We start from the raw sequence: 57,671 nt of genomic DNA, 5'->3' as shown, positions 1-57,671 counted from the left end.
TTTGTTTAAGGCGAGCTAAAGGTGAAGTTTTTTTTCACTTTTATCGCGTTGAACTTTTAAATCCTGTTATCTGATGTACATGAGGTTACTAAAATGGCACAGCTCAATGATGGCCGCGTAGACATTCTCTCACGCGACGACGGCTCTATTCTCTCCCAGGCCAATGCGGGCTCGTCCAGGAACGTTATCCTTAATCAACCCAGCATCGTAAAAGTGCATGGCACGCGCGAAATGGTGGCCGAATACGAGCGCCAGGGTAACGACCTCATTCTGCACATGAAAGATGGCACCACCGTGCGCTATCAGCAGTTCTTCTTGGATGACGTGGATGGCGATCACAGCGAACTGGTGTTCGATGACGGGGTGAATCCGCCGGAACACGCTCTGTTCCCGCTGACCAGCGAGTTTGCCGATGCGCAGACCGCGATGGTCATCACGCCGCAGTATGAATCTCTGGGAAGTATTGAACCTCTGCTGCTGGCCGATACCGGGGCGGGCCCCGGCCTTGTCACCGCTGCCGGTCTGGGTGCGCTTGGCCTGGTAGGGCTGGGTGCTGCCGCACTGGGTGGTGGCGGTGGTGGTGGTGGTGGTGATGATGGCGGTAACGGCGGTGGGACGAACCCTCCCAATCCTCCTAACCCTCCTGCTAACGCGCCGACACTGACCATTGGCACCTTCGCGGGCGATAACGTATTGAGCGCCGCAGAAAAAGAGACCACTCAGCTGTTAAGCGGCACCACCACCAACGTGCAAGCCGGACAAACGGTAGTGATCGTGCTGAACGGCGTCACCTATAACGCCACCGTGCAGGCTAACGGTAGCTGGAGTGTGGCGGTGCCCGTTTCGGCCTTAGAGGCGCTGGCAAACGGCTCGGCGACCATTTCAGCCTCGGTGAGCAACACCGCAGGCCAGTCGGCTAGCGATACGCATAACTTCACTGTTGAAGTCTCTCCGGCGGCAAACGTGCCTCAGATTGCCATTGGTATTTTTGCCGGTAACGATGTGCTCGATGGCGCGGAAAAACTGACCTCACAAACCCTGAGCGGCACGACCGTTAACGTGCAACAGGGGCAAACCGTTACCGTTACGCTGAACGGAAAAACCTACACCGGAACGGTGGATGCTGACGGCGTATGGAGCGTGTCGGTGCCGGCGGCCGATCTTGCGCTGTTGTCTACTGGCAGTGCGACGATTTCTGCCAGCGTGACCAATACGGGGGGCACGTCTGCCACTGCGACTCACAATTTCAACGTGCAGGAAAGCACCACCCCAAGCGTCAGCATTACCTCGCCGGTCAGTGACGATGGCTATCTCAGTGCGAATGAAGCACAGGGCACGCTCACCCTGAGCGGGTCGGCGAGTGGCGTACCGGTGGGCACTGCCGTGTCTGTAACCCTGGGGGGGGTAAGTTATCCTGCTGTCACTCAGGCAGGCGGCAGCTGGACGGTAACGGTGCCGTCAGCCGACCTGCAACAACTCCCGCAGGGCTCGAATCTGATTGTTGCCAGCGTTACGCTACCTAATGGCACCCTCATTGAAAACAGCACCACTGTCTCGGTGGATGTCATCACCACTGCGCCAGTCGTGCAGGTCGATCTGCCGTTTGGCGATGGTGTGTTAAGCGGAACGGAAATCGGTCAGCCGCAGACTGTGACCGGGACGACCGGCGTGACGGGCCCTAATCAGACGGTTTCCATCGATTTTAACGGTGAGAAATACCCCGGTACGGTCAATAACGACGGAAGCTGGAGTGTCACTATTCCGGCGGGTTCAGTGACCGATCCCACGCAAGGGACATTACCTCTGGTGGTGAATATCACCGATCCGGCGGGTAACACGGGCAGCAGCACAGTTCAGGTGACGGTGGATAATACGCCTCCGGTTGTCACTGTCGCGCCGTTTGACAGTGCGCTGAATGCCACTGACATCACGCAACCGCTGACAATCACCGGCAGCAGCGTTGGCGGTCAATCGGTGACCGTCTCTCTGGATGGTCAGACGTATACCGCTTCAGTGAATCCCGACGGTAGCTGGAGTGTGAATATTCCGGCTTCGGCGTTACAACAGCTCGATCAGGGGAGTAACGACCTGATTGTCACCTCTACCGACAAATACGGTAATACCTCCGCTGAAACCACCCTCCCGCTGAGTGTGGATACCGTGGCACCGACGGGCGTTACGCTGACACCTGTCACCGGTAATGGCGATAACTACGTTTCCGCTGATGAACTGGGCACCCTGACTATCAGCGGGACGGCGGAATCGGGCAGTATCATTCGCGTCTTCATCGGTGACCGGGAACTGAGCCTGACCGGCAATGCGAATGGCAATAACGAATGGAGCATTGTGGTTTCTGACGCCGACAAGGCCGCTCTGGCCGACGGCAGTTACCCAATAAGAGTGGAAGCGTCCGATGCGGCAGGTAACGTGACGACGGCATACGGGAATGTCACTCTCGCCGTTGAACCGGGCAGCCAGCCGTTGATCGAGGTGAATACTTTTGCCGGAGACAACGTTCTGCAAAATGCCGAACTGGGTGTGGATCAGGAATTGAGTGGCCGGGTGCTCAATGTTGAGCAGGGCCAGCCCCTGATTGTCACGTTCAACGGCGAGCAATACCCGACGACCGTGCTGGCGGGGGGATTATGGCATGTCACCATTCCTGCCGATGCACTGGCAGGCCTGACTAACGGCGAATCTGTGAATTACGGTGTGTCCGTGTCCAATGCTGCCGGCGTCACCGCTCTGTTTGGCGGCAGTTATCCCGTGATTAACGATCCGTTAGCCGTGACGCTGGCGATTGCGCCGGTCGGTGGCGATAACTGGATCAACGCGTCGGAAGCCGGGTCACCGGTGACTGTCAGCGGCAGTAGTCAGGGCGTGCCGCAGGGCACCCTGCTCACCGTGACGTTTAACGATAAATCCTACACTGCCACCGTGGGTGCAGACGGTAAATGGACCACTGAAATTCCGCCTGCTGACTTCGTTGGGGTCGCTAACAATACTTATGATATTAAGGTCGAAGTTGCCACCGATCCTGGCATCAGCGCCACGCTGAACATTGGGGTGCAGGCCAACTTCCCGGACAATGTCACTGTCAACGCTGCCTTTGGTGGCGACAATATCCTTAATCTGACCGAATCAACCACACCGCAGACGATCACCGGTAACACCGGATTGACACTGCCGGATCAGACGGTCACCGTTGAGATAAACGGCACCTCCTATAACGCCACGGTGAACCCTGCCACGGGCGCCTGGAGTGTTAACTTACTCCCTGCTGATTTAGCGTTGCTGCAGCAGGGCAGCAACAATGTGATCGTGACGGTGCGCGATGCCGCAGGAAATGAAGTTATCCATAATGCCAGCGTCAGCGTGGACACACTCGCGCCAGACCTGAATGTCGGCGCGGTAGCGGGGGACGGGGTGATCAACCGCACCGAACAGGGCCAGCCGCTGCCGCTTTCCGGGACAGCAGACCCGTTGAGCACCATTACGGTAGTACTTAACGGCGTGACCTACCGTACTGCCGCCGATGCGGATGGCAACTGGAGCGTCAATATTGCGCCATCGACACTGCAAACGCTCGCCGATGGTAAATATGATATCAGCGTCACGGCTCGCGACAGCGGCGGCAATGAAACGACGACGCTGACCCCGGTCACCATCGATACAGCTTCACCGACAGTGACCGTTGCACCCGTTTCCGGCGACGGTTATCTCAATGCGCTGGAGCACAATGCGGCGCTGGCCATTACCGGGACTACCGAGCCGGGTGCCACGGTGGTGGTGAGCGTCAATGGCGTTGATTACCCCGCCACGGTGGATGCTGGTGGTAACTGGACCGCAACCCTTCCCGCGAACGTCGTTACCGGCCTGGCTGACAACACCTACACCGTGACTGCGACGGCCACCGACCCCCTGGGCAACAGCGGCAGCAGCAGCCAGCCACTGACGGTGATTGCGGCCAGCGGTTCACTCCCGAGCGTCACCGTTGGTGCATTTGCGGGCGATAATATCCTCGATGGCGCGGAAAAAGGGCTGTCTCAGTTTGTCACCGGGACCACCACGAATGTCCAGGCCGGTCAGACGGTCACTGTCAGCCTCAATGGTGCAAATTACACCGGTCAGGTACTGTCAGATGGCAGCTGGAGTGTGCTGGTTCCGGCTTCGGCGCTGCATAATCTGGCGAATGGCACCGATAATTATACCGTCAGCGTCAGCGATGTCGCCGGTAACCCGGCCAGCACTAATGGCAGCTTCACCGTTGATAATACCTTCAGCGCCATCGCCATCGGAGTAATCAGCGACGACAATACGCTGAACGCCAGTGAGGCGCTGTTGCCGCTGTCGATCCACGGTTTCAGCCGCTTTGTGGCCACAGGCAGTTCGGTATCAGTATCGTTCCGCGGAAAATCCTATCTTACCACCACCAACAGCGACGGCAGCTGGACGGTCACGGTTCCACCAGCAGACCTCACGAACCTGACCAACACCACGCTGTTAGTCACTGCCAGCACCGTTGATGTCAATGGCAATACCATCACCGTTGAGCACTCACTCAACAGTGAAGTGCTTCCGGGCTTCCTGCCGGAGATCAACCCGCTGTTTGGTGATGATTATCTCAATGCTGCCGAGGCGAGTAGTGCACAGACCATCAGTGGGTCGTCGGGCGTTGAGGGCGCAGGTCAGACGGTGAACGTGCTGATTGGCGGCATCACCTATACCGGTACAGTGGATGCGCTGGGTAACTGGAGCGTATCGGTACCGTCTGCCACGCTGCAAAACCTGCCGCAGGGCCCAAATACTGTCTCCGTGACGCTGGGTGATAATGCGGGCAACAGCGTTAAAGTCGATACCGACTTTACCGTGGATACTGTGGTACCGGTGGTCACGCTGGATCCGGTAGCGGCCGATAACCGCATTAACCTTGAAGAACAGAACGAGATACAGACCATCGGTGGGTCAGGTACGCAGGGTGACCGTATCAGTGTCACACTGAACAACCAGACGTATGACGTTGTCGTGGATGGCACCGGGCACTGGGAGATCGAGCTGCCGGTTAACGTGCTGAAAGCGCTGACCGCGAGCAGCTATGAACTGCAGGTCACCAGCACCGATGAAGCCGGCAACGTGACCACCGTGGTCCGTACCATTGAGGTGGATATCACTCCGCCGCCAGTGACCGTTAATGCGGTTTCCGGGGGCTATATCAATGCCGCAGAGTCTATCCAGCCGCTGACGGTGACCGGCACCGGTGAAGCCGGCAATGTTATCCGCGTGGAGCTGGCGGGAACCACGGTTACGACCGTGGTCGGTGCCGACGGGTCCTGGTCTGCCCTGATCCCGGGCAACGTGGTGGCCGGGGTGACTGATGGCGACTATACGCTCTCGGTGACAGCCGTTGATCCGGCGGGCAACACGACTATCACCAGCACCCCGCTGGTCGTGGATACCGGGGTACCGTCCATTGTTGTCAACAACGTCACGCCGAATAACAGTGTTGACGGCGCTGAACAGCAGGTGGACCAGATGATCACCGGTACGGCTTCCAATGTGGAAGCCGGGCAGACCCTGACGCTGACGCTGAGTGGCAATGGCGCGACGTACACCACCACCGCTCTCATTCAGTCCGGCGGCGGCTGGCAGGCCAATCTGCCAACAGAGGTGCTGGAGGGGCTGGCGAACGGATCGTACACCCTGACCGCCAGTGTCACCGACAAAGCGGGCAATACCGGCACCACGGATAAAACCTTCAACGTCGATGACACGCAGCCCGCAATTGCCGTCAGCCCGATCAGTGACGATGGCTACCTCAACTTCGCTGAGTCTCAGGTGGCAGAGGGGCTGGATATCATTCTGACCACGCTGAATGTGCCTGCTGACAGCAGAGTGACCTTCAGCTTTAATGGCATCCCGTATGATGGCATATTGCAGCCTGACGGAACCTGGCTGGTCAACATTCCGCGTGCTGACGTGGGAGCGTTGACCAATGGCACCGTAACGGGTGTCGCGACCGTTTACGACAGCAGTGATAACCCACTGGCCACCAGCAACGCCTCGCTGATTGTGCATGTCACCAACCTGCCGAACCCAACGCTGGATACGCCGTTTGGCGATAATACGCTCACCAATGCTGAAGCACTTACCGGGCAGACCCTGACGGGCACCACCGGGGAACTGGGCGACGGTCAAAGAGTAATCATTAACATCGGCAACAGTGCGTTTGAGGCCACCGTTAACAGCTCCGGCGTCTGGACTCTGGTGCTGACCACGCAGCAGTTACTGGATTTGGATCCGAAGGGGGCGTCTTCCATTCTGGTTACGGCGATTGATGTGGCCGGGAACAGCGCCGAAGCCGGGCCGTCATCCGTCACGATTGCCACCGATCTGCCTTCTCTGACGCTGGGTACCATCGCCGAAGATGGCATTATCAATGCCACCGAACAACAGGCACCGCTGGTGATTGAAGGCACCACCGCTGCGGGTAATACCGTGGTGATCACGCTGGAGGGTAAAACCTATAACGCGGTATTCGGCAACAATGGCAGCTGGACGGTAACCATCCCACCTGCTGACCTGGCCCTGCTGCAAGACGGTGGCTACGATGTCACTGTTACCGTCACCGATCCGGCAGGCAACAAAACGGTGGATACTGAGGTGGTGATTGTTGATACCGCCGCGCCAACGTACACCCTCGATCCGATCGGTGGTGACGGCATCATCGATCGCGTTGAGGTGACGCAGCCACTGGATATCACCGGTAGCGGCACCATTGGGGACAGCGTCAGCGTCACCCTTGGCGGCACCACGCTGGATACCACGGTAGGCAGTGACGGCAAGTGGTCGGTCACCTTCCCGGTGACCACGCTCGATAATCTCGATCAGGGGCAGAACCCGGTCACCATTGTGGTCACCAATCCGGAAGGCAACAGCGTGACGCAGAACACCTCGGTGATTCTGGATACCGCTGTATCCAACGCGCTGCTGGTGAACCCGGTCGCGGGTGACGATGTGGTTAATGCACTGGAAGCGGCCGCAGGTCTGACCGTTACCGGTAGCGTACCGGACGGCACCACCAGTGTGGTGGTCACCTTTAATAACCAGTCTTATAACGCCACCGTCGGGCCTGATGGTCTGTGGAGCGCCACCATTCCGTCCACGGCCCTCGCAGGGCTGGCCGACACGGGTTATACCGTGACGGTGGTTGCAACACCATCGGTCGGTGACAGCGTGACGGTCACACGTCCGATTGTGCTGGACACCACGCCACCTGATTTTATGATCACTCCGGTATCTGATGGCTATCTGAATGGCACTGAGCTGGCGCAACCTCTGGCGATCACGGGGACCGGTACGCCTGGCGACAGCGTGCGCGTCACGTTGAACGGCAAGGTTTATCTGACCACCGTGGGCAACGACAACAGCTGGGCGGTGAGCGTGCCGACCGGCGATCTGGCGGCCCTGAACAGCGGTACCAACACCGTCAGCGTGGTAGTGAAAGACCCGGCAGGCAACACCTCAGCCAGCAGCAGCAATTTCACTGTTGACACGCTTGCACCATCGTTGGCGCTGGATCCTGTCACAGGCGACAATATTATCAACGCCAGCGAGCAGCAAAATGGTATCGCCATCAGCGGTACGGGTGAAAATGGCGCAGCCATTGTGGTGACGCTGAATGGCAAAACTTACGAGACCACCGTTGGGGTTAACGGCCTGTGGTCGGTAGAGGTGAATGCAACTGACCTCGGCGCTCTCACGGGCAACAGCTACCCGGTCAGCGTTACGGAAACCGATCTGGCCGGCAACAAAACTACCCAGACGACCACGGTGCAGATCAATACCTCGCAACCGACGATTACGGTTGATCCGTTTACCGGCAACGATATTGTTGATGGTGCAGAGCAGCATGTCAGCCAGAAACTGACCGGGACCACTACCAACGTGGAAGAAGGTCAACTCGTTACCCTCGCGCTGAACGGCGTCACTTACAGTGGCGTGGTACAGGCGAGCGGCGCATGGAGCATTACGCTTCCCGCGACGGCGCTGGAAGCATTAAGCAACGGACAGCAAACCTATGTGGTTTCTGTCAGCAACAGTGCCAATACAGCGATTGAACAAACCGGAAGCTTTGAGGTGAACAACCTGCTTTCGGGCCTGGCAATCAATCCGATCAGCGGTGATGGTTTCCTCAATGCACAGGAGGCGGCTCAGCCGCTGGAAATCAGCGGTACTTCAGCTAACTTCACGGTCGGTACTCTGCTGACGGTCAGCGTGGGTGGTACCGACTTCCCGGTCACCGTTGGCGCAAATGGTCAGTGGACATTAACCTTGCAACCGGGGGCTATCCCCTTAGTGGATGGGCCGCTGACGGTAACCGTGAGTGGCACTGATGCGACAGGTTCGGCAGTGACCAGCAGCAGCTCTCTGGAAGTTCACGTGACGAATCTGCCCAACGTGGTGGTTGATGCACCGTTCGGTGATAGCGTCCTGAATGCGACAGAGGCAGGCAGTACGCAAACCCTGACCGGCTCCACCGGTATCCCTGGCGACGGTCAGACGGTCACCATCACACTGGCAGGTATCACTTATACCGGCACGGTTGACGCTAACGGCAACTGGAGCGTGGCAATCCCGGGTACCGCGTTATCCGCTTTACAGCAGGATGGCAATTCGCTCGATGTGTTGATCACCGATGCCGCGGGCAACCCGGCTGAGCTCACCGTACCGTTTAACGTTGATACCCTGGCGCCGGCGGTCACCGTTGATGTGATAGCGGGTGACGGTGTGCTGAATGCCGCAGAGCGGGGCGCCGATCTGGCGGTTTCCGGAACGGGTGAAAATGGCAGCAGCATTGTTGTGACGCTGAACGGCGTCACTTATCCGCCGGTAGTGGTGAGCGGCGGAATCTGGACGGTAAACGTTCCTGCAGAAGATTTACAGGCCATTCCGGACGGCAGCTACGCGGTGAGTGTGACGGCGACGGATGCGGCGCAGAACAGCAGTGCCCCTGTCACCAGCACGCTGGTGGTGAAAGCGGATGCGGCGGATCTCCCCACGATTACGATTAATACCTTTGCCGGCAACAATATCGTTGATGGTGCTGAACAGCAGAGCAGTCAGTTGTTGTCCGGTACAACGACAAATGTTGAGCAGGGACAGACGGTGACCGTCACCCTGGGTTCGCAGGTCTATAACCCGGTTGTACAGTCAGATGGCAGCTGGAGCATCAGCATTCCGTCCGGTACCTTGCAGAACGGCACACCAACCATTACTGCCGCGGTGAGTGATGCTGCGGGCAACCCAGCCAGCAACACTCTCACTATCACGGTGAACACCCTTGCCTCGGGGATCAGTATCGATCCGATCAGCGACGGTTATCTCAGTGCCGATGAGGCTCAGCAGTCGCTGATCGTTACCGGTCATACCGCCAACGTGGCGACGGGCACCCCGGTGTCAGTATTGATTAATGGTCAGACCTTTACCGTGAACGTGGGTGCCGGTGGCGTGTGGAGTGCGCTGGTACCGGCAAGTGCGCTGGCGGGCCTGGCTGACGGCCAAACCATTGTTTCTGCCAGTACGCTGGATGCCAACGGTAATCCGGTTGCCAGTAACGCCACACTGAACGTGGTTGTCCATAATCTGCCGCAAATCAGCGTCGATATCCCGTTTGGCGATGGCGTACTGAACGCCAGTGAAGCGGCACTGGGGCAGACGTTGTATGGCACCACGGGGGTGGCGGGGGCAGGACAAACGGTGTCCGTGCTTATCGGCACCACCACCTATACCGGCACGGTGGATACTAACGGTAACTGGAGCATTCCTTTGCCGTCGGCAGTCTTGCAAGGTCTGCCGCAGACAGGGGCAGATCTGGCCGTTACGGTCACGGATGTGGCAGGCAACAGCAGTAGCCAGACGGTGACGGTCGGTGTGGATACGGTCGCACCAACGATTACGCTGGATCCGATCGCCACTGACGGTGTGATCAACACTACTGAAGCCGCGCAGGGCGTCACCATCAGCGGGGGCAGTACCGGGGCGCAGGAAGGCCAGACAGTCAGCGTGGTGTTCAATGGACAGACATACACTACCACCGTCGATGATCAGGGGAACTGGAACCTGACTATTTCGGCCGATGCCCTGACCGGTGTTGCCAACGGCAGCTATACGCTGACGGCCACCGTGACGGATGCCGCAGGTAACAGCACCCCTGTCAGTACCAACGTGACGCTGGCTACCGGCGCACTGCAGCCAACGATTAACCTCCCGTTTGGCGATGGTTATCTCAACAATAGCGAAGCGACTGATCCTGCCGGGCAGTCCCTCACGGGCACCACCGGCGCGATCGGTGCCGGGCAGACGGTGATTGTTACCATCGGCAGCCAGGCGTTCCCTGTTACGGCAGACATTAACGGTAACTGGACGCTACCCCTGAGTACCACACAGTTGCAGGCCCTCGGCGAGGGCAGCCTGCCCATCAGCGTGGACGTGACCAATGCGCAGGGCAACACGGGCAGCATCAGCAGTTCCGTTATCGTTGATCGGACTGCGCCAACGCTGAGCCTGGATCCGGTTGCCGGTGATAACGTGATTAACGGCACTGAAATTCTGCAAACCGTGACCATCAGCGGCACGGCATCGCCGGATGAAGCAGGCCAGCAGGTTAGCATCACCTTTAACGGTAACCAGCCTGCTTACATTGCGATTGTGCAGGAGGATGGTAGCTGGCGCTTTGATCTGCCGGGTAGCGTAACGCAGAACCTGGCCGACGCCAGTTATACGGTCACTGCCACGCTGACCGACAAAGCGGGTAACACCTCGTTGGTGGCCACGGAAACCGTCGACGTGAGGGCCGCTGCAGGCGATCTGCCGTTGATCACCATTGATGCGATCACGGGTGATGACTATCTCAACACCAGTGAAGTGGGTCAGGCACTGCAGTTAAGCGGGACCACCACCAATGTTGCTGATGGCCAGATGGTAGAGATTACCTTTAACGGACAGACGTTTTACGCTGAAGTTAACGGCGGAGTATGGAGTTACCTGGTACCGGCTACGGCAGTGGGAAGCATTGCGGATGGCCCGCAGCAGGTGAGTGTCTCGGTTAACGATATCTACGGTAATGTAGCCGATGATACCCGTGACTTTACCGTTATCGCGCGCGGTGACGATCTGCCTTCCATTACCATCAACCCGGTCACCAGTGATGACATGGTGAACTACAACGAGTCACGCGATCCGAATGGCGTCATCATCACCGGTAGCAGCCAGCATATTCCGGAAGGTGACACCATTATCGTGCGCGTGAATGGTAAAGACTATACGGCAACCGTGGACAGCGACGGTAACTGGACAGCGACGATCCCACAGACTGATGCGCAAAATCTGCCGCAGAACAGCAATGCCATTACTGCCAGCGGTAACGACATCGCAGGCAATACCGCGACGGCCAATGAGAGCTTTACCGTTCATACTCAACCGCCACTACTGGAAATCGACGCTAACCTGGTGACGGACGGTGTGCTCAGCCTGGCGGATGCTCTGGCGGGGCTGGTGTTGTCAGGCAATACAGCGCCGAATCTCAACGTTGAGATCACCCTTGGGACCAATGTCTACAGCGTGCTCTCCGATAACCTGGGCAACTGGAGTACCACCATTCCAAGTGCTGATTTGCTGGCATTGGTGGACGGTGACCTGGGGCTCAGTGTCTCCGTGAAGGATGCGTACGGCAACACCACAGAACAAATTATTGACGTCAACGTGGCGGTGAACGCCCTCACGGAACTGACCCTGGAGACGCCATTCGTTGATGGCTTCCTTAACAGTACCGAAGTTTTAGTTGATCAGACGATCCGGGGCACGGTGGATAATCTGCCGAACGGTGCCAGCCTGGTGGTGACTGTCGGGACACAGACTTACTCCCCTGTGGTTCTGGATGGTCTGGGGGGATGGTCGGTGACTATCCCGGCCGCCGATCTGGCCGCGATGGGCAATGGTGTTATTCAGGTCAGCGTATCAACAGTGGATGCGGTCAACCCGGTGAGCGTATCGGCCGATGCCGAGCTGATACTGACCAATACGCTTAACCCGGTGATCAACCAGCCGTTTGTTGATGGTCTGCTGGATGTGGCCGAAGCCGCAGTGTCGCAGACGCTGACAGGCACGACAGGTGTGATCGGTGCAGGGCAGACTATCGTTCTGACGATTAACGGCAACGTCTATGCCGCCAGTGTTGATGCAAACGGTGTCTGGACGGCCAACTTAACCCCGACACAGCTGCTTGCTTTGGGCAACAGCACGGGGGCAGGCCATGAGATTGTGATTGTGGTCGGCGATGCGGCGGGCAATACGGCATCAACCTCGCTGGACTTCCCCGCGATTGTCACCGGATTACCGACGGTCACCCTCGATCCGCTGTCGCTGGCGGGTAACGGTATTTTGACGCTGAATGAAGTCGCTGGCGGGATCACGTTGGGGGGGAATGTGACCTTTAACGGCGATCCGGCTAACACCCATGTCATTGTTAATGTGAACGGTACGCCGATTGAGGCCATCATCAACGGTGATGGCACCTGGAGTCTGCCGCTGTCGGGTGGCGTATTAGCCACGCTGCCGGACGGCAACTGGCCAATTACGGTGACGGTGACGGATGGCGTGGGCAACGTCGGGATCCCGGCAGATGCATCGCTGACCGTGGCGATTAACGATGTGCCCGTTCCGACGATTACCCCTCCGTTCGTTGATGGCCTGCTCAATATTGCGGAAGCCGCGGTCGATCAGGTGTTGAGGGGATCGACGGGGGTATTAGGTGCGGGTCAGACGGTCACCGTCAGTATTGACGGCGCGGCAGCCGTGCCTGCCGTCGTTAATGCCAATGGTAGCTGGTCGTTGGATCTCAGCACCGGCCTGTTGTCTGGTCTGGCCAACGGTGAACACACCATTACCGTGGTGGCGACTGACGCCTACGGCAATGAGGCGGAGGTCGATGGCAGCTTTGATGCACTGCTGACGCTGCCTGTGCCGACCATTGTTAATCCGTTTGGCGACGGGCTGGGTATCGCGGAAGCGGCAGGTACCCTCATCGTGACCGGCACCACCGGCATTCCCGTCGTGTCTGGGCAGGACCAGACGGTTAAGTTGAAAGTGGATGTCAATGGCGTGGTTTACGACGGCGTGGTACAGCCAAACGGTGACTGGTCAGTCACGCTGCCTGCCGGGGCGCTGAATGGCCTGAATAACGACCCTCATCAGATTAGCGTGACGGTGATTGATGCGGCAGGCAATGAGGCGACGAAAACGCTCGACTTCAATGCCTATCTGACATTGCCGCAGCCTACGCTGGAAGTGCCATTTGATAATGGCTACCTCAACGTGGCAGATCTGGCGGGTACAGTCTTGAGCGGCACCACCGGCGCGGTTGGCGCAGGGCAAACCGTCACCGTGATCTTCAATGGTAATATCCCTATTCCAGCCATTGTTGACGCCAACGGTAACTGGACGGCCACGCTCACACCGGGCGAACTCGCCGATATTGTGACAACTCAAGGCCCTCACACCCTTCAGGTCAGCGTGACCGATCCGGGGGGCAACACCAATACCCTCACCGAAGGCTTTATCATCGATACGGCTGCCCCGGTAATTAACGGACTGACCTTCGCTGGCGATAATGTCCTCAACTACGTCGAAAGCCTGAATACGCAGACGCTGACCGGGATTTCCAATCCTGCTGATGCGGGGGCCACCGTTACGCTGAGCATTGGTGCTCAGACCTTAACCGGCCAGGTGGGTGCCAACGGAACATGGACAATTAATGTCGGGGTGACGGATCTCGCTGCACTGGTGGCCGCAGGCGGTAATTACACGGTGTCCATTACTGACGTTGCGGGCAATACCACCAGCGTTAATGGCGCTGTCGGGTTAAACCTCAGCCCAACGCTTGACGGTTACATTACGCTGGCACCGATCGGCGGCGATAACATTATCAATGTGGCCGATGGCCCTAATACCCTTATCAGCGGGACGCTCAACAACGTCCCTCTGTCGCTGGGCGGGCAGATCACCATCACGGTGGGTGGCACTCTGGTCGATACAATTACGGTCGATGCGCTGCGCCTGAACAATGAGTTTACTTCCCAGACGCTGGTGAATGCGGACCTTCCGGCGGGTTCACAGCAGGTGGTGGTGACCTTTACGCCGACCGCTGGCGACCCTGTTGTCGCCAACACGACGGTTCTGATTGATATCACTGCGCCTACTGTGACGATCACGCAATTTGCCGGAGATAACATTCTCACCGTGGCGGAAGCGGCCACATCGCAGACGATTACCGGTACCTCATCGGAAATTGGCAGCACGGTTTCTGTGACGCTCGGAACCAAAACCTACACCGCCGTGGTGCAGGCTGGCGGCTCCTGGACGGTTAACGTGCCGTCTGCCGATCTGCAAGGGCTGGCTCAGGATGTTACCAGCATCAGCGCCAGCGTGAAGGATGCGGCGGGTAATACCGGGTCTGCGGTACTTAACAATGTGATTGTGGATACTGTCGCGCCATCGTTGCTTAATGTAGACGCCTTGCTGGGTGATAACGTCATCAACGCGACTGAATCACTGCTGACGCAGACGCTGACGGGGACAGTGTCGGGAGCCGATGGTCAAAATATTTATGTTTACCTCGGTAACAGCACTGTTCCTCTGGCGCAGGGAACCGTCCTCAACGGTGCCTTTAACCTTGAGCTGACGCCGACGGCGATCGGCGCCCTGTTGCAGGGCGGTAACGTGCTGACGGTGAAAGTGGCGGATGACCATGGCAACCAGACCAGTGCCGCCATCACCATTAACAAAGTGTTCAACAGCCTGCTGGGGCTGACGGTTGATACCGTGTTTGGCGATCCTGCGGGCTCCGGGGGTTACCTGAATGCGGTTGAGGCTGGCCTCAGTCAGCTGATCACCGGTACTGCGGTGTCCGCAGCGGGGGGATTGGTGTCACTCACGCTGCTCAGTGGTCAGGTCCTGACCGCCACTGTCGGTCAGGATGGTAAATGGTCTCTGGCATTGCCGCCGGCGGCGCTGGCGACCTTGCAGGAAGGGGCCAATACGCTGAATCTGGTGGTGACTGACGTCGTCGGTAACGTTGCCAGCGCGACGACATCGGTCACCACGATTGTCAATAATGTGCCGGTGGTTAACACGCTGACCAACCTGTTTGGCGACAACAACGTGCTTAACCTGCTGGAAGCGCAGGCCGGACAGACCATCGGCGGCACATTAAATGCGGTGGCTGGCTCGGTTGTTACGGTGACGCTGGGCGCTAAAGCGTATACCACCACCGTGCAGGCGGGCGGCGGCTGGAACGTGAATCTCTCCGCCACCGATCTGCTGGCGCTCGGGAATGGCAATGTGTCGCTGGGCGTAAAAGTGGTCGACCCGGCGGGTAACGTTGCCAGTAATAGCACCAGCATCACTGTTGCGACGATCAAGCCAGAGATTATCCTCAACCCAATCCTGGGTGACGGCTTACTGAATATTGCCGATTTGAGCAATGTCGCCAGTCAGCTGGTCAGCGGTACGGTGAAAAATGTGGCGGCCGGTACCATCATCAAAGTGATGATCGGGACAACTGAGGTTGACGCGACGGTTGATGCCAATGGTAAGTTCAGCGCGGGCCTGACTCTGGGTCAGTTGCAGGGGCTGCAGTCCGGGCTGCTGGATATCAGTGCCTCGGTGAAAGACAGCCTGTCCGGTAATGAGTCCACCCTTAATGTTGTGGGCGGGCTGCAGGTCAGTCTGACTCCGCCAAGCCTGTCGTTGAACCAGACGCAGCTGTTCGGGGATGGCCTGCTGAATGCGGCGGATGCACTGGTTAATCAGCTGATCAGCGGCACCACCACGGCGGGGGCGCGTGTCGTGGTCACTGTTGGTGACAGCACCACGCCACTGCTCTCCGGCACGGCAGGGACTGACGGGGCCTTTAACCTGGCGCTGACACCATCGGCGCTGGCGACCCTGTTAGACGGCGGTGTCACCCTTAAAGTGACCGTCACCGATACGGCGGGTAACAGCAGCAGCAGCACACTGGCGGGGACGGTGGGCATTCATGCCTTGCCATCGGTTACCCTGAACCCGCTGTTTGGCGATGGGGTATTAAGTGTGACAGAGGCCCTCTCTTCGTTAGGGCAGCTGTTAAGTGGTCATGTCAATAATGTCCCAACCGGTACCCTGGTCAGTATTAAAGTCGGTGGCCTGACTTTACAGGGGAGCACTGACTCTAACGGCAACTTCGGTGTGACACTCACATCGGCGCAGTTGCTGGGTCTGGCGACGGGGGGACTGACGGTGTCAGCAACCGTGACCGATGCGGTAGGCAATGTGGGCAGCAGCAGTGTCGGCGTCACCATCGGGGTGCATGTGGCACCGACGGTCACCGTAGGCACGCTGTTTGGTGATGGCGTTCTTAACGCCGCTGAGCTGGCGACAGCGCAGACCATCAGCGGTACCTCCACCAATGCGGTGGCGGGTTCAACGGTGAGCTTTACCCTGAATGGTATTGCTTACAGTACGACGGTGGGCAGTAACGGCAACTGGAGTATCAGCATTCCGAAAACCGCGCTGGCTGCCATACCGGACGGTCCGTTGACCATCACCGCCAACCTGGCTGACCCGTATGGCAATACCGCGTCCGGCAGCAACAGCGCCAGCGTGATTGCGCACAATACGCCGACCATCACCTTTGGCACGCTGTTTGGCGATGGGGCACTGAATGCGGTGGAAGCGCAGACGGCGCAAACCATCTCCGGTACTGCGTTTAATGCCGAAGGTTCGACCATTCTGGTTAACGTCGGGTCGAAGACCTACAGCACGGTGGTCGCCGCCAACGGCAGCTGGAGCGTTTCGGTGCCGTCGGTGGATCTGAAAGCATTGCCGGATAACACGGCGTCAATCAGCGCCAGTGTGATCAACGGGGCCGGTACCAGCAGCGGCACGATTACGGTTCCGGTGATTGTCGGTACTCACAGCACGCCGACGGTGACGTTGAGCAATACCGCGGGCTTCAGCGATGGTTACTTCAACCTTGCTGAATCCGGTACCGCACAAGTCATTACCGGGACGTCCACCAGTGCAGCGGGGGGCCGGGTCACTGTCAATATTGAAGGGATTTCATACACTGGCACGGTAGCCGCTAATGGGACCTGGAGTGTGACCATCCCGGCAGGAGGGCTGACCTCTCTGGCAGATGGGCAGCATACTGCGGCAATCACTGTTGCTGACCGCGCAGGTAACACCAGCAGCACCAGCGCCAGCTTCAACGCCGTGACGCAAAACCTGCCGGCGGTGAGCGTTGATGCGGTTGCCAGTCTGTTGAGTGTCTTGCTGACCGGGCTGACCATTTCAGGAGGAAGCCTGCGTCTGGCGACGGGGACCACGGTGACGATCACGCTGTCGCAAAGCGGGCAAACCCAGACAATGACCACGACGGTAGGTGCTAATGGACGGTACAGTGCGAAGTTCGTCGGGGGGTTACTCAGCACGTTGGATCTCAGCTCGGTGGTCACAGTGACGGCGGTTGATGCCGCAGGTAACCCGGCGACCACCGTCACCACGCTGCTGTTGGGTTCAGTGTTGCCGTTAGCCACCACCGCCTCGGTGATGATGGCGGTGGCCTCCGATGAATCCCTGGCGTCGACGGATACGTCTTCAATCAGTGCGGCCAGCACCAGTGAAGAGAGCACCACCCCCACCGTGCATACGGCGGCGCGTGTGGCCTCAACGCTGGTGACCGACAGCGATACCAGCAGCACCGACCATGCCACCTCCACGGCGGCGGCCAGCACCACGGCCAGCAGTGAAACAGTGGCATCGACGGCAACGGATGACGGCAGCTACACCATTGGCGGGGTCACCATTACGCTGGCGGATGGTCAGACCGTGCACGGCGAATCGGTGACGGGTAGCGTGGGTAACGACACCATCACGGTGAGTTCGCTCGACTTTACGCATATCGATGGCGGCGCAGGGACGGATACCCTGGTACTGAACGGTGAACATATTGCGCTGGATCTCACCTCGCTCGGTCTGAAAGTCGAGCATGTGGAGATTATCGACCTTGGCACCTCGGGCAATAACAGCATTAAGCTGGACTTGAACGAAGCGCTGAATATTACCGATAAACAGAGCGATGACCTGCTGATCAAAGGGACGCTGGGTGACCAGGTGACGCTGGCCAATACCGATGGCGGCGTCTGGGCCACCACCGGGCAACGGACGGTAGAAGGGCAGACCTTTGACGTTTATCACAACTCGGCGCTGTCGTCAGACAACACCCTGGGCGATGTGCTGATCCAGCATAATCTCCAGGTCCATGTCGTATAACGAAAAAATAACCCTTGCGCGGGTCGCATTCCCGCGCAGGACGTCTAAAGTTAAGAAGAAGTGATAGATTGGTAGCGAAACAATCCAACAGCGGCTTCGGCCGCTGTTGTTCGTTGTGGACCTAAATAAACTAAGAAAGGTTTTTTTAAAGTGAGTAAGGCAGAAATTACAATAAGATATAAGGCCGCTGGCGAAGTGTAATTCCAGATTTTGGCCAGTAGTAATGTGCTGATGACAAGGCTAACGTAGGCCGCGCCAGCGCTACTATAATAGCTATTTTAATCATTTTCCTTGTTATGGATTACATTGTGATCCGTTGTACACCGGGTGACGCTCGGCGCTATTTTTGTAGCGCTGGCTGATGTTTTGCGTGAAAAAAACGGCCTCTGGCTGGGCTTTTCTTCGCAAACACTTACTCACTTTACCGGGTACACAAGGGGATACACCATGACTCAGCCTGCATCTGGCTTCGTCGATATACTCTCTCGCGATAGCGGAAAACTGCTGTCTCAGAGCCAGTCTCATACGTCTCAAACCGTGCAGCTTGATCAGCCTTCGCTGGTGAAAATTCACGCACCGACCACCTCCGTTGTTGAGTATCAACAGCAGGGCGACGATCTGATCCTGCACATGCGCGATGGCAGCACGGTGCGCTATCAGCATTTCTTCACGGCTATAGACGGCGAACAAAGCGAACTGCTGTTTGATGACGGGGTGAACCCGCCGCAGCATGCGCTGTTCAGCAGCGGGCTGAATACCCCCGATGCCGCAACACCGCTGACACCAACCTATCAGGCACTGGCCAGCGTCGATGCGCTGCTCGGTGCGCCCGCCGCAGCGGAGAGCAGTGGAACCCTGACGGCCGTTGGTCTGGGGCTACTCGGGCTGGCCGGGGTCGGCGGTGGCGTGGCGCTGGCCAGCCATCACAGCAGCAGCGATGACAGCAGCAGTCAGAGTACGGCTGCCAGCGGCGGTGGCACCCCGGTGGTTGTGCCACCGGAGAGCGGCACAGGAACGGGCGGCAGTCCGTCACTCACCGTGACCCCGTTGACGGGCGATGCGGTGATCAGTGCTGACGAGCGCCTGAGCGATCAAACCTTCAGCGGGACCTCCACCAATATTGCCGCAGGCAGCACGCTGACCGTCAGCCTGAATGCGCACACTTACAGCACGCAGATTGCCAGCGATGGCAGTTGGAGCGTTATCCTGCCTGCCGCAGATCTCCAGGCGCTGCCCGACGGCAGCAACACCATCAGTATCAGCTTCGTTAACGCCAGCGGCGGCACGTCGACCGCGAATAAAGTGATTACCGTTGAGCCGCTGACGCCCATCGGTGAGCCGCCGCATCCCACCCTCGACCTGCCGTTTGGCGATGGCATCCTGAACAGTGCTGAGCTGGCAACGCAGCAGACCCTGACCGGCACCACAGGATCGACCGGCAGCGGACAGAAGGTGGTGGTGACGCTGGGTGAAGAAAACTACAACGCCACGGTGGACAACGACGGTAATTGGTCACTGAGTCCCGATTCGTACGCGCTCTATCTGATGGGCCAGGGTGAAGGCACCATTGTGGTCACCGCCACCGATGGCTGGGGCCAGCAGGGCAGCAGCAGCACGCCGATTGTTATCGACACCAGCGACCCGCAAATCACCATGAACGAGATTTCGGGCGATGACGTGATTGATGCCAGTGAAAAGGGTGACGATTTGCTGATTAGCGGTTCGGCCTGGGGCGAAGCGGGACGGACCGTGGATGTGCTGTTCAATGACCAGACCTGGCACGCGGTGGTGAGCAGCAGTGGCACATGGAATCTGGCTATCCCGGGCAGCGCGCTTCAGGGGCTGGACGATGGCGTCTATCGCGTGCAGGCCAGCCTGAGTGATGCCGCGGGTAACAGCACCTACACTGCGCACAACATCACCCTCGCAACCTCTGTTGATACCCTGCCGTCACTGAGCATTGACCCGATCTCCACCGATGATGCCGTCAGCTACCGTGAAGGGATCTACGGCCTTGAAATGTGGGGCACTTCCAGCAACCTGCCTTCCGGCACGGTGGTAACACTGGATCTTGCGGGTAAAACCTATTACGGCAACGTCGCCAGTGACAATATCTGGCGCGTGTCGATCAATGACAGCGAACTGGCGGCGATTACCGACGGTAAATATACCTTTACCTTCAGCGCCACCGATCCTAATGGCAACAGTACCAGCGCCACCCGCGATGTCCTGTTGCTCAGTCATTACACCAGCAAAATTGGTTTCACCGTCGATGACGTCACCCCAGCGGACGTCAGCGTGGTTGACGGCCAGGAGTACGTCACCATTGGCGGCACCTTCGCTGATACCTTCCCCATTAACCTCATCAGCATCCGGGTGGATGACTATCCGTATTACAGCGCGACGCTGACGGAGGATCACCACTGGAGCATCACCGTGCCGCTGTCCGGTTCCAACGTGCATGACGGGCTGAATTATATCTATTTTGGTACCTCGGACGGTGCCGGTAACTGGGTTGAACAGTCTGACCAGATTCAGGTTGATCTTGGGAGTGCGACGGACAGCGGATCGCTGCAACTCGCCAGTCTGGGTCTGACAACGCAGAGCGATACGCTGGTGGCCGCGACCACGCAGGACGACCTCACCGCCGTTCAGTCACTGCTCCTGACCGGGGACAGCCCGGTGGCGCTCAGTACCACCGACAGTGGTGTCTGGTCACAGGTGTTACCGGGGGGCAGCAGCGAACCGATGTCGGATGTGTATCACGCTCCCCTTCAGGAAAGCACGCTGGCAGACGTGCTGACGCAACATCAATTGCAGTTACAAACCGCTTAATTGTGGGCATAAGAGGCGGGGCATTTCCCGCCTCTGGCCCGGAACATCATGATCACAGGTGTCTGGATGAAAAATAGGGTGATATTGCTGTGTTTCACAACCTGCCTGGTGGGGCAGAGCGCACAGGCGGCGAAAGACGAACCTGTTGCGGCATTTAACTGGCGAGCAGCACCCACGGAAGAGCAGATCGCCAGCCTGACACTGCGTGACGCTATCCTGCGGGCCTTTGCCCGCAATCCCAAAATTTCTGAAGCCGCTGCGCAGATCCGCGTCGGTGAGGCTGAACTGGATGCGGCAAAAAGCGCCTGGTATCCCCAGGTGTCGCTGGCGGCCAGTGGCGGACGATCGCACCAGACCGACTCCTCCGGCAGCCTGAATAACAGTGGTTCGGGTGGCATCACCCTCAGCCAGTTGCTGTATGACTTTGGCCGTACCGGGGGGGCAATCGACGAGCAGCACAAGCTGTCCGATGCTTACCGCTATGCGCTTTATGACACCATGACCACTGTGGCACAGGACACCCTTCAGGCGTATCTGGCGGTGAAGCGCTACCAGGCGCTGGTGGATGCCGCGCGTCTGAACATCGCGTCTTTGCAGCGCGTCAGGGACATGGCAAAGCTGCGTGCAGATGCCGGGCTAAGTTCCCAGTCTGATGTCCTGCAGGCACAAACCCGCATTGCCGGTATGAACGCCAGCATGGAGCAGTACCGCGCACAGGCGCGATCGGCGCGTGCGCAGCTGACCGTGCTGACGGGCGTGACGTCTGAAAACCTGCCAGAACTGCCGCAGGCGTTGCTGAACCAGCAGGTGACACTGGACAAAATCGCTTATGAAAAAAGTGCCGCCGTGCGCAGTGCGCAGGCGAAGCAAGAGGCGGCGCTGGAGCGTGTGCGCCAGGCCTCGTCCAACCACTGGCCGACCATTAAAGTCCAGGCCGGCCGTACCCGCTATGAAAATGACAGCCGATCCTACTGGGATGACGAACTGCAATTGCAGGTAGAAGCGCCGCTGTATCAGGGCGGGCTGGTGAATGCCAAGACCCGTGCGGCTGAGGGCGATCGTGAAGCGGCTGAGGCCGCCATCCAGCAGTCAAAATTGCAAATCAACCAGAATGCCTCTACGGCCTATGCCGACATGATCGGCGCGCAGCAGCGTAAAGAGGCCGGGGAGCAGCAGTTGAGCAGCGCAGACCATACGCGTGAAGTGTATGCCGATGAATACAAACTGAATAAGCGTAGCCTGAACGATTTGCTGAGTGTGGAGCAGGACGTTTTTCAGGCTGACAGCAGCCGCCTGACGGCGCTGTACGATGGCTGGGATGCCACGGTTCGTTATGCCGCAGCGGTGGATAATCTGCTGGATATTTTAGGCATTGACCGCGAAAAGAACAGTGGACAAACGCTGCCGTCGCTGTGATGCGGCGCACGTAAGACAACCAGATAAGGCCGTTTTTTATGACTAAACAAACCGCAACCACGGAAAACTGGATCGATGCCATGCTGCGTGTGGCCGCCCGCTTCGGTAAACCGGCTGATGGTAAAACACTGCGACAGCAGATGCGCTGGTTTGAGCACCTCACGCCGCCGCAGCAGCTGGAGCGGTTGGCGGGGCTGCTCGGGCTGCATCTCACCATGACGCCGCGTGACAAAATCCGCTGGCGTCAGGAAGTGACGCCCGTGGTGCTGATTATGGAGAGCGGCAGTGTGGTGGTGATTGAAGCCATTGATGGCGAAGGCAATGCCCGCTACTGGCTCAGTGACGGCGGTGACGTGGTGCGTGAAACCGAACTGGCGCTGCTGCTGGCACAAAGTCAGCAGGAGGTGGGGATTATCGGCGTAGCGGCACGCGGGCGCGATGCGCGTATTGATGAGTTCGTCCAGCCATATAAAAAACACTGGTTCTGGCAGAACTTCCAGGGAATGGGGCGCAAAATCGGTGAGATTTCCCTGGCCTCGATTGTCGGTAACGTGCTGGCGCTGGCGGGGATTCTGTTCTCCATGCAGATCTATGACCGGGTGATCCCCGCGCAGTCAGAAGCGACGCTGTGGGTGCTGTTTGGCGGCGTACTGATTGCCGCCGTTATCGAATATCTCATCCGTCTGATGCGTACGCAGGTGTCTGACCTGATGGGAAAACGCATCGACCTGAAAGTCTCTTCCATGCTGTTTGCGCGTGCAATGAATATCCGTAACGAGGCGCGGCCGAAATCCACCGGCTCGTTTATCTCCCAGCTGCGTGAAATTGATCAGGTGCGTGAGCTGCTGACCTCCACCACCGTGGGGGCGGCGGCAGATATGCCGTTTGTCATCCTGTTGCTGTTTATTATGGCGTTTATTGGCGGCCCGCTGGTGATCGTGCCGCTGCTGGCGATCCCACTGATCGTCATTCCCGGCCTGCTGATCCAGATTCCTATGGCGAAACTGGCCAAAGAGGGATTACGCGAAGGGGCATTGCGTAACGCCATCCTGGTGGAAACCATTGAAGGTATTGAAGATATTAAATCTCTGCAGGCTGAACCCTATTTCCAGCGTCAGTGGGAGCAGACGCACGAAGTGAGCGCCGCGATTGGCATGCAGCAGCGTCTGTGGGGGGCGCGCCTCACGGGCTGGGCGTCGAGCGTTCAGCAACTGACCTATGCCAGCATGCTGGTGTTTGGGGTCTATCTGGTGCTCGATGGTCAGATCACCACCGGTACGCTGGTGGCGAGCAGTATGCTCTCTTCGCGCACCATTGCGCCGCTGATGCAGCTGACGATGGTGTTCTCGCGCTGGCAACATGCGAAAAGTGCGATGAACGGGCTGGATGAATTGCTGAAGAAACCGCTCGACCAGCCGGAAGAGGGAGAAATGGCCCACTGCCCAACGCTGACCGGTCACTACGATCTGCGTGGCGTGCAGTACAGCTACGATGAAGAAAACGTGAAAAACGTGATCACCATTAACCAGCTGCAAATTAAACCCGGCGAACGCATCGCTATCCTGGGACGTGTGGGGGCCGGGAAGTCGACGCTGCTGAAACTGCTGGCCGGGCAGGCGATGGCGACCCAGGGCAAAGTGATCGTCGACGGCGTGGACTTACGCCGCATTGATCCGGTTGACCTGCGGCGACAGCTGGGCTGGCTGTCACAGGATTCGCGTCTGTTCTTCGGCACCCTGCGCCAGAACCTGATGCTGGGCAACCCCCATGCCAGCGAGCAGGATATGTTACAGGCGCTGCGTGTTAGCGGTGCACTGAGTCTGGTGCAGCAGGATGCGGCCAGCCTGGACCGCATTATTAATGAGGGCGGACGCGGACTCTCCGGCGGGCAGCGCCAGATGGTGATGCTCAGCCGTATGATCCTGCGTCAGCCGCAGGTGGTGCTGATGGACGAACCCACCGCGTCGATGGATGAACAGCTGGAAGAACATGTGATCAGTCAGATGAAAGGCTGGCTGAGTGGGCGCACCCTGATACTGGTGACGCATCGCCCGGCGCTGCTGAAAATGGTCGATCGCATTATTGTCATGGATAACGGCCGCGTGATTGCTGATGGTCCGAAAGATGACATCCTGAAACGTGCTACCGCGCAGACAGCACAGGCCGCGCAACCGCCGGCGGCCAGTGCAAGAGGAGATGCCGCATGAGCCTTGTATTGATGGATCGCAGTCTGAAACAGAATGAACGGCGCACCTCAGCCATCATCTGGGTCTGTACCGTCGCGCTGGTGCTGTTTTTTGTCTGGGCACATTTCGCCATTCTTGATGAAGTGACGGTGGGGACGGGCAAGGTCACGCCGCTCAGTCGTGCGCAGGTCATTGAGAGTCTGGATGGCGGCATCGTCGACCAGCTCAACGTCCATGAAGGCAATATCGTTGAGAAAGGGCAGGTGCTGGCAAAGCTTGATCCGACGCGTTTTCAGTCCAACTTTGGTGAGGCGGCATCACGCGCGCGAACGCTGCGCGGATCGGCCGAACGCTTAACCGCTGAACTGACGGGCGCGCCGCTGAAATTCAGTGCCGAAACGTTGAAAGAGCCGGATCTGGTGGCGCGTGAAACGCAACTGTACCAGTCACGGCGGCGTAATTTGCAGGAGACCGTCAGCAACCTGGAGCAGTCAAAAAAACTGGTTCAGGATGAGCTGCGCATGACCCAGCCGCTGGTGGCGAAAGGGGCGGCGGGTGAGGTGGAAGTGATCCGTCTGCGCCGTCAGGTCGCTGAGCTTCAGGGGAAAATTGATGAGGCACGTAACGACTACGCGGTACGCGCACGCGAAGAGCAGGTGAAGAACAACGCGGACCTGGATGCACAATTACAGGTGATGACCGGGAAAGAGGACCAACTGACCCGCGCCACCATTTACTCTCCGGTACGCGGCATCGTTAAAGATATTCAGGTCACCACCGTGGGCGGCGTGTTGCAACCCGGCGGTAAGCTGATGGAGATTGTTCCCCTTGAGGACCAGCTGCTGATCGAAACACGTATTAACCCGCGTGATATCGCCTATATCCGTCCGGGACTGCCCGCAACGGTCAAGGTGACGGCGTATGATTCGTCAATCTATGGCGATCTGCGCGGCGAAGTGGAAACGGTATCACCCGATACCTTGCAGGATGAGGTCAAACGCGACCAGTACTATTACCGGGTTTATGTGCGTACCGACAAGGCCGAGCTGACGAATAAAGCCGGACGGAAATTCCCGATCGTGCCGGGGATGGTCGCAAACGTAGAGATTAAAACCGGCCAGAAATCCGTTATGGATTATCTGATTAAACCGCTGAATAAAGTCAAAGAGTCGATGCGTGAACGCTAGATTTTGCAGTCAGATAATACCTGGGGAAAATAATTTCACAGGGAAACAAAGTGCGTAAAAAAAAGCCAGGCACAAAGCCTGGCAATATTAATAGGTGGTGCAACTCATTCGGGGTGAATGAAGATAATAATTCAATAAATGATGATAGCGCGCTAATAATACTGCTTCATGGCGGGATTATTTTATCAATCAGTGCGTATTGTTACATGTAGTTGTAATTCAATGAATTATAAGACGAATCTTATTTTTTGTCTTTAAGTGCGCAATTAGTTATCCATTTGTGCTGCATAAAAGTTCCGCTTTATTTACATTGAGAAATGTGTTTACTCCCTTAAGAAACATTTTATGTGATTTAGTATCATTTTCTTGATGGATTATTACTCTCCCAAGCTTAACATGACACTAAGTGCTTAATTTTTACCTACAGCACGCAGTGGCAATATAAGACTTATAATCGAGAGGGTATTAAAAAATGAAACTTCGCGTTCTTTCTCTGATGGTCCCGGCGTTGCTGGTAGCCGGTTCAGCGGGTGCGGCAGAAATCTATAACAAAGACGGCAACAAACTGGATCTGTTCGGTAAAGTTGATGGTCTGCACTACTTCTCTGACGACTCTGGCTCAGATGGCGACCAGTCTTATCTGCGTTTCGGCTTCAAAGGTGAAACGCAGATTACCGACCAGCTGACCGGCTACGGTCAGTGGGAGTATCAGGCAGCCCTGAACACCGCTGAAGCCCAGGGAACCGCGAACAGCTATACCCGCGTTGGTTTTGCCGGTCTGAAATTCGGTGATGCTGGCTCATTCGATTATGGTCGTAACTACGGCGTGGCATACGACATCGGCGCATGGACCGACGTGCTGCCAGAGTTCGGTGGGGATACCTACGGTGCAGATAACTTCATGTTCCAGCGCGGCTCGGGCATGGCGACCTATCGTAACAACAACTTCTTTGGTCTGGTTGAAGGCCTGAACTTCGCCGTACAGTACCAGGGTAAAAATGACAGCGATGCTGAAGTGGCGGGCAACCGTAGCGCTACCGCACAGAACGGCGATGGGTATGGCCTTTCTGCCACCTACGACATCGGTGCGGGCTTCAGCGCTGGTGCTGCCATGTTCTCTTCTGACCGCACCAATACCCAGAACAGCAATGCGCTGCTGGGCAACGGTGACAAAGCAGAAGCTTACACCGGTGGTCTGAAATATGACGCGAACAACGTTTACCTGGCAGCCATGTACACCAAATCGTACAACGCGACTCGCTTCGGCAGCACGGATAACCCGGCCGCCTACGGCTTTGCCGATAAAGCAGAAAACTGGGAACTGGTTGCACAGTATCAGTTCGACTTTGGTCTGCGTCCGTCACTGGCTTACGTGACTTCACGCGGAACCGATATTCAGAACTGGGGCACCCAGAACCTGAAACAGTACATCGATGTCGGCGCGACTTACTACTTCAACAAAAACATGTCGACCTATGCGGATTACCAGATCAACCTGCTGGATGACAACAACTTCACCCAGGCTGCCGGTATCAATACCGACAACGTGGTGGCTGTAGGCCTGGTTTACCAGTTCTAATCCTCACCTGATACGGCCATTTTCCTGGCCGCGATAAGCCTGAGGCACAATAAAAAGCCGCCTCTGCGTGATATGACGCAGAGGCGGCTTTTTTGATCATGCCGGGGTCAGGCGGCCATCACGGCCACTTTTTTATCACTCTCTTCTCCTTCCTCTTTCCCGGCGAAATGCTGCGTACTGCCTTCCAGTCCTGCTCCGCCGAGCGTCAGCAGTGAAAATCTCAACAGACGACGTCGGGCCTGGTTTTCTTTGACCGCATTTTTGTTGCGCATGACCTTTCCTCATTCTGAACAATAAGGGTTATCAAGCAGAAAACGTGCCAGGTTGGGGGAGAGCGGATTGAGGGGCGGTTCAGGTGGCTTGTGATACTGTGCGCGGCTCAAAGAGAGGCAGGGTGCACCAGGATGGTGCCGGTGAACTCACCCCGGAACGGCCGGGGGAGTCTGGCATACCGTGTTAGCGGTGACGCGGACGCGGTAACTGTCGGACGTGTGTCTGCTTGTAATGCTTAAAGCCTGCAAAGATAATCAGGGCGATTGAAGCCATGAGAAGCACGTAATAGATCATTATGGCTCTCCTTTAAGAGTGAATGATGGGCGTCAGGAGTGCCCTGTACACCTACCATCCTGGTGAGCAATGACGGTAAGATCAAGGCATCGAGTCCGAGTTTTCCCTGCGGTAAAGCGCGGTTCGGACCAGTTTTTAATCAAGGTTACAGGTTGATATGAAGAGTAAATGGCGGTTTTTTTTAGGTTTGATGGTGGTTTACTTGCTGGCGTCCTGTGACAATCCTAAGCCATCAGCGGGATCTGAAGGGATGGTGCTCGAAGGTAAAACAATGGGAACATTCTGGAGGGTGAGCCTGGCGGGTGTGGCACCAGAACGTCGTGACGCCCTGCAAAAAGCGATACAGCAGCAGCTGGATAACGATGACCACGAACTTTCCACGTGGAAAAGTGATTCGGTTTTGTCACGTTTTAACCAGTATCGCGGCAGTGTGCCGCAGCCCATCAGTAACAACATGGCCGATATTATCACGCTGTCGTTACGCATCGGGCAGCAGACCTCAGGGGCGATGGATATCACACTGGGTCCGCTGGTTAACCTGTGGGGTTTTGGGCCGGATAAACAGCCGCTGAAGACGCCGACAGCGCCGCAGATTGATGCTGCCCGTGCGCTGACCGGGCTGGAACATTTACAGGTGATCAACCGCGCCGGGCAATCCTGGCTGCAGAAAGACCTGCCTGAGCTGTATGTTGATCTTTCCACCGTTGGTGAAGGTTTTGCCACCGACCACCTGGCGCGGCTGATGGAGCAGCAGGGGATTAACCACTATCTGGTATCGGTGGGCGGCGCGGTGCTGACGCGCGGCAAAAATGCCCAGGGCAATGCGTGGCAGGTGGCGATCCAGAAACCGACCGATCAGGAGAACGCCGTTCAGGCGATTGTCGACCTTCAGGGGCACGGTATCAGCACCTCCGGTAGCTATCGCAACTATTATGAGCTGGATGGAAAACGCATCTCACACGTGATTGATCCCTCCACGGGTCGCCCCATTCAGCATAAGCTGGTCTCTGCCACGGTGATTGCCACCACGGCGCTGGAAGCTGATGGCTGGGATACCGGGCTGATGGTGCTGGGTACCGAGAAGGCCAAAGCGCTGGCATTGCGTGATAAGCTGGCGGTCTATCTGATTTTCAAAGAGGGTGATCATTTCACTCACTGGATGTCACCGCAGTTTGCGGCCTTTATCCCGCCATCCTCTTCACGCTGATACGCGAAGGAGTTCCGATGCTCGATCTGTTTGCTGATGATGCCCCCTGGCAGGAACCCTTGATGGACGGCGCAGTGATCCTGCGCCGCCGCGTTCGGGACAGTGCCGCAGAGCTGATGGCACAGGTGAACCAGATTGCTGCGCAGAATCCTTTTGAACATCGCATCACGCCCGGCGGGCATAAGATGTCAGTAGCGATGACCAACTGCGGCGATCTGGGCTGGTCTACGGATTCACGCGGTTACCAGTACAGCGCCCAGGACGACGTCAGCGGCCAGCGCTGGCCCGCGATGCCCGCTTCCTTCCGGGAGCTGGCCGTGACCTGCGCCGCTGAAGCCGGGTTTAGCGGTTTTTCCCCCGATGCCTGTCTGATCAATCGCTACGAACCGGGGGCAAAGCTCACCCTGCATCAGGACAAAGATGAACGCGATCTGCGTCAGCCGATTGTGTCCGTTTCGCTGGGGCTGCCAGCGGTCTTTTTATTTGGTGGTTTTGATCGCGCTGACGCCTGCCAGCGCGTGCTGCTGGAGCAGGGGGATGTGGTGGTCTGGGGCGGGCCATCACGTCTGCGTTACCACGGTATTCTGCCCCTCAAGCCCGGCATCCATCCGCTCACCGGGCCTTTTCGCTTTAACCTGACCTTTCGCCGCGCCCGCTAACCCGCGGGTAAACGTTCCCGAATGAGAATTATTATTGATCTCGTCTTGCTTCTCATTAAACTGCAAGCTGCTTTTTACCTGCCGGGACGTATTCATGGAGTTGCTTCACGTTGTTTATAAGCAGTATCGCTGGCCGTTTATTCTGGTGATCGTGCTTAGCCTTCTTAGCGCCGCGCTGGGGATTGGACTGATTGCTTTCATTAACCGCGAACTGATCGTCACCCTTAATTCCTCTGTGATGGTGTTACCGCAGTTTCTCGGACTGCTGCTGCTGTTGATGGCGGTTACGCTGGGTTCACAGCTGGCGCTGACCATGCTGGGCCACCATTTCGTCTATCGTCTGCGCGGCGAATTTATCAAACGTATTCTCGACACGCGGGTTGAGCGCATTGAGCAGATTGGTAACGCTCAGCTGTTGGCCAGCCTGACCAGTGATGTGCGTAATATCACCATTGCTTTTGTGCGTCTGCCGGAGCTGATCCAGGGGATCATCCTGACGATCGGCTCTGCGGCCTATCTGGCCTGGCTGTCACCGAAAATGATGGTGGTGACCTCCGTGTGGGTGGCGGTGACGATTATCGGCGGCTGGCTGCTGGTGGCACGCGTTTATCAACATATGGCGGTGCTGCGCGACACAGAAGACCGTCTGTATCACGACTTCCAGATTATTATTGAAGGGCGTAAAGAGCTGGCGCTGAACCGTCAGCGCGCGCAGCAGATCTTTGAAAACGTCTACAGCGAAGATGCAAAGACCTATCGTCACCATATTGTGCGGGCCGATACTTACCATCTGAGTGCGGTGAACTGGTCGAATATTATGATGCTGGGCGCCATCGGGCTGGCATTTTACCTGGCGAACAGCCTTGGCTGGGCCGATACCGCGGTGGCGGCGACCTACTCGCTGACCCTGCTGTTCCTGCGCACGCCGATGCTTTCAGCGGTGGGGGCACTGCCCACGCTGCTGACCGCCCAGGTGGCCTTCGACAAGCTGAACACCTTTAATCTGGCACCCTATGAAGCTGATTTCCCGCAGCTTCCGGCGGCGAAAAACTGGCAGACGCTGGAACTGCGCAATCTGATGTTCCATTACGGCGATAACGGCTTCCACGTTGGCCCGGTGAACATGACGCTTAAGCGTGGCGAACTGGTGTTCCTGATTGGCGGTAACGGCAGTGGGAAATCCACGCTGGCGATGCTGCTGACCGGGTTATATCAGCCGGTGTCTGGCGAAATTCTGCTGGATGGCCAGGTGGTGGAAGCGTCCTCAATGGAGAGCTATCGTCGCCTGTTTTCGGCGGTGTTTACCGATGTGCATCTGTTTGACCGCCTGATTGATGATCAGGGGCAGGCGATTGACCCGGCGCTGGTGCATAACTGGCTGGAACGCCTGAAAATGCAGGATAAAATCAAGCTGGAAGGCAACCGTGTGCTGAACCTGAAGCTGTCGAAGGGGCAGACCAAGCGCCTTGCGCTGCTGCTGGCGACGGCAGAGCAGCGCGATATCCTGTTGCTTGACGAGTGGGCCGCCGATCAGGACCCGCACTTCCGCCGCATTTTCTACCGTGAGCTGCTGCCGTGGTTGCAGTCACTGGGGAAAACGGTGTTTGCCATCAGTCATGATGACCATTATTTCCTGCATGCGGATCGCCTGCTGGAGATGCGTGACGGCATACTGAGTGAATTGACGGGGGATGAACGCGATCAGGCCACGCTGGATGCCGTGAAAAGGACGGATACACTAGTGTAGGGGCGAGGCGTGGCAGGCAAGGGTATTTGTAGGGGCGAGGCACGCCTCGCCCGTAACAGGAAATGGTTTTCGTAGGGGCGAGGCACGCCTCGCCCGTGGCAGGTAAAGATTTTCGTAGGGGCGAGGTATGCCTCGCCCGTTGCCGATGAGGTCGAGGCGTACCTCGACCCTATGGTGATACTGACTTATCACAGCACCTTCGCCAGAAAACGACGGGTCCTCGGATGCTGCGGCTGGTTCAACACCTGCCCGGCGCTGCCTTGCTCCACAATTTTCCCTTCCACCATAAACACCACATTATCCGCCACCTCGCGGGCGAAACCGATCTCGTGCGTGACCACGACCAGCGTGGTGCCGGAACGCGCCAGCTGCTTAATGGTATCGAGGACCTCGCCGACCAGCTCCGGGTCCAGCGCCGACGTGGGCTCATCAAACAGAATCACCTTCGGATTCAGCGCCAGCGCGCGGGCAATCGCCACTCGCTGTTGCTGCCCGCCAGATAGATGGCGCGGCCAGGCATCGGCTTTATGGCGCAGCCCGACCGTGTCGAGCAGCTGCAAAGCCCGCTCTTCGGCATCGGCGCGTGACAGTTGCTTATGGGCCAGCGGCGCTTCAATAATGTTTTCCAGCACCGTGAGGTGGGGGAACAGATTGAAATTCTGGAACACATAACCCACGCCGATACGCTGCTTGAGGATCGCTTTTTCCTTCAGCTCATACAGCTTATTGCCTTTACGCTGATAGCCAATATAGTCACCATCAATACGGATAAAACCTTCATCCACGCGCTCAAGGTGATTGATTGCCCGCAGCAGGGTGGACTTTCCCGATCCGGAAGGGCCGAGGATCACCGTCACGGAACCCGGCGGCAGCTCCAGCGATACATCGTCCAGCGCCTTGAAACGGCCATAACTTTTACTCACCCCGGCAATCGAAATATGACCGAGAGTGGCATCGCTGTGCAGATCGATAGCTTCAGACATGATTAGCTCCTGACAGGGGTAACGGCGGCGCGCAGACGCGCAGAGGCGAGTCGGCTAACGGGTTCACGCGTGGCACCCCGGGCCAGCCAGCGTTCCACATAGTGCTGGAACACCGATAACACCGTGGTGATCAGCAGATACCAGACGGCTGCCACCATCAGCAGCGGGATCACCTGCTGCGTGCGGTTGTAAACCATCTGGATGGTGTAAAACAGCTCCGGCATCGCCAGCACATAAACCATCGCGGTGCCTTTGGCGAGGCTGATGATTTCGTTAAAGCCGGTAGGAATAATGGAGCGCAGCGCCTGCGGCAGGATAATGCGCAGCGTGCGGCGCGATGACGGTAACCCAAGAGCGGCAGCGGCTTCAAACTGCCCCTGATCCACGCCTAAAATCCCGCCACGAATAATCTCAGCGGTATAGGCGGCCTGCACCAGCGTCAGCCCAATCACCGCGGTGCTGAACTGCCCGAGCACATCAATGGTTTTATACTCAATCAGTGTTAGCGGGGTAAACGGAATCCCCAGTGAGAGCGTGTCGTACAGATAGGAGAAGTTGTAGAGAATAATCAGCACCACAATCAGCGGTAGCGAGCGGAACAGCCAGATATAACCGAACGCCAGCCCGGAGAGCAGCCAGGAAGGGGAGAGACGTGCCAGCGCAAGCCCCACACCCAGCAGGATACTCAGCAGGCTGGCGATCAGCGTCAGCAGCAGCGTCTGGCCCAGACCACTCAGGATCGCCGGGGCAAAGAACCACTGAGCAAATACTGACCACTCCCAGCGTGGATTAAACGCCACGGACTGGATCACCACGGCCAGAATAAACAGCGCGATGACCGCCCCCACCAATCGCAGCGGGTAGCGTGCGGGCACGACGCGCAGGGTTTCACTGGGTTTCATTGGCGGCTCCTGCATCGACGTTCTGGTGCAACGGCTTGGTAAAGCGCAGGCGGCCATCATGCGGTGGCAGGCTGTACTCTTCCGGGTCACGGCGAGTATCAAACTGCGGCTGATAACCGTGGGACAGATACAGTCGCACGGCCTCCGGCTGACGAAAACCGGTGGTCAGATACACCTGACGATAACCCGCCAGCAGGGCGCGGCGTTCCAGTTCCACCAGCACCTTCAGGGCCAGGCCCTGGCGGCGCAGGTCACTGCGCGTCCAGATGCGTTTCAATTCTGCTGTTTCGGCATCGAGTGCCTTGTAAGCGCCCATCGCAATAATGTCCCCGTCGCGCTCCAGCACCACAAACATCCCCCGGGGCGACAAATACCATTCGGTCAGTTCGACTTCAGCATCGCGTGCAAAGAAGTCGCCGTAACGTGCGCTGTACTCACCAAATAATCCGTCGATAATCGGCGCCAGTTCAGGCGCCTCCGGCGACAGCTGGCGGAACTGTTCATGGCTCATGCTGACCTCCGTTAGTCGCCCAGGCCTTCCGGGTTGATTTCAGAATGGTCGAGACGTTCAATGCCTTCGCCCCAGCGGTTCAGCACCTTGTCGTACTCGCCCCCTTTGATCACGCCATTCAGCGCGGCGTTAACGGCGCTCACCAGCCCGTTGCCTTTCTTCAGCGTTACGGCGATATGGGCCGCTTTCGGCCAGCCGCCATCCACGCTGCCCACCAGCCTGGTTTTTCCGGTCAGTGCGGCTTTCCATGCACCAATCACGTTCGGGCCGAAAAAGGCATCGGCGCGGCCTGACTGCAGTGCCAGGGTCTGCGCAGCATCATCCTTCACATAGTTAGGCGTGAACGGTTTCAGACCTTTCTTCTGATTTTCGGCATCCCACGCCAGCAGGATCGCTTCCTGGTTGGTGCCGGAGCCGACAATAATGCGCAACCCGGCGATATCTTCGGCTTTGGTCAGTGAGGTGATTTTACTGTCAGACTTCACGTAGAAACCGAGGGAGTCTTTACGGTAGGTGGCGAAATCAAACTTCTCTTTACGCGCTTTGGTCACCGTCACGTTGGTGATGGCGGCGTCATACTTACCGGAACTGACGCCCAGCGGCCAGTCCTCCCATGAGGTCGGTACCACGTTCAGCTCCAGCCCCAGGCTGTCTGCCACCAGGCGGGCGATATCCACTTCACTGCCTTGCAGGGTTTTATTGTCATCGGAGAACAGCGTCAGTGGCGGTGAGTTCAGTGCCGCAACGGCGACGGTAAACTTGCCCGGCACTGCCAGCTTAAGATCTTTCGGCAGCAGTTTCACGGCGTCCGGATTGACCGGTGCGTGCACCGGCGTGGCATTGGCCTCAACGCTGATCCCGGTCCCGTTAATCTTGACGGTTTCTGCATTTGCTGTGGTGCCAAGCCACAAAGACGCGCTGAGCAGGCCCAGTAATACGGATGTTTTTTTCATGATGAGTGACTCTTATTATGGTGAAAATGCAGATGAATCGGGCCGTTCTCAGCCCGTTAAGCGATGTCCTTCAGCGCCGCTTCAGCCAGCTGGCTGAAGTATTCTGCGGCGGGATACAGCAGGGCTTCATCCGGGTTAAAACCAGGATGATGCAGACCAAATTCACTGTTGCTGCCGATGCTGACGAAGGTGCCCGGCGTGTTATGCAAGTAGAAGGCAAAGTCTTCGCCCCCCATTTGCAGTTCGGCATGTTGCACTGCGTAGCCCTGACGGGCAGCCACCTGTTTGCTGAACTCGGCCCAGTACTCGGTATTAATTAATGCCGGCGGGCCGGCATGCCAGTTGAGGTCAGCACGTGCACCAAAGCCACTGGCGATGCCTGCAATAAGCGTGCGCAGGCGCTGCGGCAGCTCGCTGCGGATCGCCGCGTTATGGGTCCGTACCGTGCCTTCCAGCACCACTTTTTGTGGTAACACATTCCAGGTATTACCGCCCTCAATACGCGTGACGCTGACCACCACGGACTCCAGCGGGCTGTAACTGCGACTGACCAGGGTCTGTAAGGCGCTGACGATCTGGCTGGCGATCACAATCGCATCCACCCCTTCCTGCGGCCGGGCTGCATGGGCACCTTTGCCGTGAATGTCGATGTCAAAACGATCCACGTTGGCGTAGAACGGGCCGCCGCGTGTCTCAAACGTGCCGACCGGCAGTTCCGGGGCGTTATGCATACCGAAAATCGCCGCCACGTCCTGTAAAGCACCCGCTTTGATTAGCGTTTTCGCGCCACCAAAGCGTTCTTCTGCCGGTTGAAACAGCAGGCGAACGCGGCCGGGCAGGCTCTTTTCACGGGCCTTAAGCAGTTTTGCGGCACCCAGAATCACCGAGGTGTGCACATCGTGACCGCAGGCGTGCATCACGCCCTGATGCTGCGAGCGGAATTCGACCGGGACGATCTCTTCAATCGGCAGGGCATCGATATCAGCACGCAGGGCGATCAGCGGCTCACCCTGACCGACTTCGGCCACGACGCCTGTCGCCAGATCAAAAGGCAGGAGGGTAATGTCAGCTTCTTTCAGCCAGCCGGTGATGCGTTCCGTGGTGGCAAACTCCTCGTTCGACAGCTCAGGATACTGGTGCAGTTCACGGCGCCAGGCGACGAGCTGCTGTGCAAGAGAGTGGCTCATGGTCCGGCTCCTTATGCGGCAACCAGCTGGTGGGTGGCCAGCAGTTGCAGGGATTTCAGGCGTGGAACACCTGCACTGATCGGGGTATCAATAATGAATTCTTCTACCCCGAAACGCTGATGCAGTGCGTCCAGATGGGCGTGAACCTGTGCGGCGGTGCCTTTCAGTACGGCGGATTCACGCGGTTCAATCCGGTGCTGTTTCGCGCCGGACTGGCGAATAAAGGCTTCGGCCTGGGCCAGATTGCCGACCGTGACGCTTTGGCCGTTATCCACATGCACGCGGAAGTGCTGTAAATCGGCCGCCAGCAGATCGGCTTCGGCTTCGCTATCGGCAACAATGGCCTGCACAGCCAGCAGCGCGGATTGTCCTTTGCTGTGTGTGCGGTAAGCGGTCAGGGCGCGGTCCAGTTCCTGCTTGTCGCCATTCAGGTGGGCGGCAAACACGAACTGCCAGTTCAGCTCGGCGGCCAGCTGAGCGCTGGCTTCGCTGGCACCCAGCAGAAAACGTGTTGCCGGGCGCGGTGGCACCGGCGTGGCCAGCAGCTGGTCTTCACCTTCAGGGGCAGGGGAGGCGCTCAGCCACTGATCCAGCGCGCGCAGCTGGCTGGCAAAGTCCCCTTTCTCTTCCGCGTTTACACCCTGCTGTAATGCTTTCGTGGACAGCGGCAAACCGCCCGGTGCTTTACCCACGCCTAAATCGACGCGGCCAGGGGCCAGTGATGCCAGCAAATTGAAGTTTTCCGCGACTTTATACGGGCTGTAGTGCTGCAACATCACGCCACCGGAACCGACGCGGATGTGGCGCGTGTGGGCGAGGATCCAGGCGATCAGCACTTCCGGTGACGGACTGGCCAGTGCGGCCGTGTTGTGGTGTTCTGCCAGCCAGATGCGGTGATAACCCAGTTCTTCCGCCCGTTGCGCCAGGGTCAGGGTTCGTGCCAGCGCAACCGCCGCGGTTTCGCCTTCAGCCAGGGGGCTTTTATCCAGTAAGCTCAGTCGGTAAGCCATAATGCATCCTTGAACGGTATCAGATGCTGGCAATTATTGAAGGAGGGTCCGCTGCTGTAAAACAACAAATCTGGCTTATATCAGTCGGGAAATGGGATTAACCCACGTTTGCCAGGAATCGGCAAAGGCTGTGCGAAATGGGTATTTTGTCTGGCGGGGGGAGTCGGGTTTAATAAAGCTTCACTTGAAGCCTGATGCGACAGGCGGTTAACAGAGGAATAAATGATGAAAGGTATCTGGCTGCACTTCACGCGATTTTTTCAGGCACCCTCTGGCATGGCAACATTAGACAGCTGTCGGGTGATTGAGGCAATGATGCCGATGGTTGAACTGTACGGTGTGGATCTACACGATCTGCCGTCGCTGCAACAGCGTCATCACGATGAATCCCGTTAATCTCTGCGCTGCTGCGGCCCGATAATCCAGGTGATCACCCGATCGGGTTGCAGTATGGCTCTTCCCTCAAAAATTCTCCCGACCACCATCTCCCCGGAAATTGTCTGCGTCAGACGCAGGCTGATGTGCTGTAAGTCGGCACTGCACTGAATCACTTCCGCTGCACTGAAATCCATAAACTGCAACACCCGCGGGTAAAGCGCCTTATACAGACTCTCCTTTAGCGAAAAAGCCACGGTCAGCGCCGTCGTAAAGGGAACCTCACTCAGTTCCAGGCGTGCTTTCTCTGCTGCGGTGATCAGCATGGGGTGCGTCTCATGGGCGACCTGCGACGTCATAATACGTTCACAGTCAACGCCGAGCAGCCGATCCTGACGACGCGTCAACAGTGCGCAGACCTGCTGGTGGGTGTGCGACAGTGACCCGTTGATACCTTGTGGCCAGATGGGGGCGCGATCGGGGGTGTTACGCAGCAAAAACGAGGGAATACCCCAGCTTGCCAGCGCCTGTTGCAGGCAGTAGCGGCTGGCCAGATATTCAGCACGGCGCTTTTTGACTGCCCGCTGTAAGTGTTCAGGCGCAGGGATCGTCAGCGTGGTAAACAGGGATTCCGTGAAATGCGCGGCATCGTAGTGCGCATCGAGCAGATGGATATCGGAATGCTCGGCCAGCGGTTGCAGGGTGCAGTGCGAAATAAAAGGCGGGTAAGACGGGAGGTGCAGTGCAGTCATAGCCGCTAACCTGTTAAAATAAGATGATTTATTTAAACAGGTTAGTGGCTGGATATCAAAATTAAAGGCGTTAATCAGTGATTAGGGGGGATCGCGAAACTTTTCAGTGAGACAACAAAGTGATCGTGGCCTTTGGAGATTTTAGCGCCGCGGTCGCACCACTGGCTGGCAAGACGAAAGAAGTCGTCGCTACCAATGTCATAAGCCAGTTCCACTTTACTGATACCTGAATGAAGCAGTTCTTCTGCATCTTTGAAGTTCTTTGCTTTGATAATAGCCATATTGAGTTATCCCTGTCTGACAGTGCGATGAAAGTCTAGCGACAGCGTATGATATTACTGTGACAGTTTTGTTTCAGTAATGAAGATTGAGAGTTTCGCCACGTTTTCTGACGGAAAAAGACAGAGAACCGACGAAAAAAAGAGCGTAAAAAACAGTGTGAAGGATGTTTGATTGAGGGTTCCGGGTATCGCTGGCTGGCCGTTGCCCGACAAGGCTAAGGTCGGATTATGCACAAAGGGGCGGCAAAAAGGAGGGCCATTTCCTGAGGTGTCTGTTAATTCTGGAGGGATTCAGTTATCCTCTTAACGTAGATTTTCGCGAAATTAGCCCTTATCTGCACACTATTAACAGGATTTCAATGGATGGAAATGCTTAATATGAAATCGTTATATTATTTTTTTTGTGTGTTATCGGTGTTTATCTTTTGTTTCATCATTTTTGCTATTTACTCTTTTGTTACTACCCTTTTTTATATTTACTCTGTTGGTGGTCTGTCGCCTCTCAACTATGGTGAAGTGACCGGGCATCTTATTATTATATTTTTTGCATTGGGTTGTTTTTTATTTTCTATAAAAACAACCCTTAAGTTTAATAAAAGATAGATTTTATTTTTTGATTAAACTTTCTGACAGTATTATTAAAATCTCGTCCCAAATGGCGGGTTTTTTTGTTTTAATGCCATTGCATCTATAAATGGCCCAGCATATGCATCAACAAGAAAGTAGAATAAGTCAAGGTCTCCTGCATTTCTTAGGGTCGTGTTGACTTCATAATTTACCTGTTTTAGCTTTTATGAAGCGTAAACTGCTCTCGATACAGAACCACCTATTGAAAAGAGAGTTGACATTAAAAAACTCACACTCATTTTACCAACAAATTTATTGGTAAAAATCGAGGGTAAATCATTTATCAGGGCCATATTTATAAAAACCTTTCCTGTCAACTTTCCCATGTTGTCTATAGTAGAATTTACTTTGTTTTTATTTATCTGTTTTAAAAACACACTTAACACTTTATTTAATATGGCTGATAAGTCGGAGTTATCAGCACCTTTTTTTACTCTGTGCATTAATCTCATGATGTCTAACTGGTTTCTATATCTATTATCAACATCGAAATATCCCCATAACAGCGCTGATACATCGTTTGAAAAATCCAAAGCGACTTCACCAATTTTATTGGTGTATCTAATATAAACGGATTGTTCTTTTCTTCCTCTCAATACGTCCAGGATTCTATTTGCTATTATTCTTGCTTCAGACATGTGTACATCCTTGTTATCTATATTATAGAGGCGTTACTCGCCCGGCCCTGCGTTTTTCTAAAAAGTATGATAACAAATAGGCTATTAGGTTTTATGCGAAATTGGTCATGCCAGAAGCACAAAGGGAAAAATAGGGTGTTGCATGTGCAATGGGGGAGTCTGAAGAATTCCCATAATATGGTGCCCGCCATGGGTTTGAAAAACACGGCAACAGTATGATTTCTCGTAGGGGGTAACCTTCTTTTCCGGTCTGCCCGTGATGTTGTGGCGGTTTTAACACTCACAGCGAGCACTCTCTTGCGGGGATGGGGCCAGTTTGAGGTAAGCCGGACGTCACGCGACAGGACGTCGCGTGCCGAGGCCCGCAGGGAGCGGGTTTTGCCGTTCCGGCGTGCTCAAACTGGCCTCAGACCTGAAACCGAATGGTCAGCTATGAATATTTATAGAGACCCTTCAGGGGGAGGACCTGTTTTACGCTCGAATCGTGCTGATGGTGTGCACCAGGGTTAAGCCCACGCCACTGACCGAAACGGAAGGTCGGCTGTGCTGGCCGATCGAAACAAAAGATCGGCCACTACGGTCAGGGATGCGGCATAAAGCAAAAGGGCTAACCTTGCGGTTAGCCCTTAGACTATCGGAGTAATTTGGTCGGCACGGAGAGATTTGAACTCTCGACCCTCGCCACCCCATGACGATGCGCTACCAGGCTGCGCTACGCGCCGACAGAGGAATCTATATTACCCAACTGCATCCTGATTGCAACCCGCTAACGCGTTGACTGCTTTAGATTTATACAGCTAATTTGCAATAAATCGTTTTTCGTCAGTCAGCACCTGTAACAACAATGCCAGCTGCGGCTTATGATCTTTCAACGGCTGGCCCTGCAGATCCCAGGCGGCATAGCCCCCATTGTTATCCAGCGCCAGCGTCTCCTGCGGCGTGGTGATCAGCAACTGATGATGGGTGCTGCTGGCAACCCAGTTATGACGACGCTGGGCAGCAAACAGATCCTCGCCCTGCGAATAGTCAACCGCTGGCGTGCTGACGTGCAGCAGGCGCTGCATCAGGGTGGTCATAATATCCTGGTGATCCGTCAGCTTATTGACGGTTTGCGCAGGGGTTTGCGGCCAGTGAACCACCAGAGGCACCTGCAACATTTGACGATTTCCCGGCGTGGTATCGCCTTCCAGCACTACGCCGTGTTGGGCGGTGATCACCACCACGGTGTTCGCCAGTAATCCTTTTTGATCCAGGGTCGTCAGCACCGTCTGGATCTGCTGGTCTACACTGGCCGCGGCGCGGTTGTAGTGACGAGCGCTCTGCTTATCGGCGCTATCACGGTTGTCAGATGTGGACAACGACAGGTAAGAGAACCACGGCGTCCCTTCGTTTTTATGTCCGTCCAGCCAGCGCTGCCACTGACGCGTGGTATCCGCATTCGACTGGTTCTGCGATGTCGGTAAAGAGAAGTCGGTGAGCAGGGCCTGGCGATACAGCGGCGAGTTAAAACCGTCGCTGGCAAACAGACCCAGCTGGTAACCCTGTTGCCCCAACGCCGTGATCAGCGTTGAGGGAATACGCGATGACAGCACGCCATCCATATAGCTTGGCGAGATGCCATAGAACAGGCCAAATAATCCACTGTCTTCCGTAGCACCTGAGCTGAAATGCTGGCTGAAGCGCACGTTACTTTCAGCAAAACGCGCCAGGTTGGGTAATGATTTCGCCATCGAGGCTTCATTCAGGCCATCAACGGTAATCACCAGCAGGTTGTTACGCGTGCCTTTATCACTGAAGGTGATGTCACTGAGCGGATAAGCGACTGACACGGCTTCGGGATTACCCTGTTGTACCAGGCGGCGTTGATATTCCTGAGCATCCAGCAGGCCGTGTTTCTCAAGGAAGCGTCGCGCGGTCATCGGATAAGAGAGCGGCAGGTTTGAGCGCTGCATAGTGATCGGGCGGTAGAAATTGGCATCCGCCCAGATGTACATCAGATGGCTGGCAAAGAAGGCGCTGATAAACAGCCCGGCCAGGGGCTTACCGAAGCTGCGGCGGTTCAGACTGCGCAGTTTCTGCCAGCTCCAGGTGGCAAACAGCATCTCCACCAGGAAGATGACCGGGACGCTGATAAACATCAGTTGCCAGTCACGGGCCATCTCACTTTGGTCGGGGTTGATCACCAGCTCCCAGACGACCGGGTTAAGGTGCAGGTGGAAACGGGAAAACACCGCACTATCAACCAGAACCAGCGTTAGTCCAGCCGTCGCGATAATTGCAGAGAGAAAACGCAGCAGACGCTGCGACATCACCACAAAGGTCAGTGGAAATATAATCAGCAGATAGGCAGCGAAAACAATAAAGCTGAAATGGCCAATCCAGCTGCTGAATGAGTAGATGCGACCGGCCAGCGAGGCTGGCCAGTCAGAGACAAACAGGTAACGGCTACCCAAAATAAGGGCGAAAATGATGTTAAACAGGGCGAACCAATGCCCCCAGCTAATCATCTGGGACACTTTTTCACGGTAGCGCTGTCGATTTGTTACCATATCGGAATCAGGATCATCTCATCAGTGGGCTTGGTCATCGCGTACCGACGCCTGCAGGGCATCGGCAAACGAACGTGCCATTGCCTGGCGCTGTGCCGGTGACACGCTGGTGTTAAGTAAGTTGGTCACCATATTTCCCAATACCATCAGGGAAAGATCGGTTGGGGTCTGGTTTGATTCCAGAACCTGGACCATTTCTGCGAGGATCTTCTCCACGCGCTCGTTGCTGTAGCGGGATGATTGTGCCATAACGTCAATTTTATACTGAGGTTTAAAGGGCGCTATCTTACCGTAAGAACGTGCTTTTTTCTGCATTTTTATCGTAATGACGCGCGAATGAACTGTGCATCGTTCTGACAGTTGATCGTAAAGTCGCACAGTGATTGAATACGCGCCTGTGCTTAAAGGAGAGTTTACCATGAGTCTGGATATCACCCAGATTGCCCTTCACCAGATGATCAAGCGTGACGAACAGACGCTGGAGCTGGTGCTGCGAGATTCACTGTTACCGTCCAACGCGCCCGTGACGGCAATGATGGAAGAGCTGCATCGCGTTTACAGTGCCAAGAGCAAAGCCTATGGCCTGTTTAATGAAGAGAGCGAACTCGCCGATGCGTTACGCAACTGCCGTAAGGGCGAGAATGATTTCCTGGCGTTTAGCCGTGCCGCCAGCGCGCGCCTGCGCGATGAGCTGAGTAAGTATCCGTTCGCAGAGGGTGGCGTGGTGTTATTCGGTCACTATCGCTATCTGGCGGTTGAGTATTTGCTGATTGCGGTACTGAACAGCCAGAACAGCATGCGTGTTAACGAAGAGCTGGATATCAGCACGACCCACTATCTGGATATCAATCATGCCGATATCGTGGCGCGCATCGATCTGACCGAATGGGAAACTAACCCGGAATCGACCCGTTACCTCAACTTCCTGCGTGGGCGGGTGGGGCGTAAAGTGGCTGATTTCTTTATGGACTTCCTCGGTGCCAGCGTGGGCCTGGATACAAAAGCGCAGAACCGTGGCCTGCTACAGGCGGTGGATGACTACTGTGCCGAAGCCAGCCTTGATAAAAATGAGCGGCAAAACTACCGCCAGCAGGTTTCCACTTATTGCAACGAGCAGCTTAAATCCGGTGAAGAGATTGAACTGGAAGGCCTGTCGAATGAGCTGGCCCCGCTGGGAGACAAAACCTTCCAGGCCTTTACTCAGGAACAGGGTTACGAGCTGGAAGAGAGCTTCCCGGCAGACCGCAGTACGCTGCGCCAGTTGACCAAATTTGCCGGCAGCGGCGGCGGGCTGACGATCAACTTTGACGCAATGCTGTTAGGTGAACGTATCTTCTGGGATCCGACCACTGACACACTGACTATTAAAGGGACACCGCCTAACCTGCGCGACCAGTTGCAGCGCCGTACCAGCGGAAAATAGACGAAAAAAAACGCCGCATTAAGCGGCGTTTTTTTCACATCTAAAACGAACGGGCAATTAAGCGCGAACGAAGTCGATGTGGTGCAGTTTTGGCTTGAACGGGTGACGCTGAACAGCCTGCACTTTTACTTTAGTTTCTTTGCCATCAACAACCAGGGTCAGAACGTCGTCGTAGAAACCAGGCTTCGCCTGCAGGTTCATAACAGAGTCGTGGTCCAGTTCGATAGCAACAGCTGCTTCATTTCCGCCATAGATGATGGCTGGGAATTTGTTAGCTAAACGCAGGCGGCGGCTCGCACCCTTGCCCTGCTCTTTACGAGCTTCAACATTAATAGTGAACATTTTTAAGTCTCTTCAAGTTTTATTCCTGCTACAGGCGACCCAGCAACAGGTGGATTGTTCAGCTTTTATCCGGCAAAGCCAGCTAAAAGCGGGCGGAATTATACCCGGCTTTGCTTTTTCAGGCAATGTATTAAGTCGGAAAGCAGAGCAGGAGCGGCAATCCGTCTGTTTTAACGTAATTCGTTGGCCCGGCGAAAACGTCCCTGGTAATCAAACACTTTCTCGCGCACTTGCCAGTAATGGCGCTGTTTACGCGCGACGACGAAATCGGGATGACGCAGCAGCGGCTGAAGCGCAATGATATCGGCGGCGCTCTTCCAGCCCAGCGGTACGCCGGGTGCACGCTGATGCGGGCGTAGAAATAGCTGCTCAAAGGCGGTGCGCTGCGCCGGGGTTTTTAAACGAAAGCGCTCGCTGACTTCGGTCGCTTCTTCATCGTAGTAACGCACCTTCAGCCATTCGCCCTGTTCGTCGCTCCCGTTCTCCAGCACCATCGCCGCACAGCGCAGCACCAGCGCATCTTTCAGTTTCAGTGCGGCTTTCAGCATATCGTCAGGATCAACCAGGATTGCATCGCACTCCCGGCAGCGGCGTGCGGCAATATCATTTTCAGCATGACAGTGCGGGCAGTTTTTAAAGCGAAAACGGTAATCACACTGTTCACGCAGCCCGTCATCATCCTCCAGCACGCCCTGGCAGCGACGGCCAAAGTGCTCGATAAGAGTGCCATCCTGAGTGGTTTTGCCCCAGAAGGTATTGGCAAAACCACAGCCAGGGCAGAAAACCTGCACCGGCTGATTATCACTTTTACCCTTAGGCGCACCGACTTCCGGGGTAAAAATATCGTGGGGGTTACCGGCATAGTCGAGGATCAGACAGTCTGTTTTGCCAGGGCTGAGCCGCAGCCCACGTCCGACAATTTGTTGATACAGGCTGACTGATTCCGTGGGGCGCAGAATAGCGATAAGATCAACATGCGGGGCATCAAACCCTGTCGTCAGCACCGACACATTGACCATATACCGCAGTTCACGTGCTTTAAATGCGGCGATCAGCGCGTCACGCTCGGCAGCCGGGGTGCCCGCGCTGATCAGGGCTTTACTGCCCGGCAGCAATCCGAGCACTTCACGCGCATGGTCGACCGTGGCGGCGAAAATCATCACGCCTTCCCGCTGTTGGGCAAATTCAACAATCTGCTGGATAATGTGCGGCGTAATACGCTGCTGCTGTTTCAGTTCACGGTTGAGGTCAGCCTCGCTGAACAGGCCGTTTTCCTGCGCCTGTAAACGACTGAAATCATACTGCACCACCGGCATATCCAGCCGCTCTGGCGGCACCAGAAAGCCGTGTTTGATCATATAGCGCAGCGGTAGCTCATAGATGCAGTCGCGAAAGAAGGCGCGTTCGTCGCCTCTGACCATGCCGTGATAATGGAACTGATAAATCCAGCCTTTGCCCAGGCGATACGGTGTGGCGGTCAGGCCCAGCAGCCGGAGCTGCGGGTTATGCTGGCGAAGCTGATTGATAATTTGCTGGTACTGGCTGTCGTCGGCATCGCTGATGCGGTGGCATTCGTCGATAATCAGCAGCGAAAATTCCGCACTGAACTGCGCCAGATTTCGTGCTACTGACTGCACGCTACCAAACACCACCTTGGCATGACTCTCTTTACGTTGCAGCCCGGCGGCAAAGATATCTGCCTCCAGCCCATATGCCTGATATTTACTGTGGTTCTGCGCCACCAGCTCCTTCACATGGGCCAGCACCAGCACGCGCCCTCGTGCGACCCGTGCCAGCTCTGCAATCACCAGGCTTTTACCGGCTCCGGTAGGCAGGACAATGACCGCAGGTTGCGACGTATGGCGGAAGTAGCGGATGGTGGCATCCACGGCTTCCTGCTGATAGGGACGTAGGGTGAACGACATGAAGACCTGTAAAGCAGCAATAAAGGGACATTATGCCATGAAAGCGCCATAAGAATACGATCCCCTCTGTGCCTCAGCCCCTTCTGCCGCTATACTCCCTGTTCCATTCCGGATGAGCGTTCTGCGCCACATCACAAGACGATTATCGTCAGTTTCCACTCCAAACTAATTACAGGCAGTGCAGAGTTAATGCGACTTGATAAATTTATATCCCAGCAACTGGAAGTCAGCCGTGTCATCGCCGGGCGTGAGATTCGTGCAAAGAAAGTGACCGTAGACGGTGACGTTGTACGCGATAGTGCATTTAAACTGAGCCCGGACAGCGCGGTTGAATATGATGGCAATCCGCTGCAACAGCAGCATGGCCCGCGCTACTTTATGCTGAATAAGCCGGTCGGTTATGTCTGCTCCACTGAGGATCCCGATCACCCGACGGTGCTGTTCTTCCTTGAAGAACCTTCCGCTTTCAAGCTGCATGCCGCCGGGCGTCTGGATATTGATACCACCGGTCTGGTGCTGATGACCGATGATGGTCAGTGGTCCCACCGCATCACGTCTCCGCGCCATCACTGTGAAAAAACCTATCTGGTGACGCTGGAATCTCCGCTCAGTGACGATACCGCACAGCAGTTTGCTGACGGTGTTCAGCTGCACAATGAGAAGACGCTGACCAAACCTGCTACGCTGGAAGTGATTGATCCGCATCAGGTACGTCTGACTATCAGCGAAGGGCGCTATCACCAGGTGAAACGTATGTTTGCCGCGGTGGGGAACCACGTAGTGGGGCTGCATCGTGAACGTATTGGTGCGATTGCGCTGGATACTGAGATGGAACCCGGTGAGTATCGTCCTTTAACCGCAGAAGAAATTGCCAGCGTCGGACTGACGCGTTAGTGAATTTTTGTCCAGCAGAGGGGCAGGTGAGTGGCAAAAGATAAGAATTCCTCCATGGGACTGGTGGTGATCCTCGGGCTGCTGGCGATGCTTATGCCGCTGTCGATCGATATGTATCTTCCTGCCTTACCGCAAATTGCCCGCGAATTCGCCGTGTCAGCGGGCAGCGTGCAGATGACGCTGAACGCGTATATTCTCGGTTTTGCCCTGGGTCAGCTGGTCTACGGGCCGCTGGCTGACAGCTTTGGCCGCAAACCGGTGATTGCGGCAGGGACGCTGATTTTTGCCATTGCGGCTGCGGCCTGTGCCCTGGCGCAGACCATCGACCAGCTGATCACGCTGCGTTTTCTGCACGGTCTGTCGGCGGCGGCGGGCAGTGTGGTGATCAGCGCATTAATGCGTGACAGCTACTCGAAAGAGGAGTTTTCCCGCATGATGTCCTTTGTCATGCTGGTCACTACTATTGCGCCCCTGCTGGCACCCATTGTCGGGGGCTGGATGCTGCTGATCTGGAGCTGGCATGCCATTTTCTGGACCATCTCGGCGGCAGCGGTGGTAACCACGCTGCTGGTGGTGACCCAAATCAAAGAGACGTTGCCGAAGGACAAACGGCAACCGTTCAGCCTGCGTACCACGTTGCGTAACTTCCTCTCTCTGTTTCGTCACAAGCGGGTGTTCAGCTATATGCTGGCCAGTGGATTCTCGTTCGCCGGGCTGTTCTCATTTCTGAACGTCGGGCCGTTTGTCTATATTGAGCTGAACCATATTTCGCCGCAGGATTTTGGTTATTATTTTGCGCTGAACGTGGTGTTTCTGTTCCTGATGACGCTGCTAAACAGTCGCTGCGTGCGGCGCTTTGGTCCGCTGGTGATGTTCCGTTTTGGGCTGTTAATCCAGTTCTCAATGGGCGTCTGGCTGGTGGTGGTGAGCGCGCTGAATCTTGGTTTTATACCACTGGTGTTCGGCGTGGCGATGTTTATCGGCTGCGTAGCAATGGTCTCGTCTAATGCGATGGCGGTGATTCTGGAAGAGTTTCCGCATATGGCAGGAACGGCCTCCTCGCTGGCGGGTACACTGCGCTTTGGCGTGGGCGCGCTGGCAGGCGCACTGCTTTCCACGATTACGTTCACCAGCGCGTGGCCTATGGTCAGCGCCATCTTTATCTGCGCTACCACGTCCATTCTGTTGTTTATCTACGCTTCACGACCGCGCAAATCTGCCGCTGTGTCCTGACGAATCGTGTAGGGCCGATCCTGTGTTGCGATCGGCCCGTACGAAAAATGTGTCCCGGCGTAATGACAACCCTTTGTCACCCCATCGGCTCCCCAAATCTTGCCTCCCGCCCTAAAAACCTTGCTCACTATGTTGATTTTTTGTAAAAAATTTCCTATAAAAAAGTAACAGCATTGCAGCGAAAACGGTTGTTATCACCCGGCGAACGCGGTAAATATAACAAATAAATGAGAGGCACCTCTCAAAAATGGGGCCGGATACGTGATTTTTCATGTCAGCCGATGCTCTGACACAGGGTAAATAGTTCCAGTAATTAACAGGTTAATCTGTTAGCGAGAATTGATGATTTACCTTGTGAATTATTTGTGAAAATATTGTTTAAAAATCGCTCTGGGGAGCTCTGGTGAATACGTTACAACATTCAGTGGTACATCGACTGCCGCAACGCTATCACTGGTGCACCGGCCCGGTCGGGCAGGTCATTGCAGCACAGACCCTTAATGGTCTGAACAGTGATGATGATCTTATCGGATTGCGCCTGCTGAGCCATAACGGCGAGTCGGCGTGGGAAACCATGCACATGATTGAGTCGGCACTGGCGGAAATTCAGCTGGTATGTTCGGTGGCGGAGTGGGAAGGGGAACCTTGTCTCTTTGTGCATCGTGATGATGAATGCGCAGCAACCTGCCGCCTGAAAAGTTTCGGCGTGGGTATTGCCGAACCTTTTCTTAGCGACCGCAGTGCCTGATCGCCATGCAGCATCAGGCCAGCGTGAGTAACTGCTGTGTATAGCTCTGTTGCGGTGCGCTAAATACCTGCTCACATCCACCCTGTTCAACCACTTCTCCCTGACGCAATACCACCACCTGATGACACAGTGATCGCACAACGCGTAAATCATGGCTGATAAAGATATAGGCCAGACGATGCTGTTGCTGGAGCTTTTTCAGCAGTGTCAGGATCTGTTTTTGCACCGAACGATCAAGCGATGAGGTCGGTTCATCGAGGATGATCAGCTGCGGTTGTAAGATCAATGCCCTGGCGATAGCCACGCGCTGGCGCTGCCCGCCGGAAAACTCAGAAGGGTAACGCTGACGCGTCTCAGGATCCAGCCCCACTTCCTGCATCGCGGTAATGACCCGCGCTTCACGTTCGGCGTTATTCAACTCAGGATGGTGCACCTGTAAACCTTCGGCGATAATCTGCAAAACGTTCAGGCGCGGGTTGAGTGAGGAGTTAGGATCCTGGAACACTACCTGAATCTGGCGCCTGACGGGCAGCATCTTTTTGCGGTTCAACAGGTGCAGAGGCTGATTCTTAAACCAGATTTCCCCCTGCGAATGCAGCAGACGCAGCAACGCCAGCCCGGTGGTGCTTTTACCGGAGCCGGATTCTCCCACCAGGCCCAGACTTTCTCCCGGCCGCAGCGTGAAACTCAGTGACTTCAGCGCATGATGATAACCCACGGTGCGCCTCATCAAACCTTGTTTGATCGGGAATGCGACGGCCAGATTTTCCACGCGCAGCAAGGGCTCGGCCTGCTCGTCAGCCGGATCCGGCTGGCCTTCGGGTTCCGCGTTCAGTAACTGCTGTGTATAAGCATGCTGAGGGGCGCTGAAAAGCTGACGGGTGCTGTTATGTTCCACGCCCTGACCGTTACGCATCACGGTCACACTATCCGCCAGCTGTCGCACAATATTCAGGTTGTGGGTGATAAACAGCAGGCCCATATTCAGCTCCTGCTTTAGCTCTTTCAGCAGGGTGAGGATCTGTGCCTGTACCGTGACATCCAGTGCGGTGGTCGGCTCATCGGCGATCAGCAGTTCAGGCTGCGTCAGCAGCGCCATGGCAATCATTACGCGCTGGCGTTCACCGCCGGAAAGCTGGTGCGGGAAATCGTTCAGACGGCTGGCGGCCTGGCGGATGCCCACCCGATCGAGGCAGGTCAGCATCTCAGCGCGTGCGGCTTCACGGCGCATACCACGATGCAGTGACAGCACCTCATACAGCTGTTTTTCGATGTTGTGCAGTGGGTTCAGCGACACCATCGGTTCCTGGAAGATCATCGCGATACGGTTGCCTCGCAGGCCCCGTAGCGTACTTTCCTCAGCGTGGAGCACGCTTCTTCCATCAAACAGAATATCGCCCTGCGGATAGACCACTGGCGGTGTGGGCAGCAGACGCATGACCGACAGGGCAGTGACACTTTTCCCCGAACCCGACTCACCCACCAGTGCCAGCGTTTCCCCGGCCTCCACAGATAATGACAGCCCATCCACAACACGACGCTCTTCGCCACCCTGGCGGAAAGCGATACTGAGATCCTGAATCGTTAGCAGCGCCATATCAATACACCTTGCTGGGGTCAAAGGCGTCGCGTACGGCTTCACCAATAAAGATTAACAGCGACAGCAGGGTCGCCAGTGAGAAGAAGGCGGTCAGGCCGAGCCATGGGGCTTGCAGGTTATTTTTACCCTGTAACAGCAGTTCGCCCAGCGAAGGCGAGCCGAGCGGCAGACCAAAGCCGAGGAAGTCCAGCGAGGTCAGCGTGGTGATCGAGCCGCAGAGAATAAAAGGCAGATAGGTCAGTGTGGCAACCATCGCATTTGGCAGCATATGGCGTGACATAATGCGCCAGTCGCTCACACCCATTGCCTGCGCGGCACGGATGTAGTCAAAGTTACGGGTACGCAGGAACTCTGCACGCACCACACCGACCAGTCCCATCCAGCCAAACAGCACGGTGATCCCCAGCAGCCACCAGAAACCGGGTTGAATCACGCTGGAGAGCAGGATAATCAGGAACAGCGTTGGCATACCGGACCAGACTTCAATAAAGCGTTGCCCCCAGAGGTCGACGCGCCCGCCAAAATAACCTTGCACCGCTCCGGCAAAAATCCCCATCACGCTGGAGGCAATCGTCAGCATCAGACCAAACAGCAGGGAGATACGCGTGCCGTACAGGATGCGCGCCAGTACATCGCCACCGTTAGCATCGGTCCCGAGCCAGTTCTGCGTGGAGGGAGGCGAAGGGAAGGGCACGGTACTGGCAAAGTTAATCGTATCATCACCAAAGCGGATCGGTGCCCAGATGGCCCAACCATTCTGATCCAGACGAGATTTCAGCCACGGATCCTGGTAGTCGGCCGGGGTCGCCAGCGGGCCACCAAAATCACTCTCCTGATAGTTGACCAGCAGCGGGAAGTAAGTGCGATCCTGATAATGCACCACCAGCGGTTTATCATTGGCCAACAGCTCTGCGCCAAGACAAAGGATAAACAGCACGGCAAAGATCCACAGCGACCAGTAACCCCGGCGGTTATGGCGGAATCGCGCCCAGCGCGCCTGATTAATCGGGTTTAAACGGCTCATTAGCGGCCCTCAAAATCAATGCGCGGGTCGACCAGCGTATAGGTGATATCGCTCAGGATATTCAGTAGCAGGCCAATCAGGGTGAAAATATACAGCGTGCCGAACATCACCGGATAATCGCGCTGGATCGTGGCATCGTAGCCCAGCAATCCCAGCCCGTTGAGTGAGAACATCACTTCGATTAACAGTGAACCGGTGAAAAACATACTGATAAAGGTGGCCGGGAACCCGGCAATCACCAATAGCATGGCGTTACGGAACACGTGGCGGTAAAGGATCTTTTTCTCATCCAGCCCTTTAGCGCGGGCGGTAACAACATACTGCTTGCGGATCTCATCCATAAATGAGTTTTTGGTCAGCATGGTCAGCGTGGCAAAACCGCCAATCACCGTGGCCAGTACCGGCAGGCAGATATGCCAGAGATAATCGGTGACTTTGCCATACCACGGCAGGGAATCAAACTGCGGGGAAACCAGCCCGCGTAGCGGGAACCAGTCGAGGTAACTGCCCCCGGCAAACAGCACAATCAGCATGATACCGAACAGGAAAGAGGGGATGGCGTAACCCACGATGATCAGCGTGCTGCTCCAGATATCAAAGGCGCTACCGTTGCGCACCGCCTTTTTTATCCCCAGCGGTATCGAGACCAGATAAATAATCAACGTGCTCCAGAGCCCGAGCGTCACCGACACCGGCAGGCTCTCTTTGATCAGCTGGATCACTGAGCTGCTACGAAACAGGCTGTCGCCAAAGTCAAAGCGCACGTAGTTCCACAACATGGTGAAGTAGCGCTCATGCAACGGTTTGTCGAAGCCGTAACGCTTGGTTATCTCGGCAATCACTTCCGGGTCCAGACCGCGTGAACCCCGGTACTGACCGTCCCCCGGTGCGGCGTTAAGTGAACTACGCCCGTGAGCCGAACCTTCGGCCCCGGCACCGGGGAGGCCGGTCGTCTGACCAAACTCAATATTAGCAATGGCCTGATCCACCGGGCCGCCCGGTGCGATCTGCACAATGAAAAAGTTGATAGTGATGATCGCCCAGAGCGTTGGGATAATCAGCAATAAACGACGAAGTAAATAAGCACCCACAGTCAGACTCCTTAGCGACGCTGCGCCGGCAACTGTGCGGCTTTGTTGACATCGTACCACCAGTTATCAAAACCCTGCGCATAGGTCGGGCGCGTGGTCGGCATCGAAAACTTGTTCCAGTACGCGTAACGGTCATTGGCGGTATACCACATCGGGATCATGTAATAATTCCACAGCAGGACGCGGTCGAGGACCCGTCCCAGCGGCAACAGTGCTTCGGCGTTGCCCTGATGCTGAATTATCTGGTTAATAAGATTATCCACCAGCGGGCTGCTGACGCCAGGGCGATTGTAAGTGGATTCAATATAATCAGATGCCCACACCAGTTGCAGCTGGGTATTGGGGAAAGCAAAGGTGTAATACAGGGTAGGCAACATATCGAAATCCCGTTTACGCAGACGGGCCAGATACTGTGAACTGTCCACCTGTCGCACCGTCATGGTGATGCCAACACGCGCCAGGTTGTGCTGGAAAGGAAGCACCCACTGATCGTTACCCCCGCTGCGCAGCAACATTTCAAAAATGAAAGGTTGCCCGGTTTTGACATTAACCAGCCGCTGGTTTTTCAGTTCCCAGCCTGCCTGTTTCAGTAAATCCAGCGCCTGTATCAGTTTTGAACGATCGTATCCTGAACCGTCAGAGACCGGTGGATGATAGATTTTATCGATCACTTCCTCAGGATACTGGCCTTTTAATCGTGCCAGAATGGAAAGCTCTTGCGCGTCCGGTAAACTCTGCGCCGCATATTCTGTGTTCTGGAAGTAACTGCCCACGCGCTTGTAGGCGTTGTAAAATAGCGCCTTATTCATCCATTCAAAATCAAACAGCAGCGACAAGGCTTCGCGCACACGGCGATCGGCAAACTGTGCTTTTTGAATATTAAACGCCAGCCACTGTGTATCTGTCGCGACGGTGTTCGGCACGGCGTCTTTGACGATAAATCCTTTAGCAAAATTAGTGCCTGTATATTGTGTCGCCCATTTCTTCGCCGAGCCTTCGCTGCGGAAATCAAATGCACCGGCTTTAAATGCCTCGAAGGCAACGTTATCGTCCAGGTAATAGTCGTAGCGAATCGTATCGAAGTTATAGCGACCTTTATTGACCGGCAGGTCAGCTGCCCAGTAGTCCTTCACGCGTGAATAGGTAATCGACTGGCCAACTTTATACGCGGAAATGCGATAAGGCCCGCTGGACAGGGGGGGGGAAGGCAGGGGGTCCGCGAGATTATGATCTTTCCAGAAGCTTTTCGGGAACACCGGCGTTGAGAGTAGTGAAAGCATCTGATCGCGATCGGGTTTGGGCAGATCGAAGCGCACGGTGAGGCGTGAAATGGCTTTCGCCGTCACCCCTTTATAGTAAAAGCGATAAGCTGGCACGCCCTGAGTCATAATCAGGTTAAAGGTGAAGGCTGCATCTTCAGCTGTTATTGGCGAACCATCATGAAAACGCGCCCGGGGGTTAATAGTGATTTCTACCCAGCGATAATCATCTGGATAACGGGCAAATTCGGCGACGAGAGGGTAGAGGCTGCCGGTTTCATCCTCAGATGGAGCAAATAGATTATCGTACAGCGCGTCTGTGCCCACCCCGGGGCTGCCACGCAGGGCGAAGCGGTTGAAGTTATCGTAAGTACCAATCGCGGAAAGTGTGGCGCTGCCGCCTTTCGGCGCCGCCGGATTAGCATAATCAAAATGGGTGAAGCCGCTGGGGTATTTTGCGACCCCAAGCTGGGCGAAGCTGTAGCTCTGATTAATTTTTTCTGCCTGCACGCTGGCCGCAGACAGGCTAAGTAATGCAAAGGCAACAAGACGCACAATCATGGTTTCAACAGGCTCCCACCAGCGACAAATCGGTTATATTTGCAAGCCGTGGCACTAAAACCACGATGACACAATGATAGTAAAGGTTTTTATCTTATTTGACAGCCCGTTATTCCTTTAAAATTGTACTGAGAACAGGCGTTTGTTGCTCAAGGTAGTACTCAATAAGCTGTGGCACGGTACGTGGGCGACTGAACAGATAGCCCTGCAAATAGGTTACGCCGCGGTTGATCAGCCACAATGCCTGTTCGCCCGTTTCGACACCTTCGGCCACCGTATTAAGGTTGAGTTTGTTCGCCAGCGTCAGCACCGCGTCCAGTACGGGAGAATTGACCGTCTCCATGCCGATGCTTTGTACAAACCCCCGGTCGATCTTCAGATAATCAAACTGGAATTTTTCCAGATAGATTAATGCGCTGTGACCGGTGCCGAAATCATCAATGGCTATTCTGATGTTCTGCTGGCGGATCCAGTCGAATATTTCCTCGGTCCCCTGTTCGCTGACCATCGCCCGTTCGGTGATTTCAAACACATACTCAAAATGGCCCGCAGGCATCATTGCCAGCCAGTCCAGCACATCCTGGCGAAAGCTCGGGTGAACAAGGTGATTGGGCGACAGATTAACCCCCATTTGAGTGCCGAGGGGCACCACTTTACAGAGGCGATGCGCGTCCTGTGCCACCAGCGTAAAAAGATGGCGGGTCAGCGGCACAATCAGATTCTGTCCTTCGGCATAACTGATAAACGAATCTGGCGGGATACGGCCATCGGTCGGATGTGTCCAGCGCAGCAACGCTTCCAGCCCATAGCATTTTCCGCTGTGGGTTTCGATGACGGGTTGGTATTCAACATGAAACTCTCCGCGTTTAATGCCAAGCATGATTTCTTTACCCGAGCGCAGCCGCAGCGTAAACATCAGGAAACAGCCGCAGGTAATCAGTACACCCATCAGTAGCCCGGCCAGCAAGATAATATGGATATCGCGGCGTGGTAGCGCTTCGCCATACAGATAGAGCGTGAGGGGATAGCCTGGAATAGCAATGCTGCGCAGTGGCTCCTTTGGCAGCGCGCTGCGTTTCACCACGCGTTGTTCATCCCAGGTGGTCATCGCACTGTCTCCGGCGACGATTGCCATGCCGCTAATCTGTTGCTCGCGTGAGGCGAGCAGTAAATAAGGTGTCAGATTAATATTGAGAGTAGTGAAAATACCGCTGGCGGGCAGGGCAGGGTTTTTTAGCCACAGAACGATCGCGGGTGTATGGCGCATCATTGGCGTACCGGGGATCAGCCGAATGTCGGTGGCGTTTCTGACATCGGTATCGGGAGAGATTTCGCGGATATCCATTTGCATCGGGCCGGTAGCGGATGAGCAAAAGGCACTGTGATCTTTGACCAGGAGAATCGCGCGAACGTTGGGCGCAAAGGCTGAGCGTTGCGTAAGATCGTTGCGTATGGTTCCACAGGCCGCGTTGGTGGCTGCCTGAAACGGTTGAAGGGTGGTCTGCAACTGGTCGAAGACGTTCGCAACGTAGCGTTGCGTATAGCTGGCGAGGCGATCGTGTCCTGTGGATCGTCGGCTCCAGGTGACGGCCAGCATAATGATAAGAAACAGTAGAAAAAAGAAAAAACCTATGGACGCACTAAGACAAACTATCTTGCGCGGCTGAGTCACCTGCCGCCTGACGGTGGTAGATAGTGGCATTCGGTGATCTCTCCCGTTTTTCGCCGATTTTATTATTATTGGTCGCGAACCGCTTTCTTCTGGTGTCAGCCAGTGAGGATATAACGGAGGCGAAAATCTGTCTCTATCTTATTGATGGTAATCAATTCTTTTTCAGGCGGTCTGCCAGGGGAAACAACTGAAAAATTGTTCCAGGACGACTTTATCCTTTCAGCGGCAAAAAACAGGTTTCCTTCCGTGAGATGAAGAAGAGCAAGGCCGGGAGAAAAGGCAAAAAAAAACGCTGCCATGGCAGCGTTTTCATATCTCGTGTTCGCAGATTTCAAGGGAGTGAAATCAGCTTTGCGTTCGGCTCAATACCCTGCGGGCATCGCGGTAACGGTTTTTCCAGTAGGAATCATTCAGGTTCGAAATCATCACACCGCTGCTGGTGGAGGCATGAACGAAGTTGTCATTACCGATATAAATACCGACATGACGACCCGTGGAGCCTGCACGGAACAGCACTAAATCACCGGCACGCAGTTTTGCGCGCTGAATACTTTTTCCGGAATCTTCCTGCTCATACGTTGAGCGTGGTAAATCCAGGCCAAACTGTTCACGGAATGTGGTCTGGACAAACGCAGAGCAATCAATGCCACGTTTGCTGGTGCCGCCAAGACGATAGCGTACACCTTTCCAGTCCGCATACTGGTCCATCAGGCGGGATTTGATATCCACATTCTGGACCATCTGTTCGAATTCATCCTGAGACGCTTGCAGTAAAAAACCGTTTTGATCTTTAACTGCATGAGTATCAGTTTGTACATTGTGTCCGCTGTTCGAACTACATGCTGACAACAGTGTCGCTAGTGCGACGGCGGGGAGCACCCGCAAGATATATCTCAGAATAGGTTGAGACTTGACCATTATGTTTGTGATCCCTTGAAGTCCTTAACGACGAAGTCGTTAGCAAAATTGCGAAACGAAACGAGATTAATTAGTGCTGAAGAGTAAGACAATTCGGAAAACGTTAAAATGTGTCATTGAACACAAATTAAAATGTAACTTACCGAAATACTTTAGCCATTTCACCTAATCGAAAACGAGATTACCCGATAACAAGCCCCATAGCGAGGGCTTTTAAGCACTTTTTTATAGGATTTCACGATGTAAAACCATTACGTAACGAATTGGTTACATTATCGCCAATAAGCAGCTTAACTGAATGTGCTTAAGCGCAATTTTGCTGCTAACAACTACAGGTCAAGCAAAATTCAGAACAATCTGGATAGACAAGCTTGAGATGTAGAGGTTTCGGCTGTTATCCGGGCATAATAAATACGTCTAATAGCCCCTCTTTGCCCCGACATTATTTGCCTGAGCAGCCAGGC

The 57,671-nt window shown here is 55.8% G+C and carries 33 protein-coding genes, 1 tRNA gene and 1 pseudogene; 13 read left to right on the top strand and 22 right to left on the bottom strand.

The genetic code is table 11. The annotated features are described in order from the left end of the window. Positions 1-93 precede the first annotated feature (93 nt). From WH279_RS20000 to ompC, 6 genes are all read left to right on the top strand, one after another. On the top strand, positions 94-18,366 hold the full coding sequence (locus WH279_RS20000) for an Ig-like domain-containing protein (RefSeq protein ID WP_339458154.1): 18,273 nt from the start codon (positions 94-96) through the stop codon (positions 18,364-18,366). 447 nt (positions 18,367-18,813) lie between these two features. Next, a complete protein-coding gene (locus WH279_RS19995; protein ID WP_339458153.1) occupies positions 18,814-21,201 on the top strand; it encodes a BapA prefix-like domain-containing protein in 2,388 nt (795 codons plus the stop codon). A gap of 66 nt (positions 21,202-21,267) precedes the next feature. Beyond that, positions 21,268-22,617 (top strand): TolC family outer membrane protein, encoded by a 1,350-nt coding sequence (locus tag WH279_RS19990; RefSeq protein ID WP_200642972.1) that lies wholly within the window; start codon positions 21,268-21,270, stop codon positions 22,615-22,617. A gap of 38 nt (positions 22,618-22,655) precedes the next feature. Then, positions 22,656-24,824, top strand: a complete 2,169-nt coding sequence (locus WH279_RS19985; protein WP_339458152.1) for a type I secretion system permease/ATPase — start codon at positions 22,656-22,658, stop codon at positions 24,822-24,824. After that, a complete protein-coding gene (locus tag WH279_RS19980; RefSeq protein ID WP_133841431.1) occupies positions 24,821-25,990 on the top strand; it encodes an HlyD family efflux transporter periplasmic adaptor subunit in 1,170 nt (389 codons plus the stop codon). Before WH279_RS19985 ends, WH279_RS19980 begins: the two co-directional genes overlap by 4 nt. A gap of 472 nt (positions 25,991-26,462) precedes the next feature. Further along, positions 26,463-27,569 (top strand): porin OmpC, encoded by a 1,107-nt coding sequence (gene ompC, locus WH279_RS19975; protein ID WP_200642962.1) that lies wholly within the window; start codon positions 26,463-26,465, stop codon positions 27,567-27,569. Between the two features lie 107 nt (positions 27,570-27,676). On the opposite strand, the gene WH279_RS19970 is transcribed toward ompC, so the two are convergent. Continuing rightward, positions 27,677-27,841, bottom strand: coding sequence for a hypothetical protein (locus WH279_RS19970; protein ID WP_159336293.1), 165 nt, complete (start codon positions 27,839-27,841; stop codon positions 27,677-27,679). A 452-nt stretch (positions 27,842-28,293) separates the two neighbouring features. Between WH279_RS19970 and apbE the strand changes: the two genes are divergently transcribed. From apbE to WH279_RS19955, 3 genes are all read left to right on the top strand, one after another. Then, complete coding sequence (gene apbE, locus WH279_RS19965; protein ID WP_339458151.1) at positions 28,294-29,343, top strand: FAD:protein FMN transferase ApbE; 1,050 nt, start codon at positions 28,294-28,296, stop codon at positions 29,341-29,343. A gap of 17 nt (positions 29,344-29,360) precedes the next feature. Continuing rightward, positions 29,361-30,002: a DNA oxidative demethylase AlkB gene (gene alkB / locus WH279_RS19960; protein ID WP_200644028.1), complete on the top strand. Its 642-nt coding sequence runs from the start codon at positions 29,361-29,363 to the stop codon at positions 30,000-30,002. A 94-nt stretch (positions 30,003-30,096) separates the two neighbouring features. Continuing rightward, positions 30,097-31,749: a multidrug ABC transporter permease/ATP-binding protein gene (locus WH279_RS19955; protein WP_339458150.1), complete on the top strand. Its 1,653-nt coding sequence runs from the start codon at positions 30,097-30,099 to the stop codon at positions 31,747-31,749. Between the two features lie 188 nt (positions 31,750-31,937). On the opposite strand, the gene WH279_RS19950 is transcribed toward WH279_RS19955, so the two are convergent. From WH279_RS19950 to WH279_RS19895, 12 genes and pseudogenes are all read right to left on the bottom strand, one after another. Further along, on the bottom strand, positions 31,938-32,732 hold the full coding sequence (locus tag WH279_RS19950; protein WP_133841436.1) for an amino acid ABC transporter ATP-binding protein: 795 nt from the start codon (positions 32,730-32,732) through the stop codon (positions 31,938-31,940). A 2-nt stretch (positions 32,733-32,734) separates the two neighbouring features. Continuing rightward, complete coding sequence (locus WH279_RS19945) at positions 32,735-33,634, bottom strand: amino acid ABC transporter permease (RefSeq protein WP_167863602.1); 900 nt, start codon at positions 33,632-33,634, stop codon at positions 32,735-32,737. Beyond that, positions 33,621-34,145, bottom strand: a complete 525-nt coding sequence (locus WH279_RS19940; RefSeq protein WP_171149107.1) for a GNAT family N-acetyltransferase — start codon at positions 34,143-34,145, stop codon at positions 33,621-33,623. Before WH279_RS19940 ends, WH279_RS19945 begins: the two co-directional genes overlap by 14 nt. Positions 34,146-34,156: 11 nt before the next feature. Further along, a pseudogene (locus WH279_RS19935) lies at positions 34,157-35,110 on the bottom strand (ABC transporter substrate-binding protein); the annotation flags it as partial. Between the two features lie 44 nt (positions 35,111-35,154). Continuing rightward, on the bottom strand, positions 35,155-36,285 hold the full coding sequence (locus WH279_RS19930; protein ID WP_159336297.1) for a M20 peptidase aminoacylase family protein: 1,131 nt from the start codon (positions 36,283-36,285) through the stop codon (positions 35,155-35,157). 11 nt (positions 36,286-36,296) lie between these two features. Then, positions 36,297-37,295: an LLM class flavin-dependent oxidoreductase gene (locus WH279_RS19925; protein WP_133841441.1), complete on the bottom strand. Its 999-nt coding sequence runs from the start codon at positions 37,293-37,295 to the stop codon at positions 36,297-36,299. A 392-nt stretch (positions 37,296-37,687) separates the two neighbouring features. After that, positions 37,688-38,422: a 4'-phosphopantetheinyl transferase family protein gene (locus WH279_RS19920; protein WP_339458149.1), complete on the bottom strand. Its 735-nt coding sequence runs from the start codon at positions 38,420-38,422 to the stop codon at positions 37,688-37,690. A gap of 74 nt (positions 38,423-38,496) precedes the next feature. Next, positions 38,497-38,703, bottom strand: a complete 207-nt coding sequence (locus WH279_RS19915) for a hypothetical protein (protein ID WP_133841443.1) — start codon at positions 38,701-38,703, stop codon at positions 38,497-38,499. A 791-nt stretch (positions 38,704-39,494) separates the two neighbouring features. Beyond that, positions 39,495-39,968, bottom strand: coding sequence for a hypothetical protein (locus WH279_RS19910; RefSeq protein WP_339458148.1), 474 nt, complete (start codon positions 39,966-39,968; stop codon positions 39,495-39,497). A 645-nt stretch (positions 39,969-40,613) separates the two neighbouring features. After that, positions 40,614-40,690, bottom strand: a tRNA-Pro gene (locus WH279_RS19905). Between the two features lie 75 nt (positions 40,691-40,765). Then, a complete protein-coding gene (gene yejM / locus WH279_RS19900) occupies positions 40,766-42,517 on the bottom strand; it encodes an LPS biosynthesis-modulating metalloenzyme YejM (RefSeq protein ID WP_339458147.1) in 1,752 nt (583 codons plus the stop codon). Positions 42,518-42,538: 21 nt separating this feature from the next. After that, complete coding sequence (locus WH279_RS19895; RefSeq protein ID WP_133841446.1) at positions 42,539-42,766, bottom strand: YejL family protein; 228 nt, start codon at positions 42,764-42,766, stop codon at positions 42,539-42,541. A 169-nt stretch (positions 42,767-42,935) separates the two neighbouring features. On the opposite strand from WH279_RS19895, the gene yejK reads away from it, so the two are divergent. Then, on the top strand, positions 42,936-43,940 hold the full coding sequence (gene yejK / locus WH279_RS19890; RefSeq protein WP_339458146.1) for a nucleoid-associated protein YejK: 1,005 nt from the start codon (positions 42,936-42,938) through the stop codon (positions 43,938-43,940). Between the two features lie 57 nt (positions 43,941-43,997). Here the strand turns inward: yejK and rplY are convergent, their stop codons facing one another. Together rplY and WH279_RS19880 are read right to left on the bottom strand one after the other, a co-directional pair. Continuing rightward, positions 43,998-44,282, bottom strand: a complete 285-nt coding sequence (gene rplY / locus WH279_RS19885; RefSeq protein ID WP_200644036.1) for a 50S ribosomal protein L25 — start codon at positions 44,280-44,282, stop codon at positions 43,998-44,000. A gap of 170 nt (positions 44,283-44,452) precedes the next feature. After that, complete coding sequence (locus tag WH279_RS19880) at positions 44,453-46,207, bottom strand: DEAD/DEAH box helicase (RefSeq protein WP_339458145.1); 1,755 nt, start codon at positions 46,205-46,207, stop codon at positions 44,453-44,455. A gap of 189 nt (positions 46,208-46,396) precedes the next feature. Here WH279_RS19880 and rsuA point away from each other — a divergent pair, with 189 nt between their 5' ends. The 3 genes from rsuA (at position 46,397) to WH279_RS19865 (ending at position 49,082) form a co-directional block, all read left to right on the top strand. Further along, on the top strand, positions 46,397-47,101 hold the full coding sequence (gene rsuA / locus WH279_RS19875; RefSeq protein WP_200644038.1) for a 16S rRNA pseudouridine(516) synthase RsuA: 705 nt from the start codon (positions 46,397-46,399) through the stop codon (positions 47,099-47,101). 30 nt (positions 47,102-47,131) lie between these two features. After that, on the top strand, positions 47,132-48,334 hold the full coding sequence (locus WH279_RS19870; protein ID WP_200644039.1) for a Bcr/CflA family multidrug efflux MFS transporter: 1,203 nt from the start codon (positions 47,132-47,134) through the stop codon (positions 48,332-48,334). A 403-nt stretch (positions 48,335-48,737) separates the two neighbouring features. Beyond that, the gene (locus tag WH279_RS19865; protein ID WP_339503696.1) at positions 48,738-49,082 is read left to right on the top strand and encodes a YejG family protein; all 345 of its coding nucleotides are present in this window, start codon (positions 48,738-48,740) and stop codon (positions 49,080-49,082) included. A 13-nt stretch (positions 49,083-49,095) separates the two neighbouring features. Here the strand turns inward: WH279_RS19865 and yejF are convergent, their stop codons facing one another. From yejF to mepS, 7 genes are all read right to left on the bottom strand, one after another. Then, a complete protein-coding gene (gene yejF, locus WH279_RS19860; protein WP_339458144.1) occupies positions 49,096-50,679 on the bottom strand; it encodes a microcin C ABC transporter ATP-binding protein YejF in 1,584 nt (527 codons plus the stop codon). 1 nt (position 50,680) lies between these two features. Beyond that, positions 50,681-51,706 carry a microcin C ABC transporter permease gene (locus WH279_RS19855; RefSeq protein WP_339458143.1) on the bottom strand — a complete coding sequence of 342 codons (1,026 nt, stop codon included), beginning with the start codon at positions 51,704-51,706 and terminating at the stop codon, positions 50,681-50,683. Continuing rightward, on the bottom strand, positions 51,706-52,797 hold the full coding sequence (locus WH279_RS19850) for a microcin C ABC transporter permease YejB (protein WP_133841455.1): 1,092 nt from the start codon (positions 52,795-52,797) through the stop codon (positions 51,706-51,708). The genes WH279_RS19855 and WH279_RS19850 overlap by 1 nt, the downstream gene beginning before the upstream one ends. An 11-nt stretch (positions 52,798-52,808) precedes the next feature. Further along, a complete protein-coding gene (locus tag WH279_RS19845) occupies positions 52,809-54,617 on the bottom strand; it encodes an extracellular solute-binding protein (RefSeq protein WP_339458142.1) in 1,809 nt (602 codons plus the stop codon). Between the two features lie 109 nt (positions 54,618-54,726). Beyond that, entirely contained in the window at positions 54,727-56,319 is a 1,593-nt protein-coding gene (locus tag WH279_RS19840) for a cyclic di-GMP phosphodiesterase (RefSeq protein ID WP_339458141.1), read from the bottom strand. Positions 56,320-56,384: 65 nt separating this feature from the next. Then, positions 56,385-56,588 carry a hypothetical protein gene (locus tag WH279_RS19835; RefSeq protein ID WP_200644043.1) on the bottom strand — a complete coding sequence of 68 codons (204 nt, stop codon included), beginning with the start codon at positions 56,586-56,588 and terminating at the stop codon, positions 56,385-56,387. A 46-nt stretch (positions 56,589-56,634) separates the two neighbouring features. Then, positions 56,635-57,207 (bottom strand): bifunctional murein DD-endopeptidase/murein LD-carboxypeptidase, encoded by a 573-nt coding sequence (gene mepS / locus WH279_RS19830; protein ID WP_200644044.1) that lies wholly within the window; start codon positions 57,205-57,207, stop codon positions 56,635-56,637. Positions 57,208-57,671: the final 464 nt, after the last annotated feature.

Origin of the sequence: Erwinia sp. MYb375 (assembly GCF_037479175.1) — a bacterium.
GTDB classification, from domain to species: domain Bacteria; phylum Pseudomonadota; class Gammaproteobacteria; order Enterobacterales; family Enterobacteriaceae; genus Erwinia; species Erwinia rhapontici.
Note: the sequence above shows the minus strand (reverse complement) of the source record. Positions and strands in the feature narration are given on the sequence as shown.

Coding starts and splice junctions, on each gene's coding strand:
- WH279_RS19985 (WP_339458152.1), top strand. CDS start 22,656: ATGACTAAACAAACCGCAACCACGGAAAACTGGATCGATGCCATGCTG.
- rsuA (WP_200644038.1), top strand. CDS start 46,397: ATGCGACTTGATAAATTTATATCCCAGCAACTGGAAGTCAGCCGTGTC.
- WH279_RS19970 (WP_159336293.1), bottom strand. CDS start 27,841: ATGCGCAACAAAAATGCGGTCAAAGAAAACCAGGCCCGACGTCGTCTG.
- alkB (WP_200644028.1), top strand. CDS start 29,361: ATGCTCGATCTGTTTGCTGATGATGCCCCCTGGCAGGAACCCTTGATG.
- rplY (WP_200644036.1), bottom strand. CDS start 44,282: ATGTTCACTATTAATGTTGAAGCTCGTAAAGAGCAGGGCAAGGGTGCG.
- WH279_RS19950 (WP_133841436.1), bottom strand. CDS start 32,732: ATGTCTGAAGCTATCGATCTGCACAGCGATGCCACTCTCGGTCATATT.
- apbE (WP_339458151.1), top strand. CDS start 28,294: ATGAAGAGTAAATGGCGGTTTTTTTTAGGTTTGATGGTGGTTTACTTG.
- WH279_RS19945 (WP_167863602.1), bottom strand. CDS start 33,634: ATGAAACCCAGTGAAACCCTGCGCGTCGTGCCCGCACGCTACCCGCTG.
- WH279_RS19930 (WP_159336297.1), bottom strand. CDS start 36,285: ATGAGCCACTCTCTTGCACAGCAGCTCGTCGCCTGGCGCCGTGAACTG.
- WH279_RS19990 (WP_200642972.1), top strand. CDS start 21,268: ATGAAAAATAGGGTGATATTGCTGTGTTTCACAACCTGCCTGGTGGGG.
- WH279_RS19895 (WP_133841446.1), bottom strand. CDS start 42,766: ATGGCACAATCATCCCGCTACAGCAACGAGCGCGTGGAGAAGATCCTC.
- yejK (WP_339458146.1), top strand. CDS start 42,936: ATGAGTCTGGATATCACCCAGATTGCCCTTCACCAGATGATCAAGCGT.
- WH279_RS19840 (WP_339458141.1), bottom strand. CDS start 56,319: ATGCCACTATCTACCACCGTCAGGCGGCAGGTGACTCAGCCGCGCAAG.
- WH279_RS19940 (WP_171149107.1), bottom strand. CDS start 34,145: ATGAGCCATGAACAGTTCCGCCAGCTGTCGCCGGAGGCGCCTGAACTG.
- ompC (WP_200642962.1), top strand. CDS start 26,463: ATGAAACTTCGCGTTCTTTCTCTGATGGTCCCGGCGTTGCTGGTAGCC.
- WH279_RS19910 (WP_339458148.1), bottom strand. CDS start 39,968: ATGTCTGAAGCAAGAATAATAGCAAATAGAATCCTGGACGTATTGAGA.
- WH279_RS19880 (WP_339458145.1), bottom strand. CDS start 46,207: ATGTCGTTCACCCTACGTCCCTATCAGCAGGAAGCCGTGGATGCCACC.
- WH279_RS19955 (WP_339458150.1), top strand. CDS start 30,097: ATGGAGTTGCTTCACGTTGTTTATAAGCAGTATCGCTGGCCGTTTATT.
- WH279_RS19835 (WP_200644043.1), bottom strand. CDS start 56,588: ATGGCAGCGTTTTTTTTTGCCTTTTCTCCCGGCCTTGCTCTTCTTCAT.
- WH279_RS19995 (WP_339458153.1), top strand. CDS start 18,814: ATGACTCAGCCTGCATCTGGCTTCGTCGATATACTCTCTCGCGATAGC.
- WH279_RS19925 (WP_133841441.1), bottom strand. CDS start 37,295: ATGGCTTACCGACTGAGCTTACTGGATAAAAGCCCCCTGGCTGAAGGC.
- WH279_RS19855 (WP_339458143.1), bottom strand. CDS start 51,706: ATGAGCCGTTTAAACCCGATTAATCAGGCGCGCTGGGCGCGATTCCGC.
- yejF (WP_339458144.1), bottom strand. CDS start 50,679: ATGGCGCTGCTAACGATTCAGGATCTCAGTATCGCTTTCCGCCAGGGT.
- WH279_RS20000 (WP_339458154.1), top strand. CDS start 94: ATGGCACAGCTCAATGATGGCCGCGTAGACATTCTCTCACGCGACGAC.
- WH279_RS19915 (WP_133841443.1), bottom strand. CDS start 38,703: ATGGCTATTATCAAAGCAAAGAACTTCAAAGATGCAGAAGAACTGCTT.
- yejM (WP_339458147.1), bottom strand. CDS start 42,517: ATGGTAACAAATCGACAGCGCTACCGTGAAAAAGTGTCCCAGATGATT.
- WH279_RS19845 (WP_339458142.1), bottom strand. CDS start 54,617: ATGATTGTGCGTCTTGTTGCCTTTGCATTACTTAGCCTGTCTGCGGCC.
- WH279_RS19980 (WP_133841431.1), top strand. CDS start 24,821: ATGAGCCTTGTATTGATGGATCGCAGTCTGAAACAGAATGAACGGCGC.
- WH279_RS19920 (WP_339458149.1), bottom strand. CDS start 38,422: ATGACTGCACTGCACCTCCCGTCTTACCCGCCTTTTATTTCGCACTGC.
- mepS (WP_200644044.1), bottom strand. CDS start 57,207: ATGGTCAAGTCTCAACCTATTCTGAGATATATCTTGCGGGTGCTCCCC.